Below are 57,671 nucleotides of genomic sequence, written 5' to 3'. Positions count from 1 at the left end.
CCTCTGATGCGCTGGCAATTTGTAAATTCATTTCGCGGATGGTGCTGATTGAGCCGCAAATTGCTTGTAACGTTGCGCCGGCGTGTTCGGTTTGCTCCGCGGAGTTCTCCGCATGGTCAACATTGCGCTGCATATGCTCTACTGAACGTTTTGCCTCGTTTTGTAAGCGCGAGATCATCGCCTGGATCTCTTCGGTACTTTGCTGCGTACGGCTGGCCAGACTGCGCACTTCATCGGCCACCACGGCAAAGCCCCGGCCTTGCTCGCCAGCCCGCGCGGCTTCGATTGCCGCATTGAGTGCCAGCAGGTTGGTTTGGTCTGCAATACTGCGGATCACATCCAAAATGGAGCCGACCGACTCCGTCTCGTTTTCTAACTGGGTAATGGCCTCGCTGACTTGTTGAATACTGCCCACCAGTTCACTCATGGCTTCACGGGACGTTTGTACCACCTGGATCCCGCTCTGGGATTGCTGATCAGCTTCTGTGGCTGCGTCGGCAGCCAGTTGCGCGCTCTGCGTGATCTCCTGTACGGTCGCACTCATTTGTTGCATCGCTGTGGCACTTTGGGTCAGTTGATCTTGCTGTTGATCGGTCTCACTTTTGGTTTTCTCAGTGATTGAAATCATTGCACCGGTCGTATCATTTAATGTGATGGTAGCAGATTTGATTTTACTCACTATGTCCCGCAATGTGGTTGTCATTTCGGACATCGCCCGATATATGCCTGTGGTATTCGAGGTCGCAAATTGGTAACTGAGATCGCCTTTAGCGATGGCTTTGGCCAGAGCCTCTATTTCTCTTGGCTCGCCGCCTATGGGCTCGCGTAGTAAGTTGCTGACATACCAGCTCAGGAACGCGCCTGCGAACACCACCAAAACCGACACTGTAGTAACCAGCATGACCGCCTGCTCACTGGTGCTTTGCGCTTGAGGGCCGAGCTCGTCCTGACGGGCTTTAACATCCAGTTTAATCTCTTCCAGTGTATTAGCTACCTGGGGGCCAATGACATTGAGTTTTTGTGAGATTAATTGGTTACGCTGCAATATGGTCTGGTTCACGGCTTTGACGGCAGTAATGTAATCGAGTTTGTGCTGTAAGAACTCAACAAGCATGCCCTGCACCGGTTGCCAAGCAAATGCTCCGGCCTGTTCGTCCAGCAGAGCTGCCAGTTGGCTAAATTCCTCAATGGCGCGTTGGTAATCCTTGTCTGTGTTTGTCACTAGAAATTTGACCACGTATAAACGGCCGAGCAACAGCGTTTCTTGCAACCGGGCCGCTGCGAACAAGGCTTCATTATTGTTTTGTTGATGTGCATTGTTGATCACGTCGCTGAGTATGGTGCGCATTTGTACGCCTTTGACATCTAGCTGGTTGGTTACTATGTCATTGCGTTTAGCGTATAATTGGACAATTTGCTCGAATGCTCGCCGATATTCTTCAATGTCGCTCGCACTGCTATTGAGTTGGCTTTGGTAACTGGTATCCGAGATACTTGCCTGGGCCTGATCCATGAGTTCCTTGAGCAAATCAAAACGCTCATTAAATTCATTAATGTTGGTTGTGCTCTGCTCTTTCAGGTATTTGAGTGCATTGAGGCGCACCATCAGTAAATTCGCCTGCAGACGGCCGCTTAAATTGGCATTGCGTGCCAATGTACGATATTCGACGAAGTTGTTATAACCGGTATTAAGCCCAAGGTAGGCAGAGATAGAAATCACCGTCATCAGAGCGATGAGGGCGCCAAATGAGTACGCAAGCATCTGCGCCAGTTTGAGGTTTTTAAACATAATTAAGCACGATATTGCAAAGAGTCACCCTATAAGTGATCGTCTGCAACAGTGCATTAGTCAAGTTTTGGCAATGGGTGAGTCGTGATAGAAGCGGGCAAAAAGGTGCTAGCCCGGCATTCGGGCTAGCGACGTATTACTACAGTTTGAACTGATTTACGGTATTGTTCAGGGCTTTAGCCAGACTGTTCAAATCTCGGGCCTCATCTGCCAGTAAATGGGCATGGTTGGCAGTACTGTTCACCAGATCGTTAATGGCATTAAGGCTGTTATTAATGTCTTCGGCCACGACGGTTTGTTCTTCCGTTGAGGTCGCAATCTGATGACTTTGATCTTGTACCGTACTAACCGACTCCGTGATATTACGCAGTGCGTCCAGCACTTCCTGAGTTTGTCCAACGGAGCCTTCGGCTCGCTCCTGACCTTGTTGCATCATGACCGAAGCCTGCTGAGCAATCTGTTGCAGGCGTGAGATCATATTGCGGATATCGTCGGTCGACTCTTGTGTACGACTTGCCAGACTGCGAACTTCGTCAGCAACCACCGCGAAACCACGGCCCTGTTCACCAGCACGAGCAGCCTCAATGGCGGCGTTTAAGGCAAGCAGGTTGGTCTGCTCTGCAATGCCATTGATAACATCAATCACGGCGCCAATGTTACTGGTTTCCTGCTCCAGGCCGGCCACAACTTTGGCTGCTTCTCCGATGTGGCTGGCAAGCTCGGTCATCACTTCCTGTGCCTGGCCAGAACGGGAAGCACCATCATTGGTCATGCTCTGTACCAGATCCGCTGCACGATTGGTTTCATGGGCATTGCGGGAAATCTCCGTCACCGTGGCAGCCATTTCTGTCACTGCGGCGCTGACACTGTCAACTTGCTCTTTCTCTTGCTGGATCTCGTTGTTGGTGTTGGTAGAGACGTCTTGCAATTGCGCAGCGGCACCGCTGAGTTGTTGTGCCTGTGCAGCCGTGTCCAGCATCATGCTGCGCAGCTTGTCGATAAAGGTGTTCATATGATGCGCCAGCTGGCCGACTTCATCCTGGCTGTTGATGTCGATACGACGGGTCAGGTCACCTTCACCAGAGGCGATATCACGCATGGTATTGGTCAGCGTTGTGATCGGCGCTGCAATCATTTGCGTTGCCCATAATATCATCGCAACAATAATGGCGAGAATGATGATCACGGCTGTGACGGTACTCATTACTGCATCGTTAACTGGCTCTTCAATCAGACTAACAGGAATAAGAATGCCCAAATGCCAGTCGAGGATAGGTTTATCCAGCTTCACATTGTTGAAGACCACATAGTAGTCAACACCTTTTAAGGTGACCTTAGCTGCTCCGGCGCCTTCTGAACGCATCGCGCGATTAAGCTCTGCAAAACCTTGCGTATCGGCAAACTGTCTCTCCAGTGCTTCCAGACCTTCTTTGCCATTTGGGCCCTCATCGGTGATAGACAGCTGATGACCTGTCCGTTTGGACAGGTGGACGACTTTATAGTTGTGGTCTAGTAAGAAGCCGTAGCCCTGACCATCGAACTGGATCTGCTCGACCAGCTCACTGATTTTATTAATTTGCAGATCTACGCCACCCACGGCAACGAGTTCGCGTTGTGCATTATAGACCGGCTGCTGCACCACCGCTGAGACTGCACCGGTATTAATATCAACTGATACCGCACCAACATATAACCCGCCGTGGCTTAACGCGTCCTGCCACCACGGACGTTTATATGAGTAATAAGGACGGCCGTCAGCATAATTTGACGTACGTTCGTTTTCTTTGAAATATTCGCCTGTTTTTGCTGATGCCATAAAGGCCGAGAGGATATTCTCATCACTGGCCGAGATACGAATAAAATCCTGATTTACTTCCTGATATCCCAGATCTGCGCTGAGTGGTTTTTCGCGCTCGGTATATTCATTGAACCAGTTCACATTATGCGGATTGGTCACGAAAGTTTCTACAATTGCACCATATCGGGTAAAGAAAGACTCCATTGACAGTTTTTCAGCATACAAATGGCTTTGGGCTTCACGCTCAATGCCTTCTCTGGAGAGGTGTGCAATGTGGTTAACAAAATACCCAGACGCAACAACCAGCAAAATGGAGATGGTACCACCAATTAACAGGAGGATTTTTTTTCGAAGAGATAAATTTACTAACATGCGTTTTTCTTTTTCTTGGGATCAGGCAAGCTTTAATCAAACCATATCTCACCCCAGAAGGCTACAATTTACGGCGATTGATTGATAACACTTGGCGAAAAATCTTTACATCAATAATCGGCAATGGGGACAGATACTTTAACTTTTAGCAATAAATCAGCCGTTTTTCTTACTTACTGTGTTGAGCCATGGTATTGCCACTGTGGTGTTGGCTGGTGCATCATGCAGGCAACGCTCAAAATCACAGGAAAAAGACATGTTCAATAGACTCGTTGTAGCTGGCGCTGGCTGGCTGGGTATGCCGACGGCACAGGCTGCTGCTCGCGCTGGCTGGCAAGTGCAGGCAACCCGCCGACAGCCACATGATGATGCGTTATCGAGACAGCTGGTACATAATGGTGACGCCCTGATCCATGATGTGTCATTGCAACAGGCGTTCTGGCTGTGCGCCATGCCGCCGGGGGCACGTCGCGAGGACAGTAATTATTTGCTTACACTCGAAGCGACACTGGCTTTGGCGAGTGAACTCGACATGCAGGGGTTCTTGCTGTGCTCCAGTACCGGCGTTTATGCTGAGGCAGATGGTGTGTATACCGAGCGTGGTGCACTGGCAGCGATGGACTCTCAGCGCCAGCGTATTTTACAACAGGCTGAACAGCTGGTGTTAGAGCGTGGCGGAAAAGTTCTGAGATTAGCGGGGTTAGTCGGGCCTGGGCGAGAGCCCGGACAGTTTATTGCCGGGAAAGCGCTGCGCAGTGCCAGTCAGGAGCGTGTCAATATGGTCCACCGGGATGATGTGGTTTCAGCCATCATGACGGTACTCACAAACTGGCCCAAGGCTCAGTCAGTGTACAATGTGTGCGCGCCCGAGCACCCTGTCAAGCAAACCTACTATCAGGCGCACTGCGAGCGCTCAGGCACAACCCCACCGAGTTTTGCCAGTGATGGCAGTAAAGAGCGGATCATTGACGGCGCCATGATTGGCGAACTGGGGTTCACCTATCAGCATACCATCTGACCCTGTTTACTTTTTAAATGTCAGATGACCACCCAGACGGTACTTACTGCCCGGTGAGATGAGTCGGGCAAAGCTGACAATACCTCCTTGCGACCAGGTTCTGCGGATCAGTTGCAGGCAGGGCTCTTCATGAAACATATTTAACCACTGACAAATGTCGGGCCCGGGCATGATCGCCTCAACGGTGTGGCGAGCCTCCGTAAGCGGTGCAATCTGTATCAGATATTCGTGTGGCGTGATCTGAGTGAAATCTTGTTGCAGATAGTCCGGCGCCAGCTGAGGGTTGACGAAGCGCTCCTCAACCTGCAAAGGCTGTTCATTATCATGGTGTACCAGCACGCTACGGTAGACCTGACTGTCCATGTCGACACCCAGTGCAATGGCGATGGGGGCAATGGCTGCGATGGACTCCAATGACAGCACAACACAGGTGTAATTGCCTCCACGCTCTTTTACCTCATCGGCGATGTTACGGATCTCCAGTAGGGAAGATTGTGACTTAAACTTAGCAACAAAGGTGCCCAAACCCTGGCTGCGGGTGAGTATGCCTGCATCGGTCAGTTCACTGAGCGCGCGCCTGGCGGTCATACGGCTGACTCTGAATTGTGCCGACAGCGCATTTTCTGAGGGAACCTGCTGATCCTCTTGCCAGGTACCACTGCGGATCTGGGCAATAATATGTTGTTTTATCTGAGCGAATTTAGGTTGCGTTGTCACAGTCTCGTGCCATGGTTAGTAAAGGAAAGTCTACTCTGCGTTAGAGAGAGTAAACATAGTCAGCTAATAAACATGGCACACCTCTATTGTATATACAAGTATTCTTGCTACACTCAAATCAGCAATTTAGTGATGAGGATTTGAGTGGTGATGGAAGTAGATTTAGTGGTTCTGGATGTCAATCTGGCAACGATGGACCCGGATATTGAGCGCCCTTATGGGGCGATTGAAAATGGCGCCATCATGGTCAAAGATGGTGTGATCTGCTGGCTTGGCGAGCAGGCTCAGTTACCAGAATTTGATGCGGTATCAACACCCACCATTTCAGCAAAGGGCGCCTGGATGACACCAGGCCTGATAGACTGCCACACCCATATTTTATTTGCCGGCTCACGGGCTCAAGAATTTGAACAACGCCTCAATGGTGTGTCATATCAAGAAATCGCGCAGCAGGGGGGCGGCATTGCGACCACCATGAAAGCCACCCGTGCGGCGGATCATGAACAGTTGTTTGTGGTTGGTAAAGAGCGACTTAATGCACTGCTCAGAGAAGGGGTGACCACAGTTGAGAGTAAATCCGGGTATGGCCTGGATTGCGAAAGCGAAATCAAGCTGCTTGAAGTCAACCGCATGCTTGATGAACACCACCCTGTCAGTGTACAAAGCACTTTTCTGGGGGCGCATGCATTACCACCGGAATATCGGGATGACGCCGATGGCTACATTGAACTGGTTTGCGAGCAAATGCTGCCGCAGGTCGCTGAGCGTTCGCTGGCTGATGCGGTCGACGCATTTTGTGAAAATGTTGGTTTCAGTAATGAACAAACACGTCGCGTGTTTGCCAAAGCCACTGAGCTGGGCATCAAAGTGAAATGTCATGCCGAGCAGCTGTCCAATCAGCATGGCACTGAGCTGGTAGCGGAATTTAACGGCCTGTCTGCGGATCATATTGAGTACCTTGATGAAGCGGGCGTTAAAGCGATGGCCAAAGCGGGGACTGTGGGCGTGGTATTACCGGGGGCTTTTTATTTCCTGCGTGAAACACAGTTACCACCGATTGATCTGATGCGTCAGCATAATGTCCCGATTGCGCTTGCCAGTGATTTCAACCCGGGCACTGCGCCATTATGTTCTTTACGTCTTATGTTGAACATGGCATGTACCTTGTTCCGTATGACGCCTGAAGAAGCTCTGCTCGGTGTCACTCGCCATGGAGCGAAGGCATTGGGGCTGTCAGATCGTGGGAGTCTGAAAGTGGGTATGCGCGCTGATATGGTGCTGTGGCAGGTCGGCCACCCGGCTGAACTGAGCTATCAGTTTGGCGTAAATGATCTGTTAAATACCTGGATTTCGGGTAAACTTGTGCAATAGTATGAATTTCGCAATGGTCTGTCGATGACAAAAAGTGCGCTGCTAAAACATGGTAATATAAGTATGACCTTGCTTCTGGTCCTGTTCGCTCCGGTGGTGTCGGCAGCTACCTTCTGGCAAGTCTCAGGCCCACAGTCACCTTTGCTGGTGGCGTTTGTAGCCGGGACCTTACTCAGTGCCAGTGTTGCAGCCATTATCGTCAGTCAGCAGCCATTGCACCGGTTATTGTATGCCACTACAACCGCAGTGGTGTTGGCATACCTCGCCAATACGACACACTATTTTTCTTACCTGCTGGCACCGCTGCTGGTGTTACATGTCTGGCTGGCGCTGCGATCAGAACAGCTGAGATTTCAGGTGGTCACCTGTCTCAGTGCCTGTGGCGCCGCATTGGCATTGGCTGGCGTACTTTATTGGCAGCTAACACCGGGTTTACTGGTCGCCGCTTTATTACCGATGTTTCTGGCCGAACTGATGTTAGCAAGAATGCCTCAGGTGCAGGTGCAACAGGCTGGTACCGAGGAGGGTAAAACGGCTGACATTCTGGAGCTGCCCGACAGGGCTGGCTTTCGCAGTGCGTTTTATGACTTCCGGCAGCGAGACCCCAGTGCGGCTATGTTAGTCATGATCCGCCTTGAAGGATTTCAACAGGTGAATTTTCACCTTGGCCGGGAGTTTGGCGATCTGTTACTGGCTCAGTCGGCCAACCGTATAAAGCAACATTTACAGCATCCTGATGTGATGCCAGTGCCGTTGGGTAATGATGTATCCCGGCTGGCACATTTAGGCGGCCTGCACTTTGTATTTGTCTGTAGTCTGGTTAATCAGCACCACCTGCATGAGCAGATGATCAACGAAATCATTGAAAGCACGCTGAAGCCGTTCAATGTGGGTAACTGCACGATAGAGGTTAAGGCACGTGCCAGCTATGTGAATTGTGACGAAGAACAGGGACAATTCGAAAACCTGTTAACCTGCGCATTTTTAGCACTGGATAGTCAGCCTGACAGCGCCATCGCACCTTATCAGCAACAAATGCAAATCAATCGACTGGAGCAGCAGGCTCGTCTGGCCGAGCTGGCTCATATTGACTTCAGAAAAGAACTGGAGCTGTATTTTCAACCTGTTGTGCGCAATGAAGACGGTGATATTGAATTTCTTGAGTTGCTGTTGCGTTGGCAACATCCCAAACAGGGAATTCTGGCAGCGGGCAAGTTCATTGAGGACATTCGCATCGCTGGGCTGGCATTACCCGTTGCACAGTATGTGATTGAGCGCGCAGCTGAGATTGCGTTAGCGCTGCGTGTGGAAGGTATTTCAATGCCACTGAGTTTGAATCTGTTTGGTCCGGAAATGTTGCATGAAGAATTCATAGAGTTTATTGATCACGTTCTGCTGGAGCATCAGTTAAAGCCAGGGGATCTCATTATTGAATGTCCTTCCAGTTTATTTACCAGCCTTGACCCTCAGGGTATCGCGATGGTGTCTCGGTTACGTTCAATAGGAATACGCCTGTGTATTGACAGTTTTGGTGAAACGCCGGTTACTTTGTCGAAGCTACCTCAGCTGACAGTTGATTATGTCAAACTGGGCCGCTCACTCACTCTTGACCATGGCAATCAGGGGTCGTTTAAAAGTGTCGTGCGTGGCATTGTTGAAATGCAACAGATCCAGGCATGTAAAGTGATCTGTGAAGGCGTTGAGTCACCAGAGCAACTCCAGTTTGTGAAAAGTCTGAATACCTTTGCTGCGCAGGGCTATTATTTTGCCAGACCTTTGAGTAGTGTTGGGATGATCAGCTGGCTGAAGCAATGGCGCTGGGAGCATCCGGAAGATGCATCTGTTTCGCCTCAGCCAGATTCACATTAAACGTCTGACTTGCGTGCCTGTAAGTAGCTACAAACCAGAGAGGCCAAAACCTGACCTGCATCACTGATCCCTTGCTGTAGTCCTTGAGGGTGGTGTTCAGGTGCAGCTTCGCATAAGTGCAGATAACGGACATTATCCTGACTGGCGGCCAGATGGACAAAATGCTCGGCGTCATTGACCGTAAACCCACAGTTTGTGTAGGCGCTAACTGGCATGCCAGAGATGGCATCGACATCGACCTCGACGCCCAGTGGTGCACGTTCGGCAAAGCGACGCAGTCCGGTATTACAGGCTTCAGTCAGGGATAGTTTTCGGCGCACCAGGATATCCTGGTAACTGCTGTAACTGAATCCGGCCTTATCTAATGCACTGATAATGGTATGGTTGTTTTTCTGTTCATGCATTCCGACAACATGATAATCCGCCAGATAACCTTGTTTATAAGCATAGCTAAAGCCGTTACCTGAGTGGCGTCCCTCAAGCGCACGAAAGTCAGCATGCGGGTCAAAGTTAATGGCATGACACGCTTGCTGTGTACTTTGCGCCAGTGCCTGCAATATACCAAAACAGTTGTTGTGGCCACCACCAATCACTATGGGCGTGAGTCCGGCATCAAAGATGGCTTTCATCACAACGCTGACACGCTCATCTAGCTCAGCATTTAAGGTACGTAATTGCGCGAGTTGCTGCGCATCTCGGTTGTCCAGATCAGCGCCTTGCTGTTGCAAGTCGTCACATCTGACTTCCCCTAGCAGTAAGACATCATCCGGAGCCAGAAAACGGTTGCAGGGTAAGTTCAGAAAACGCTGTAAAAATGCCTGCCACCCCAGGTGCGCACCACCCCGGCCACAGTTTGCCCGGGGACCTAAATCTTCGTTGATGGCAATCAACACATACTTAATGCCGAATTGCGCCGCATCGCGCAGAGCCTGAGTTAGGTCCTCTTTGGGTTGCAGGAATGACAGGGTTTGCCAAAAGCGTTGCTCATTTTCTCGGGTGTGACTAAACGCGGTGATGTCCGCTTCGCTGTAGATATGAAGCCAGTGGTTACTCATAATATTGGTCGATCAATGGGGTTAAACAGGGCAAAGGCAGGCTTTGCCCGAATGAATTAATAAAAGGCTATGCTATTCGCTCTGCTCGTCGTCGACTTCCAGCAGTAGCTCTTCCGCAGAAATAATAATGCCCGTTGCATCGGCATACAGGAAATCATCGTCGTAAAAAGATACGCCAGCGAAGTTCACGGGGATGCCTTGTTCACCACTGCCATGGCTGTCGGCTGCGACAGGGATGGATGCAATGGCCTGAATTCCGATGTCGCACTCTTCCAGTTCTTCAACGTGCCGAACTGCGCCATAGACGATAATACCCTGCCAGTTATTCTCGATTGCCAGCTCAGCAAGCTCGATATCAATGAGTGCGCGACGCGTGGAGCCCCCGCCATCAATTAAAAGTATCTGGCCAGTGCCATCTTGCTGTAGTGTCTGGTTAATCAGCTCATTATTCTCAAAGCACTTAAGCGTTTTAATACGACCACTAAAGGCGCTTTGACCCCCAAAATTGATAAACATTGGCTCCAATACATCAACGGCATCGGCAAAATGGTCACATAAGTCGGAAGTGCTGTAATCCATACGGGCGTCCTCGAAAATAACTGAATTCAGAGCCCAGTATACTCCCATTACGTAGGTGCGCAATGCTTTGAATCAACATACATAATTGTGTCACAAAAATGTCGTGGCAGTGTTATTTAGCTCTTCTATGCTGAAATTGTGAACAAATGTAAGCATGAACTATGAAAACACAGATCATTAAACTCGATACGGCGCTGTATTTCGCCCTTTATAAACCCGAGTGTAAGCCCTGGTTCAAAATGGTGATGTTGGCACTGTCAAAAAGCGGAAACGGTGGACTATATGTGATCCTTGGCATCCTGAGTGCGCTGTTTATGGGGGAGGTGGGCCAGCAGTTTGCACTCTGTGCTGTGGTCGCATTTGCCATTGAGCGGCCACTTTACCTTTACCTGAAAAACCGTATCGCACGGATCCGGCCCTGTGATTGCCTTGCTGTTAAGGCCATGCTTACACCAAGTGATAAATTTAGCATGCCCTCCGGACATAGTGCCGGTGCCTGGTTATACGCCACGTGTCTGATGGAGCCTTTTCCTGCACTGGCTTTGCCATTGATGATTTGGGCGTCCGGAGTGTCTTTGTCGAGAATTGTGGTTGGTGTGCACTATCCAATTGATGTCATTCTGGGCGCGATTATAGGTAGCGGTTGTGCTTTGCTGGCAATAGGAGTTGTAGGGGAATTATGAAGATTTTATATGGCGTACAAGGGACTGGCAACGGCCATATCACTCGTGCACGGGTGATGGCAGAATGTTTTACCCGATTGGGGATCGACGTTGACTATGTATTCTCTGGTCGACCAGACGAGCGCTATTTTGATATGTCGGTGTTCGGTGAATATCAAACCCGGCGCGGGATCAGCTTTGCGACTAAGCATGGTCGATTAAATTATCAGGGCACGCTCCAGCAGTTGCGACTCGGTCGCTTCGTCAAAGATGTTCGGGCGTTTGATATGCGCGGCTACGATATGGTCTTTAACGACTTTGAGCCGGTGACCGCCTGGGCGGCACGAAGGGCAAAAGTCCCTGTGGTTGCAATGAGTCATCAAAGTGCCTTTTTATCACCCAATGTGCCTTTATTCGGTGGTAATTTTTTACTGCGCTCACTCATTCGCTGGTTTGCGCCGGCTGATATTCATCTTGGTGTGCACTGGCAACCCTTTGCAGAAAACATAGTACCCCCCTTTATTCCGTATCAGCCTGGTGACTTTGGTAATCAGTCGGTTGCCAATAAAGTGCTGGTCTATCTGCCATTTGAAGACTTGTCTCACATTGTTGAGCTGCTAAAAGACTTTCCGGACAAGGAATTTTATTGCTACCACCCGGATGCACACAACACCTCTATTAACCATATCCATCTGCGCTCGCCCTCGCGCGACGGCTTTATCTGTGATCTGGCCAATGCGTCCGGCGTTGTGGCAAATGCCGGGTTTGAGCTGTCCAGTGAAGCACTGAAGTTTGGTAAAAAATTGCTGTTAAAGCCTTTACAGGGACAATTTGAGCAGCAAAGCAATGCGATGACATTACAATCACTGGGGCTGGCCCAGGTAATGAATTATCTTAATTCCGAAGCCCTCGATGAGTGGCTCGAATCTCCTGCGGGGCAACAGATCAATTTCCCAAGTGATGCAACACCGTTGGCGTTGTGGCTAACCAAGGGACAATGGGGCAATGTCAGTGAGCTACATGACACGCTCTGGCAAACTGTGCTCAATAAAGCATCAAGGGCTGCTTAATTAATGCGCAAATAGTAATAAAGTCGTGCAAAATTGATAAATAGTGCGCGGCGATGCTGACGGAATAATCTATACTTATTGCAGGTCTTGTAATAATTGGGTAACCGTATGGCATTTCTGGAAAATCTAACCATTAAGCGGCGCTTGCAATTGAATGCGCTGGTTGTGGGTGTGGCTTTAGTCGTTATGCTGGCAGTGATCATGATCGAAGCCAGTACCATGCGTAAGCTGAATGAAACCATTCAGTATGCAGAAGAGCTCGATATTCATGAGCTCTCTATGCGCAAACACGAGAAGAACTTTTTGTTCTATAAAGATACTGAGGCACTGGATTTATATGCCAAGGATTACAGCGAGCTGCAGCGTAAGGCTGCTCTACTGGACGAGATTTTTGCTGAATTCGGTATAGACGATAGCAATTTACGTGAGTTCGAGCGCCTGGCACAAACTTATGTGGACGACTTTAACAACGTTGTTAACTTGCAAAAAACCATCGGCCTGCATCCTAAAGACGGGCTGTATGGCGCGCTGCGTAGTGCCGTTCATGAAGTTGAGACTATGCTAAAGCAGCAAGAACGCGACGATCTGCTGGTAAGCATGTTGATGCTCCGCCGGGCTGAAAAAGACTTTATGCTGCGACTGGATTTAAAATACCTCAAGAAGTTTGACGATCAAATCAGCAAATTTGAGGGGCAGGTTAAGTCGGCGGGTTTTGACGCCCAATATGAGCGTCAGATCCAGACCCTGATCAAGCAATATCAGACTCGCTTCAGAAATTTAGTGGATGCACAGACCAAGTTGGGTCTGGACCTTAACAGTGGCGCTCTCGGCAGCATGAAGCAAAGCGTGGAGCAAAGTGATGCGGTGGTGAGCCAGATTGTCAATCAGGCCAAACAAGAGGTTGCCGATAATGCCCGAACAGCGCAAATGGCCGCACTGGTCATTTTTGTGGTGGCATCCGTGTTGGTGATGATTTTGGTTTTATCGACTAGTCGGTCGATTATTGGTCCGGTTGAACGGGTTTATCAGACCATAGAGCGGATCCGCCGCGAAAACAATTTGCGTATTCCAATTGAACAGACGGGTAATGACGAAATCACTCTGATGACCAAAGACTTCAATAGTCTGATTGGCGACTTTAAAGAGCTGATTGGTGATGTGAACAGTGCGCTGGCGATCATTAATGATGCAACCCATCACTTGTCGGATACCACGGCACAGACCAGTGCCGGCATGACTGAGCAGCTTCATGAAGCCGATATGGTCGCAACGGCAGCAACCGAAATGCAGGCGACTATCCAGGATATCTCACACAATACCGAAGCGGCTGCGGAAAAAGCCGAGTCTACTAATAAGAATGCCCAGCTGGGTCGCACTGAGGTGACCTCAACTATAGAGCATATCATGCAGCTGTCTGAGTCTTTGGGTGGGGCATCGGATGTTGTGGGCCAGTTAGAGCGGGATGGTGAAACTATTGGCTCTGTCCTTGATGTGATCCGGGGTATTGCCGAGCAAACCAACCTGCTGGCGCTGAATGCGGCCATTGAAGCCGCCCGTGCCGGTGAGCAGGGTCGGGGCTTTGCGGTGGTGGCAGACGAAGTCCGCTCACTGGCTCAGCGTACTCAGGATTCGACTCAGGAAATTGAAAGCATCATTTCTACCTTACAACAGCGTACCCGCGAAGTGGTGAATATCATGGAGCAGTGCCGCGAGCAGGGTAATGAGAGCGTGGCTCAGGCAGAGCGTGCGGGTGATTTACTGGGCATGATCACCGAAGATGTACAAACCATTATGGAAATGAGCACCCATATTGCCACCGCCATTGATGAGCAAAAACAGGTGGCATCTGAAGTGAATAAGAATGTGGTTAAGATCCGTGACATTGCGCAGGTGGCCTCTGAGCATGCCAGCAGCAATGCACAGAGCAGTGAAGAGCTCTCAGAGCAAGCTCGTAACTTGTATGAATCGGTAGAAAAATACCAGGTATAACCCACCAGGGTTTGATAAAAGAAAAGGCGACCATACAGGTCGCCTTTTTTGTCTAACACAAGTTGTCAGGGCATAAACTTGATCGGCACATCGTGCCGTGCCGACACACGCTGCTGATAGTCTTGCCACAGTGTCTCGTGTTGCTCGCACAGCTTTCTCAGGTATTGCCAGCTGAACAACCCGGAGTTGTGTCCGTCATCAAACACCAGCCTGACCGCATAGTGGCCGACCGGCTCGATTTGACCAATGGACACATTCTGTTTGTTGAGCACCAGTTGTTGCTGACCGGGGCCATGCCCCTGCACCTCGGCTGAAGGCGAATGGACACGTAAAAATTCAGCGCTGAGCGAGTGAGTCAGGCCATCATCAAAGTACACATCGAGCAGGTTTTGCTGGGTGTGGTAATGTAGTTTGGTCACTTGATACATAGGCATAAAAAAGCCCGATCATTGATCGGGCTGGTATCCGTTAAAGAATAAAGCGGCTCAGGTCTTCGTCCTGGACCAGCATATCTAAATGTTTGTCGACATACGCGGCATCTATCGTCAGTGACTCGCCGGCTTTGTCGGAAGCGTCGAATGAAATTTCTTCCATCAGCTTTTCCATCACAGTATGCAGACGACGGGCACCAATGTTTTCTGTCTTTTCATTAACTTGCCAGGCTGCCTGAGCAATGCGTTCAATCGCATCATCATTGAATTCGATACTGACACTTTCTGTGTTCATCAGGGCCTGTTGCTGCTCTGTGAGCGATGCATGTGGTTCTGTCAGAATACGTTTAAAGTCTTTTGCAGTGAGCGCTTCCAATTCAACACGGATCGGCAAACGGCCTTGCAGCTCAGGAATGAGATCAGAAGGTTTGGCCATCTGGAATGCACCTGAGGCAATAAATAAAATATGATCCGTTTTAACCATGCCATGTTTCGTGCTGACTGTTGAGCCTTCGATAAGCGGAAGCAGGTCGCGCTGCACGCCTTCGCGGCTGACATCCGGACCTGAAGCTTCGCCACGCTTACAGATCTTATCAATCTCATCGATGAATACGATACCATTTTGCTCAACGGCAAAAATCGCCTGCTCTTTGAGCTCTTCCGGGTTGACCAGCTTGGCGGCTTCTTCTTCAATCAACAGCTTGAAGGCTTCTTTGATCTTCAGTTTACGGCTTTTCTTTTTGTCGCCCGACAGATTCTGGAACATGCCCTGCAACTGATTGGTCATCTCTTCCATGCCCGGCGGCGCCATGATTTCGACCTGAGGCGCCGTTTCAGCGATGTCGATGTCTATCTCTTTGTCATCCAGCTGGCCTTCACGTAGCTTTTTACGGAACACCTGACGCGTAGAGCTGTTATCGCTTTGCTGAGTTTCCCCCCAGGCGTCTTTCGCTGGTGGTAGCAGAGCATCCAAAATGCGCTCTTCCGCAGCTTCTTCAGCGCGATGTTTGTGCTTTTTGGTTTGCTGCTCGCGCGTCATTTTGAAAGAGACTTCCACCAAATCACGGATAATGGTTTCGACCTCTTTACCGACATAGCCTACCTCGGTGAACTTGGTGGCTTCAACTTTGATAAATGGCGCGTTCGCCAGTTTAGCCAGACGACGGGCGATCTCGGTTTTACCTACGCCAGTTGGACCAATCATCAGGATGTTTTTTGGTGTAACTTCGCTGCGCAGCTCTTCAGGGAGCTGCATACGACGCCAGCGGTTTCTCAGTGCGATGGCGACGGCTTTTTTAGCTTTGTCCTGACCTATAATATGTTGGTCAAGCTCATGGACGATTTCTCTGGGGGTCATTGCTGTCATGGCAATTCCTATTACAATTCTTCGATGGTTTGGAAATTGTTGGTAAAGACGCAGATGTCGCCTGCGATCTTAAGGCTCTTTTCCACAATTTCACGGGCACTCAGGTCGGTGTTTTCAATCAGCGCAGTGGCTGCGGCCTGGGCAAAGTTACCGCCACTGCCTATGGCTATCAGGTCGTGCTCAGGTTGTACTACGTCGCCATTGCCTGTGATGATCAATGACGCAGTTTCATCGGCAACAGCCAGCAGTGCCTCTAATTTGCGTAGCGCTCTGTCGGTACGCCAGTCTTTTGCCATTTCAACGGCCGCGCGGGTCAGGTGACCCTGGTGCATTTCCAGTTTGGTTTCAAAGCGTTCAAACAGGGTGAACGCGTCGGCAGTGCCACCGGCAAAGCCTGCTAGTACTTTACCGTTGTACAGGCGACGCACTTTTTTAGCATTGCCTTTCATTACCGTATTGCCAAGAGAGACCTGGCCATCTCCGCCAATTACGACTTTGTCGCCTCGGCGAACACTCACGATAGTTGTCATAGTATTCCTTAATCAGGAGGCTTAAGCCTCACCTGTAAATTCAATTAGGGTAGAGATAGGGACGATTTTGTGAAGATCAAGTCCACTTCCAAATCCCACAGCTGACGATGTTAATCCGTTCCAGCTTATTTTTGTCGCTCTCAGCGCCTCGCTTGGTTTCATAGGGACCCAGACGCACTCGATACCAGACCCCATTTGATCCTTCGGTGCGGCGGATCTCGGCTATCAGGCCAGCAAACGCCATTTTGGCCTTCATTTGTTCAGCCTGTTTATAGGTTCTGAAAGAGCCGCATTGCATCTGGTATGGGCCTTTGCTCTCCAGCTTTTTCACCTTGACGATCACTTCATGATCTTTGATGTCCTTTATAAAGTCAGGTGGGCGAGGGAGATCTTTTTCAACTTTGGGTTGCTCAGCTTGTTTTGCAGGCTTAGGGCTGCTTGGCTGTACCTGAGGCTCGCCGTGGTGCTTGATGTACCACAGGCCATAACCAAAGGCACCGACCAGCAACAGTGTCAGGGCCGCAAAAACCTTTGGAAAGGGTTTGCTGGCCTTTCCTTTGGCGGCTTTTTTACCGCCAGGCTTCTTATTTATATAGTCGTGTTGTGCCATAACGTTTTTTTAATAGGTATCCATAGGGTCAACGTCAATACTCCAGCGCACCCGGTTGGCAAGTTTATGCTGACCAATATAATCAGCCAGTTGCGCCAGGTATTGATGCAGTACTTTGCGCTGCGCTGCCTGAATATGCAATTGATATCGGTATTTTCCGGCCAGGCGTTCCATCGGCGCGGGGATCGGTCCGAGTAATTGTATACCAGGGTAGGGGGTGGCTGGAACCAGATCCGATAAAAACGCCATGACCAGTTGTGCATTGGTGGCTTCTGCACGGATCAGAGCCATGTGACTATACGGTGGCATTTGGGTTTCTTCGCGTTCACGTAAAGCATAGCGGGCAAAGTCCTGATACCCGTTGTTGACCAAATCTTGTAATAAAGGGTGTTCGGGGAAGTGAGTTTGCAGCAGCACAGTGCCCGCTTCGCCGCTACGTCCGGCCCGCCCGGCCACCTGTGTTATCAGCTGAGCCATGTGTTCCGTGGCACGGAAGTCGCAAGAATACAGCCCGCTGTCTACGTCGAGGATCACCACCAGATTGACGTCGGCGAAGTGATGACCTTTGGCGAGCATTTGAGTGCCGATCAGCAGTCGTGCTCCTCCCTGGTTAATTTCATCCAGTGCACTTTCGAGACTGCCCTTGCGACGGGTAGAATCGCGGTCAATGCGGTGCACAGGAAAGTCGGCAAACTGCTCGGATAAGAACTCTTCCAGCTGCTCTGTGCCATACCCTGTTGGCATGATCTGGGTGCTGCCGCAGTCGGGACATTGCACTGGCACAAAGGCTTGCTCGGAGCAGTGGTGACAAATGAGCCTGCGCAACGATTTGTGATAAGTGGCGCTGGTGCTGCAGCGGTCGCAGTTGCTGAGCCAGCCACATTCATGGCAGATCAGGGTGGGGGCAAAGCCTCGCCTGTTGAGAAACACCATGACCTGCTGCCCTCGAGCCAGGGTGGCGGAAATGGCATCCAGACTGGCTTTGGCAAATCCGGCCTGGTCAGCTTGTCCTTTCATATCGACCAGCACAAACCGGTTATCTTGTTGGGTTTGTGCCCGCTTAGTCAGTGGCAGCAATTGATAACGGTTCTGCAAGGCTTTGTGTAAGGTCTCCAGCGCTGGTGTTGCGGTACCTAAAACCAAAGAAAACTGACCCTGAGCGGCGCGGTACGCGGCCAGATCACGCGCATGGTAACGTAGTCCATCCTGCTGTTTGAAGGAGCCATCATGTTCTTCATCAACCACTATCATACCCAGAGCCTGAAAAGGCAGAAAGATGGCTGAGCGGGTGCCTATCACCAGTGCCGATTCACCCTGTTCAGCGCGACGCCAGGTATGCAAGCGCTCATTGTCGGTCAGATTGGAGTGCCACAGATCAATGGGCAGCCCCTCAAAGCGGCGCTTAAAGCGATTCACGGTTTGTGGTGTCAGGCCTATTTCTGGTACCAGCACCAATGCTTGTTTGCCGCTGGCTAAAATGGCCTCCAGACTTTGTAAATACACTTCTGTTTTACCACTGCCCGTGACACCTTCAAGTAAAAATGTACGAAATCCGGTTTGACTGTTGATGGCACTGCAAGCCGTGGCCTGTTCAGGGTTTAGCCTGGGTTTAGTGCCCAGTTGCAATGGGGTCGATTGCCAGTCGGTGTCGGTGCGCAGTTCTTCCCGGATCAGATTTTTTTCGAGCAGTGCCTTGATCTGTGCCTGCGAGAAGCCGAGTGTTTTCAGTTCACTGGCGGTCGCATCACCGGCACTGCGCAGTTGCTCAAGCAAGGCAAGTTGCTTTTTGGCCCTGAGTTGTGTGGTTTCACGTCCTGTCTCAGTGAGGGTCAATACAGGGACTTGCGTTTTATCAACCTGCTCTCCCTCGCGCAATGCGCCAGGCAGGGCGGTGAACAGGGTTTCGCCTAACGGGTGGCAGTAATATTGTGCACTGAAGCGCAAAAAACCAAGGTGCTCTGGCGACAAGATAGGCGTGGTATCGAGTACCGACTCAATGGCTTTTATTTTGTCTTGTGGTACATCACTGTGATTTTTCAGTGCGACAACGACGGCAATGCAGGCTCTGTTGGCGAATTTGATCCGCACCCGGCCTCCGACGCAAGGCTGCTGCTGCGGATCAAGGCGGTAATCAAAGGTTCTATGTAAAGGCACTTTTAAAGCGACTTCGGCGAAGCGCATGGAGACTCCGGCATCTGAGTATCAAAGTTAAGGATAGCTGTCTGATTGTGATTAAACATGCAATCAGAACCGGCGGTCAGTATACCGTAACAGCGTAAAATTGCATGTGTATGCTGACACAGCGTGCTTTTCGCTTGGTGATTCACGGCCTCATGATGAGATTGCACAAAAAATAACTGCTAAATTGCATTTATTGCTTGTGGATCATCCTAATTGACCCTAAAATACGCGTCCACAATTTTTGTATAACTACGTATGGTGCCAGACTTCGGGTTTGGAGAGCGATACGGCCTTAACTAGAGGTGCCCTATGAAAGAAGGTATTCATCCTAAGTACGAAACAATCTCAGCAACTTGTTCGTGCGGTAACAAATTCGAGACTCGTTCAACACTGTGTAAAGACATTCACCTGGACGTATGTTCTGCTTGTCACCCGTTCTACACTGGTAAGCAGAAGATCCTAGATACAGGTGGTCGTGTTGATCGCTTCAACAAGCGCTTCGGTGCGCTTAGCAGCAAGAAGTAAGCACTACTTTTGCTGTAGAAAAAGCACCTTCGGGTGCTTTTTTCGTTTCTGCACTCCCTGTTTTTCAATCTGGTATTTGCCTTCTCCCTTCAGAGCCAAGTGGACGGATCAGTTCGGTTTGGTTAGTAAAGTTTCCAGTATAAAGGTGTCTATTGTCAGAAAACGGGTGTACTCGCTAATACCTTCAAAGGCTGGCTTTATGATAATCCTGTCATGACCTGTTTCAGCGTGAATGACCATATTCAGCTGATTAATATGCATAGCTATCCGTTATCAATTCAGGTTTATAATTCTATAAAATCTTCGATTTGTGTGTAAATTCAAGCTAAAAATCATTAAATGCTGCGAACTTGTTTTGCCAGTTTGCTTTATTTATTTCGTTTATATTCTGCATAAAAATGACGCTATTTTGAACTGAAAGTGACACTTATCAGATCATTTATTGTGAGTTAACTTTGCCGAAAAGTAGCAAAAAAGTCGCTAAATATTGCTAACTGCCAACTATTTTTGCTTTAACAGGATAGACCTGATATCGCTTGAATTAATTTTTAAAAAAGGTATGGTTTAAAGCAGTTAGCGAATTTTTTATCTCACTCTCACTTTCAACTTCTTCGTTAGGAAAAAATCGCGTCATGTCAGACTTTCGTGAACAAGCGTTACATTATCATGCCCACCCCGTTCCAGGAAAAATCAGCGTTGAGTTGACTAAGCCTGCGGAAACCGTCAAGGATCTGGCCCTGGCATACAGTCCAGGTGTTGCTGAACCCGTCCGTGAAATTGCTGCCGATCCGAGCAATGCTTATCGTTACACAGGTAAAGGTAACATGGTTGCCGTTATCAGTAATGGTACTGCGATCCTGGGGTTGGGTAATCTTGGCCCTCTGGCGTCTAAGCCTGTGATGGAAGGTAAAGCGCTACTGTTTAAACGCTTTGCAGGCCTGGATTCGATAGACATCGAAGTTAAGCATCGTACCACAGAAGACTTTATCAACACGGTTGCCAATATTGCCGATACCTTCGGTGGCATCAATCTGGAAGATATTAAAGCACCTGAGTGTTTTGAGATTGAGCGTGCGCTGATTGAGCGTTGTGATGTACCGGTATTCCATGATGACCAGCATGGCACTGCAATTGTTACTGCTGCGGGTATGTTGAACGCACTGGAGATACAGGGCAAGAACATTCATGACGCTATTATCGTTTGCCTGGGTGCTGGTGCTGCTGCCATCGCCTGTATGGAGTTGTTAATCAAGTGCGGCGCGCAGCGTGAACACATTTATATGCTTGACCGTAAAGGCGTCATCCATACGCGTCGCGATGATCTGAATGAGTACAAAAAGCTGTTTGCCAACAACACCGACAAGCGCACCTTACAGGATGTGATTGAAGATGCGGACGTGTTTGTGGGCGTGTCTGGTCCGGACCTACTGTCTCCGGAAGACCTGAAACTGATGGCTGACAAGCCAGTGGTTTTTGCATGCTCTAACCCGGATCCTGAGATCAGCCCGGAAGTGGCGCATGGTGCTCGCGACGATCTGATCATGGCAACAGGTCGTTCTGACTATCCAAATCAGGTTAATAATGTACTGTGCTTCCCGTTTATCTTCCGTGGTGCACTGGATGTGCGTGCAACGGCCATTAACGATGAAATGAAGATTGCGGCGGTTGAAGCGATCCGCAGCATTGCCAAAGAGCCGGTTCCTGCTGAAGTACTCAAAGCGGCGGATGTCGACAGTCTGGAATTCGGTGAACATTACATCATTCCTAAGCCTATGGACCCGCGTTTGTTGCCACGTATAGCCAGAGCGGTGGCTGAGGCGGCGGTTGAGTCCGGTGTGGCGCAAATAGAGATGCCAGAAAATTATATGGCATAAGCCGGTCTGAGCAAAAAAAAGCCTCACATTGTGAGGCTTTTTTGTTGTTGTTCACTGGTGCCGACGAGATTATTCTTCGTTAATCTCTGGGATCTCCAGCCCCATTTCTGTCATGATCTGACGCACTTCTGCCGGGATCTTCTCCGGGTTATCTTTGCGCAGGTCCTCATCACCAGGTAGCGGCTGGCCGGTAAAGGCATGCAGAAATGCCTCACACAGTAACTCACTGTTAGTTGCGTGGCGCAGGTTGTTAACCTGGCGACGGGTGCGCTCATCGGTCAGCACTTTAAGCACGTTGAGCGGGATAGAAACGGTAATCTTTTTTACCTGTTCTGATTTCTTACCGTGTTCTGCATAAGGGTGAATATATTCACCGTTCCATTTAGCCATAGTGGTGTACTTGCCTCAGTGTTGTAGATGCAATGCGAATAAGACTGCGTACTGTGTATGGATCCAACCGTGACACGTAGGCTCTCTGTTGGCAATGTTGCACGTCATTTGCCATATTTAAGCTCAAATACTCAGTCTTATTAGCATAGAGTTCGCGTTGAGTGGCGAAATTTTATCGGTTTAAAAAAGATAGTCAAATACTAGTTATTTAGCCATTTAGCAGTATAAATGTTTTGACTTCTAACTTTTGTTCATCTAACCTTTTAGACGTCTAAACATCCAACTTAGCCAGGTGACCTATGAGCCAAAGCAACAAGTCAACCATAGCGGTACGTACAGGCATTGATGCTGACAAGCATCATGGTGCAGTGGTGCCCCCGCTTTATTTGTCGACCACCTATTCATTTGCGGACTTCGATAAGAAGCGTGACTATGATTATGGCCGCAGCGGCAACCCGAATCGCGACATTCTCGCGCAAACGCTGGCAGAGCTTGAAGGTGGTGCAAAGGGCATTATTACGGCTACCGGCATGGCTGCGGTACATTTGGTGACTCAGCTGCTCAATGCCGATGACACCTTAGTGATCCCACACGACTGTTATGGTGGCAGCTATCGCTTGTTTACTTCTTTGGAAAAGCGCGGCTTATTGAAGGTGAAAGTCTTGGACCTGACGCGCAGCGAGAGTCTGCAAGAGATACTGGTCATTAAACCAAAACTGGTCTGGGTTGAAACACCAAGCAACCCGATTTTGCGATTAACTGATATTAAAGCGGTCACGGACGTTGCAGCACAGTGCGGTGCATTGGTTGCAGCTGATAACACCTTTCTTTCACCAGCGTTACAAAACCCCATCGCATTTGGTGTGGATATTGTTGTACACTCTACGACCAAATATATTAATGGTCACTCCGATGTAGTCGGTGGTGCTGTGATTGCCAAAACCGAGGAACTCGGTGATGAACTGGCTTGGTGGGCGAACAATATTGGCATCACGGGGGCGCCATTTGACAGCTACCTGACGTTGCGTGGTTTGCGTACGCTCAATGTTCGCCTGAAACAGCATCAGGAAAACGCCCTGGCGATTGCACGTTATCTTGAGCAATCTGAATTTGTCAGTCAGGTATATTACCCAGGGCTGGAAAGCCATCCGCAGCATGCGCTGGCTAAGCAACAGCAACAAGGCTTCGGTGGTATGGTGAGCTTTGACATTAAAGGGGAATTGGCGGATGCCGCTAAGTTTCTGACGAGTGTGAAGCAATTCTCGCTGGCTGAGTCTCTGGGTGGAGTTGAGAGCCTGATCTGTCACCCCGCGACTATGACGCATGCGGGCATGGATCCTGAGGCACGTCTTGAAGCGGGTGTCGGGGATACACTGATACGTATTTCGGTGGGCATTGAGGAAATCGACGATTTATTAGCAGACCTAGAGCAGGCTTTTGCTGCGGTGAAAACCACGCAAGGCGGTTCCAGTGATAATGCGAAAGCATTCAAGCTCTCGCCAGCACATACGGCATTGTGGTAGAAGAAATGACAAAAGCAGTACATAAATTCGGTGGTTCAAGTCTGAGCTCAGCGGCACGCTATCAGGCAGTTGCCAATATCATCATTGGCCACTGCCAAACTGGCGACTGTATCGTGGTATCGGCGGCTGGCAAAACGACCAATACTCTGGTTGCCTTGTGGCAAAGCTATCAGCAGCAGGATGAGCGTGCTTTCAGCGATATATTGCTGCAGGTTGAAAATCATCAGGTGCAGCTGATCAGTGAGTTGTTTTCTGCTGTCCAGCAGGATCAGCTGGCATCTGAGTTACGAGATGAGCTAAGCAGCATTGGCCGCCAAGCACAGTCCCGCCAGTTGCAGGAGGCGCCACTACTGGCATTCGGCGAGGTTTGGTCGGCACGTTTACTCGCAGCCCTGTTGAACTCGCTGAATATTGCTGCACAAGATGTAGATGCGCGGTCGCTGTTTACTCAGCACCAGGGGCAGCTGATGCATGGCCAGAATCGTCTGGCCTGCCATCAGGCACTCAACCAGGACAAAATTTATATTGTCACCGGATTTATTGCTGCCGACAGTGCGGGCAATACGGTTACGCTAGGGCGCAATGGCAGCGATTACAGTGCGACATTGTTAGCCAGCTATCTGGATGCGGCGTCTGTGTCTATCTGGACAGACACTCCTGGTGTGTTCAGTACCGATCCACGTAAAGTGGGTAATGCCATAAAATACAGCAAGGTATGTCGTGCACAGGCGAATTTGCTGGCACGTCTGGGCAACCCGGTTTTGCATGCAAAAACCCTGTCACCACTGAAAGAGACCGCGATTAAGCTGCAGGTACGCAGCAGCTTTGACCCTGATGTGCAAGGTACCGAGGTCGTCAAGCAAGGGTATAGTAAAGAAAAGCGCTTTGTGACCACCTTTGGCGACCTGGATTTATTACGCGTTGATACGCTTGTTTCAGGTGAAGTCGGGGCGCTTAGCCAACTTATTCAGCATGGCATTCATCACTTCAATCAAAACGGAGAAGATTACCTGCTGGTGCCCAGCGAGTTCACGCATCAGGTGGTATTGCGTCTGAGCGGTCGGGTCACCATCGTTGAATCTCACTTACGCGGATTTGCCATTGTGGCGCCGTGTCCTGATATTGCGCCATTAGTGCGTCAGGCACAGGCTGTGCTGGATGAGCAGGCCGTCGTAGTGCGCTTTACTCATAGCGCCACAGACTATGCTTTGTTCCTTACGGATCAGGCCATTGACAGCGATGTTTTAGCTATCTTGCACGATAAACTGGTAAACAAAGGCCGTGAACTGGCGGTGATCATCGCCGGGTTGGGTAATGTGGGTGAAGTATTCCTCAATCAGTGCCAGCAGCAAATTGCACGTTTGCAGAGCCAGTTTGATCTCAAAGTGGTCGCACTACTGCGTTCACAAAAAATGGTGTTCTGCCCCAGCGGTTTGACCTTGTCTCAATGGCAACAGCAGTGGCAAAGTGAAGCGCAGGATTACTCGCATGAAGAGTTGCTGGATCGTATCAGTGAGCTTGATTATGAGCACAAAGTGGTGATTGATATCACTGCCAGCGAGGCATTTAGCCAGCTTTATCCCGATTTTGCGGCACACGACTGTCATTTGATCAGCGCTAACAAATATGCTGGTACAGCCTCGCATGACTGGTATCAGGCATTACGCACTCAACTCCAGGAGCGCAATTTACTGTGGCGTTATAACACCAGTGTCGGAGCCGGATTGCCGGTGAATTTTGCACTGGCCGATTTGCAGAATAGCGGCGACAAAGTGGTCCGAATTGAAGGGGTTTTTTCGGGTACCTTATCCTGGCTGTGCAGCAGCTTCGACGGTTCGCGCCCTTTCTCTGAGCTGGTACTGGCCGCACAAGAAATGGGTTACACCGAACCCGATCCCAGAGAAGACTTATCTGGCCGGGATATGCAGCGCAAACTGCTGATCCTGGCGCGTGAACTGGGTCTGCAACTGGAGCTGGATGATATTGAATTAGAGGCCCTGATGCCTGATGCGTTGGCACAAGGTAGCTGGGAAGCCTTTTTAGCACGCAAAGCGGAGTTAGATGCATTTTACCAGCAGCGCAATGATGCGGCACAGGCCAGTGACAAGGTGCTGCGCTATACAGGGGCATTAGAAATCGATGCATCGGGGGCAGTTCACGCTAAAGTGGGCATTGCTGAGGTTGCTCAGGGCAGCGCGATTGCGAACCTGACTCCGGGAGATAATATTTTCGTTATCACGACTCAGTGGTACGAACAAAACCCGTTGGTGATCCAAGGTCCTGGTGCAGGTAAAGAAGTCACCGCGGCAGGGATCCACTCAGACTTGTACTGGTTAACGCAGCAGCTGAGGTAATCAGTACCGTTCATGACTAAAAAGGCCGGTCAGTGACCGGCCTTTTTAGTCATGGCTATCAGAACAACTCTTCGGTATCCGGGAGTTGCTCTTCAAATGGTGTACTTGACCCGGTATCCAGCACGTATTTACTCGGTGCTGTGCCCCGTTCAAAATATTCAAAGCGGCTGGTGTGATCGTTACGCTCACTCAGTAATCCGGTTTTCAGATCGATACGCACAGACACCAGACCCGGAGGTGGGTCGATTGGTGCCAGGGGTTCGTTTTCTAACGCTGCGCGCATAAATTGCACCCAGCCTGGTAGCGCAGAGGTAGCCCCGGCTTCGGCACCAACCACTTGTTGCTTACCCAGGTTGGCATTGTACGCAGCACGGCCCAGTGATTTACCCGGGTCATCGAATCCAACCCATACGGTGGTCAATACGTTGCGGTTAAAGCCCGTAAACCAGGTATCGACAGAATTGTTCGTGGTTCCTGTTTTCCCTGCCAGATCCTTACGTTTAAGTGCCTGGGCACGCCAGCCGGTGCCACTCCAGCCGGTTTTGTGTTTCCAGCTGCCGCCTCCCCAGACTACGCTTTTCATTGCATCTGCGATTAAAAAGGCATTTTGCTCCGAGATGATCCGCGGTGCACAAGTGTATTGATCCACTTCCCACTCATCCTCAGTACACACTTTCAGTGGCTGTGCCGCGCCCAACACATTGCCGTAACTGTCGGTGAGCTTTTCGATAAAGTAGGTTTCGACCAGGTGGCCCCCATTGGCAAAGGCACTCATGCCTCGTGCCATTTCAAGCGGCGTCAGTGAAGCACTCCCCAGAGCTAATGACTCACTGCGTACGATGTCTTCATTATCAAAGCCAAACTTAAGAATATGGTCGGCCGCTTCGTTGAGCCCCATGCCTCTCAATAGCCGCACCGACACCACGTTTTTTGACTGAGCGAGTGCGCGGCGGATACGGATTGGGCCGCTGTAAACGTCGGGACTGTTCTTGGGACGCCAGGCCACGCCCATACTTTTATCCCAGTGATTAATGGGAGCATCATTGATGATGGTCGATAGGGTATAACCGGCTTCCAGTGCGCCTGAATAAATGAAAGGCTTGATGTTAGAGCCAACCTGGCGCTTGGCCTGAACGGCACGGTTATATTGACTTTGCTGGAAGCTGTAGCCACCCACTAAGGCTTTGATACGACCACTTTGTGGGTCGAGAGAAACCAGTGCACTAGCCGGTTGTGGCAGCTGGCTTAGCAGCCAGTCCTGAGTTGTTTCACGTACCCAGATTTGCATGCCAGGCGCCAGAATGTCGCTTGCGAGTTTGGGTGGCAATCCCTGACGGCGTTCTGTGATATACGCGCGTGCCCATTTTAATCCAGACCAGGGCACAGTGATCTCAGCGCCATTCTTTAACATGACGGTTGCGCTTTGCTCGTCAACTGCGGTTACAACTCCGGCACGCAAAGGGTCTATTTCTTTGACCGTCTGGAGCTTTTCCAGGATCTGAGGGGGTGACCAGGGTAATTCTTCTGCCTGCCAGTATTGTGCCTCAGGTCCGCGGAAGCCGTGTCGCATATCATAGGCGTGCAGGTTGTCGATTAGTGCTTGTTGTGCCGCTGCCTGAATATCTGATTCGACCGTGGTGTAGACCTTAAAGCCTGAGTTATAGGCCTGATCTTCACCATAGGTCTTCACCATGTACGCGCGCACCATTTCTGATATGTAAGGCGCATAGAGCTCTATTTCTGCACCATGGCGTTTGGCGGTGATGGGCGCCTGAGTGGCTTCGTTGTATTGAACCTGAGAGATATAACCCTCGGTAAGCATTCTGCCCAGTACCACATTACGGCGTAATTTTGCCCGTTGCGGATTGCGGATAGGGTTAAGTGCTGAAGGGGCTTTGGGTAAACCAGCCAGCATCGCCATTTGTGGCAATGTGAGTTCATGAAGTTCTTTACCATAGTAAACCTGCGCCGCGGCGCCAATGCCAAAAGCACGGTGGCCGAGTTCTATTTTATTCAGGTAAAGCTCCAGAATTTCATCTTTATTCAGTAGCCGCTCGATATGCAGGGCGATGAAGATTTCTTTCACTTTGCGAATATAGGCTTTTTCCCGGGTCAGGAAGAAATTTCGTGCCAACTGCATGGTGATGGTACTGGCACCTTGTTTTTTCTCACCTGTGCTGACCAGTACGATAAAGGAACGGACTATGCCTATCGGGTCGATGCCGAAATGATCATAAAAGCGGTTATCTTCTGTTGCCAAAAAGGCTTTGAGCAAAGGTTCGGGAATATCGTCGATTTTAACCGGAATACGGCGCTTCTCGCCAAACTGATTGATCAGCTTGCCGTCGCGGGTAAAGACCTGCATTGGGGTTTGCAGCTGTACATCTTTTAAAACCTTAACACTGGGAATGTCGGATTTAACATAGTAATAAAGGCCGAACAGGGTAAGCAGGCCCAGTGTCGTGCAAAGCAGTATAAGTTGTAGTAATCTTTTTAATAAATTCACGAATTTATCCCTAGCGAGACTCCCAATTACAATCGGACGCTGTTAGTATATCCTGATTAAAAAACGATTAATAATTTTTGCGTAAATTACTTTGTGCCTGATTAAGGCGCATGGGAGTGTGGCCGAAAGTTGGCAGGTAGTATAACGCTTTTCGCCAAACCGTACCTAAATGACTAAACTCTTAATTAAGACAGTACTGTATTCTGGATACTTGGGCTAATCGCATGCTGCGTCAATTCTTAAAAAAACAAGCACCCATGATGGTCGGGGTAGACATAGGGTCACACTGTGTAAAAGCCGTTTTGCTGGCTGAATCGAGTGCCGGATATCGGGTAGAAGCTGTGGCCATTGAACCTTTACCTAAAGGCGCGATGAAAGAGCGAGCGATTCAGGACATTGAAGCGGTCGGTAAAGTCATCAGTAAAATTCGCAAGCGTCTGCCTAAAACCACGCATTTCGCTGCCGTTGCCGTATCAGGACAAACGGTCATCACCAAAATGATCTTCATGGATGTATCCTTAAGCGATGCTGAACTAGAATCGCAAATTGCCATTGAGGCTGACAGTCTGATCCCCTATCCACTTGATGAAGTGAGTCTGGACTTTGAAAAGTTAACGGTGAATGAAGCGGATCCGTCTAAAGTCAATGTGCTGCTGTCTGCGGCAAGAACTGAAAGTGTTCAGGCGCGGGTCAGCGCGTTAGAAGAAGCGGGTTTAAAAGCCAAAGTGGTGGATGTTGAAAGCTATGCACTGGCGCGTTCTGTGGACGTTTTATATGGCCAGTTACCTTCGGATGCCTATGATAAAGTCGTGGGTATCATAGATATAGGGGCAGTGGTGACTTTGGTCAGCGTTGTGCAGTCAGGCAAAACTTTGTACACCCGAGATCAGGTATTTGGGGGCGAGCAGTATACGAATAGCATTGTAGCCTATTATAACAAGAGTTTTGATCAGGCTGAGCTGGCAAAAACCACCGGAGATCTGCCGCCAAATTACACCTTTGAGGTATTGGCACCGTTTCAAACTTCGTTGCTTCAGCAAGTGCGTCGTGCATTGCAAATGTTTATGACGACCAGCGGTCAGGAGCAGGTTGACTATATTGTTCTGACAGGCGGCACTGCTCAGGTTGAAGGGCTTGATCGTCTGCTGGTGGATGAGCTTGGTGTTCATGCGATTGTGGCGGATCCGTTTGCAAATATGGAAATTGCACCGAAAGTAGACAGAGGTGTACTGAGCAACCACAGAGCACAGTTTGCCATTGCTACCGGTCTGGCATTGAGGAGCTTTTCATCATGCCACATATAAATTTACTGCCCTGGCGGGAACAACAGCGGCAAGCTTCTCAACAAAAATTCCTGACCATTCTGGGAGTGATTGTTGCCGCTAGCCTGGCGCTGATGTACGGGATCGGGGCGTTTTACGATACGCTTAGAGAAGGGCAGGAAATAAAGAATCGCTACCTCTCAAGTGAAATAAGAAAATTGGATAAGCGGATTGGCGAGATACAGGGACTCAATCAGCAAAAAGAAAACCTGCAACGTCGTATCCGCTTGATTGAAGAGCTGCAAAGTAATCGTAACTTGGGCACTCAGCTGATTGACGAAGTCGCGCGCGTGGTCCCTGCGGGTGTTTATCTGACCAGCCTGGAGCGTCAGCAAAACATGATAAAAGTGATTGGACGCAGTGAATCGAATAACCGTTTATCGCAAATGCTGCGGGCGGTTGAGTCATCCTATTTGCTACGAGATCCGGTGTTACAGGGCATTGTTGCCGGGGAGCGTGAAGAACGCTTGCTGAGTAACTTTACGATGAACTTTTACGTTAAAACGTTCGCACAAATGGAAAAAGAGCGCGCAGAATTAGCGCAGACCAAGCAGGCGGGGAACTAGGCCATGAAATTTGACCTGAAGTCGCTGCAGGAGATCGACTGGAACGAGATTGAACTGGACAATATTGGCGAATGGCCAATGCCAGTCAAAGCCATTTGTTGTGTACTGGTTGTGGTTGTGATGCTGGTGATCGGCTACAGCATGTTAGTGTCTGCGTCCGTGGCAAATTTTGAGCATGCAGTGAAAGAAGAAGAAGACTTGCGCACCAGTTATCGGATCAAATATGGTCGCGCGAATAACCTGGAGCTGTATCGTCAGCAAATGAAGGATATGGAAGCGCAGTTTTCTCAGCTGTTAAGAAAGTTGCCGACTTCAAACGAAACGCCGGGACTGCTTGACGATTTGACCTATGTGGGGACATCGAGCGGACTGACCTTTTTAAAAATTGGCTGGCTGCCCGAAGTGAAAAAAGAGTTTTACACTGAGCTACCTATCAATCTTGAGGTGGTCGGGACATACCATGAGTTTGGCGAGTTTGTCAGCAAAGTGGCGCAACTGCCAAGGATCGTGAGTTTGCACGATTTTCGAATTGAAGGGGCTGGTAATAATCAGTTGGTATTCAGTGTGGTGGCAAAAACCTATCGCTATGAGCAGGAGGCTGATTAATGAGGCATCTGTTCATCGTGCTGCCGCTGGCATTGCTCGCAGCGTGTAATGATAATACCGCAGAACAAAAAGAATTTATCGATCGGGTGCAGGCCAACGCAACACCGAGCATAGATCCTATGCCCGAAATGGCACAGTTTGAGCACTTTCCCTACAGTGCGGGTAAATTACGCAGTCCTTTTGTGGCACCGCAACCGGAAGTCATTGAAAGTCGACTGGTACAAGTAAAAAACTGTCTGCATCCAGACCCGAATCGACCACGAGATCCCTTAGAAAAATACGCTTTAGATAACCTGATTATGAAAGGAACCATTACTCGGGGAGAGACAATTTGGGCGTTGATCCGTGCTGGCGAGCAGGGCTTGTTCAGAATAAAGAAAAACGAATATATGGGCTTGTACCACGGTAAAGTTGTCAGTGTACAGGCCGACCATCTCGAACTGATGGAGCTGATCCCGGATGGGACAGGGTGTTGGAAAGAGCGCTTGAGCAAAGTCGAAATGGTGGAAGCCGAGGACGTCGGTGCCGGTGAATAATAAAAAGGTGAAAATATGATTGCGCGCGACGGGATCAAATACGTTGTGAAAACGCTGATGGGCGGCATTTTAATGGGTACTGCGCTGTTCTCTCATGCGATGCCAATGCTGTACGATGTTCGTTACAACCCGGTGCCAACCGGCGAAACAGAGTTGCAGCTTGTTTTTGATGAAAAACTGACCATTGAACCAAAAGTGCAGGTAATGAACGAGCCCGCACGTATTGAGCTGTTTTTTCCTGATGCTGAGTTCGAGGAAAGCCTGGAATTACTTAAAGTAAACAAGGCTGGCATTGAACAGATCCAGAGCAGAATGGAAAATGGCGGCTTTGTGCTCAGTGTGCAAATGAAAACCCTCAAACTGTATCGTACCGAGGTAAAGAACAACCTGGTTTACGTTAAGGTTTCTGATCAGCCTATTCCGGTTGCCAGCGATGATGCACAGGCAGATACACTGCACAGTGCGATGAATCGGATCCAGAATATTGACTTCAGGCGCACAGAAAAAGGCGCGGCGCAGATCCTGGCATTTCTGGACTCCAGCCAGGCAGCAATAGATGTACAGGAACGGGGCGGGCAGATCTTTGCTGACTTTCATCACATCGATATCCCTGATGAGTTACTGTATGAACTTGACGTGGTGGATTTTGGCACTGTTGTAAGCACGGTAGAAACGTTCCGGGAAGAAGGCAAGAGCCGGCTGGTGATAATGCCCAATGGGGCATTTAAATTCAATTATCAGCAACTGGATAACATTTTTACGCTGACAGTCGAAAAAGACGACCAGGAATTCTCTTACACAGACAAGAAAAACTATCAGGGCCAGCCGATCACGCTGAACTTTCAGGACATTCCTATTCGCTCAGTGCTACAGATCATTGCCGATACCAATAACTTTAACCTGGTCACGAGTGACTCAGTAACCGGGAATATTACGCTACGTCTGGACGGCGTTCCCTGGGATCAGGCATTAGATGTGGTGTTACGGGTTAAAGGGCTGGACAAGCGGATGGAAGGCGCCATCTTAATGGTGGCACCGTCTGAGGAGTTGGCAGCCAGAGAAGCGAAAGAATTGCAGGCGAAACGGCAGGTCGAGGAACTTGAACCTTTATATAGCGAGTATATTCAACTCAATTATGCCAAAGCTGAGGAGTTTGCTGATCTGCTAAAAACAGATGAAAACTCGATCATCAGCTTGCGCGGCAGTGTATCGGTTGATAAGCGGACCAATACCTTATTGATCAAGGATACATCACGCAGCATTGAGAATGTCAGACGCATGGTTGAGACGCTGGATGTGCCAGTTAAGCAGGTACGTATCGAGTCTCGTATGGTGACGGTATCTGATAATGTTCAGGAAGATTTAGGGATCCGCTGGGGGTTTAGTGACCAACAAGGCACCGATGCGATTTCGGGCACTCTGGAAGCCACCAATAAGCTCTCCGGTGGCACTATCCCTGACTTGACCGAGCGTTTGAACGTGAATCTGCCGGTGCAAAACCCTGCAGGCAGCTTAGGCATGCACATTGCCAAATTGTCAGATGGGACTTTAATAGACTTGGAACTGTCAGCGCTGGAGCAGGAAAATAAGGGTGAAATCATCGCAACACCGAGTATCACGACTGCAAACCAGAAAACGGCACGCATTGAGCAAGGTACCGAAATCCCGTATGTGGAATCAGCCTCAAGTGGTGCGTCAACTGTGCAGTTTAAAAAAGCGGTGTTGAGTTTAGAGGTGACACCACAAATTACACCAGATAATAAAATTATTTTGGATCTTGTCATAACGCAGGATACGCGAGGTGATACAGTGCAAACAGCCAATGGCCCGGCGGTAGCAATCAACACGCAACGGATCCAAACACAGGTATTGGTAGAAAACGGTCAGACAGTCGTGTTGGGTGGTATTTACCAGCAGGAAATGACCAATGCGGTGAGCAAGGTGCCTGTACTAGGTGATGTGCCTTATTTAGGTGTCTTATTTAGGAACACTCGAGAAATCAACGAAAAGAGAGAGTTACTGATTTTTGTGACGCCTAAGATCATGCATGACTCGCTCTAGTCTGACTAAAATAATAATAATGGGCGTGAAAGTTGCCTTTTGACTTGAAATCACGCATTGAATGCTGAGATAATCCCCTCCTTAATTTTGGGGCCAGGTCGTTAGGCGGGGTTTTATTTCAAATTTTAGAGTTCGTTTGTACTAAAAAGATATGGCTGAGAAACGTAATATATTTCTGGTAGGCCCAATGGGGGCTGGTAAGAGCACGATTGGTCGTCACATTGCGGACCAATTACATCTGGAGTTCTTCGATTCAGATCAAGAAATCGAGCGCCGTACAGGGGCCGATATCTCCTGGGTGTTCGATATTGAAGGGGAAGAAGGGTTTCGTCGTCGCGAAGAGACCGTGATTTCTGATCTTACCGAAAAGCAAGGCATCGTATTGGCTACTGGCGGCGGCTCAGTCATCAGTAAAGAGGTACGTAACAAGCTATCTGCGCGTGGTATTGTGGTCTATCTTGAGACTCCAATTGAAAAGCAAGTAGCACGTACACAGCGCGATAAGCGTCGTCCTTTGCTACAAACAGAAGAAGATTCACGCGACGTATTAGTGCGTCTGGCAAACGAACGTGAACCGCTTTATAAAGAAGTAGCGGATCACGTTGTACGCACAGATGAGCAAAGCGCCAAAGTGGTGGCGAATCAAATTATTGAGAAGTTAGATTTCTAAACATGTAGGCTAGATAGGAGGTGACAGCACATGCTTGAATTAAAAGTCGATTTAAACGAGCGTAGCTATCCTATCTATATTGGCCAAGATCTTCTCTCCGATAAGGGGCGGTTATTGCAGCATATTGGCAATGCGCGCCCCGTCATCATTAGCAACGAGACGGTTGCACCTCTGTATCTCGACAGTTTACTAATGCAGTTGGATGGCACAAACCCACTTCATTTCTGTATTCCTGATGGTGAGCAGTACAAAACACTTGAGTGGTTTGAGCGCGTTAATGCATTCTTACTTGAGCATAATTGTGGCCGGGATACTTGCCTGATCGCCTTAGGTGGTGGTGTCGTGGGTGATTTGACCGGATTTGTTGCGGCGTGTTATCAACGCGGTGTGCCATTTATTCAGATCCCCACAACCTTGCTATCTCAGGTCGATTCATCGGTTGGTGGCAAAACGGCTGTCAATCACCCGCTAGGCAAAAACATGATAGGCGCTTTCTATCAGCCTAAAGCGGTGTTTATTGATACCAACACGCTACAAAGCCTGCCACCTAGAGAGTTTGCCGCTGGTATGGCTGAAGTGATCAAATATGGTCTGATCTACGACAAAGCCTTCCTGACTGTGCTTGAGCACAATAGCAGGGCATTACAAAGCCTGGACACCGAGTTGCTGATGCAAGTGATCCACCGCTGTTGTGCTATTAAGGCCGAGATTGTGGCGCAAGACGAGAAGGAAGCAGGCCTGCGTGCGCTGCTTAATTTGGGGCATACGTTTGGTCATGCCATTGAAGCGCAGATGGGCTATGGTGTTTGGTTACATGGTGAGGCAGTCGCTGCGGGCATGATGCTTGCTGCCCGATTGGCGCAGTCAAGAGGTGCGTTGACAGACATTGAAGTGGCGCGAATTGCTGCGTTGCTGGAAATGTATCAACTGCCGATTGCAGCGCCAGAGTCTATGACAACGGCACAGTTTATTTCCCACATGCGTAAAGATAAGAAAAACAAGCAAGGTAAGATCCGCTTTATCATACCAACTTCGCTTGGCGAATGTCAGTTGGTGGACGACGTATCTGATGACACCTTAGGCCAGCTAATAGGGCACTGATGCAGTCGCAAATTTTACCGAGTCGGGCTGCCCTGGTCGACCGGATTGCAATGCAGTTTGAGTATGGGCAGAATCTTATATGCCTGGTTGGCAATTCCGGATTAGGTAAAAGCTATCTGGCTGAGTCTTTCATCACAGATAAATACCCTGAATTTAATAAAGCCTTTGTAAAGCTCAGCGCGCATACCAAAGACACCGAACTGGTTCAGCAATTACTAGAGAACAGTTTTCGCGCTCCTCTGGTTGATCATAAGTTGTCATTGAGTGAGAATTTTTTTGTTCTGTACAATGAACAACCCTGTGGCCCGTCTCTGTGGGTGATTGATGGTGCACGTCACCTCAGTGATGAACTTATCCAGGAACTTCAGTTGCTGGCGAAAAAAGCACCTGATACCTTATATATTTTGACTACAGGACAAGCGCCAAAGATATTACCCGAGGCGCTGGATATTCACCTGGAACCCTTATCATTAATGGAAAGTCGTCGTCTGATGGCAATGTTCTTTCAAGAGCTTCCGCCGCAAGAAGATCCGATTTTCTCCACTTTTTTAAATGAGTCAGGTGGCAACCCCAGTATTTTGCTGGAATGGCAGCAAAATCAGCATCAACTGACGCTCAAGTCTGAACGAACAATAAGCCGTCGACAACTACGTGGATTTTTGGGGGCATTTATTGCGATTGGTATATTATCGCTGGTAGCGGTAGTGTATCAAAAAGACTGGGCGGACCTATTGCGCATGCAACAGGATGTTGAAAAAGCAGCTGTTACCGAACTACCGCAGCCGACGGTGCTGACAACTCAAGAGGTGTTGTCCGAGGCTGAGCAGCCTGAACCTCAAACACCAGCCGAAGAAAGAGAGCATACTCAGAGCATGAGTCAGCATGATGTGAAGTCCATACTGAATGCTTTAACTCTGAGTGATACGGATCAGGGTACAGGTCAGAGTGTGGTCCCTGCACAACAAAAGGAAGGTGATATAACACCCGTACCAGACTTGCAAAGTACCGCTGATGTGCCAGCTGTTGCGCAGGCGCTTTCAGAGCAGGGAGCTCCCAATGACACCGCACAGCCAGTTATAGAAAACCAGGCACAGAAGCCAGACCCCACAGTTAAACCAGTACAGGTTGCAAATGATGCGCAACCACAGACTAAATCTGACAATGACTGGTTTATGACTCAGGACAGCAACGCATGGACAATTCAGTTACTTGCTGTCACAGATCATACTGTAGCACGCCGGTATATCGAACAGCATAATTTGTCACAGATCCGAACTGCACAGGTGGTGCGTGCCGGGAAAGACTGGTGGTTTGTGACGGTAGCACCCTTTGCGACCTTAGATGAGGCGAAACAGGCACGGGCTAATTTACCGGAAGCGGTATTAGCAGGGCAGCCGTTTTTTAAACGTATCGTGCAAATTAAGCAACAAATCCAACAGTCACAAACACAAAAATAGTGTAGAATCGCGCTACTTTGGGGTAACTAGTCAGATCATGCAAAAAAAAACCAGAGCTTTTCTAAAATGGGCAGGTGGAAAATACGCCTTGGTGGAAGATATTACCAAGCGCTTGCAAGCCGCAAATGAAGAGGCCGAAACTCTGGTGGAGCCCTTTGTTGGGGCCGGTTCTGTCTTTCTCAACAGCCACTTTAAGCACTATATACTCAATGACATCAATGCGGATCTGATTAACCTGTACAAAGAGCTGCAACGCACACCGGATGAGTTCATCAGTGATGCCAAAAAGCTGTTTGTGGATCTGAATAACCATTCCGATGCGTATTATGCGTATCGTCAGCAATTTAATGAAAGTGTCGACGTATATGAACGAGCTATTCTGTTTTTATATATGAATCGCCATGGATACAATGGTTTATGCCGCTACAATCTGAAGGGCATTTTCAATGTGCCGTTCGGTAAATACAAACGTCCCTATTTCCCGGAAAACGAACTGTACTTTTTTTCAGAAAAAGCACAGCAGGCCACATTTACCTGCCTGAGTTATGAGCAGGTTTTTAAACGTATCCCAGACAAAGCTGTGGTGTACTGTGATCCACCCTATGTGCCATTAAGCAAAACCGCTTCATTTACTGCTTATGCTAAAGGCGGGTTCAACCTGGATGATCAGGCGCAACTTGCAAACCTGGCGGAGACTGCCGCATTTGAGCAGCATACTCCTGTGCTTATTTCCAACCACGACACTGTGCTGACACGCAAAATATATAGCCAAGCTAAACTGGATGTGATCCAGGTAAAGCGGACCATTAGCCCGAAAGGCACAGGCCGGAACCGGGTTGATGAGCTAATGGCTTTGTATCACGACTAATACCAATTTCACTTAATACCTGCTCTATTTGAAGGAGCAAATATGACGCTAACGGCGTTAAAAATTTCTCATTTAGAACAACTAAATAGCAAAATTTTTGCCTCGCCTATATGGACATAGGTGCCTCAGCGATAGCAGGACACGGGAGCGGTGTTATCGACCCTATTTTATTGCCTCAAAATAGAACACTAATTAAGCAAATTGGTATAACCCTTCAGCATTTACAGGTTTATGGCTGCGACAGCACCACTGAATTGACAAACCAAGCTAACACCAGCACCAGTAAAATAACAAAGCACACGGCGAGAAAGGCAAAGGGCCAAAAGTGTTTCTGGTTGAAGTCGATGCGATATTTGGCCTGACTCTGCACTCCAAACATCGCAGCAAGTACACTCTGAATGAGTATAAAGAATCGTTCTGTCACGGCGTCCCGGCTCCTGTCTGAACTAAGATACCGATCAGTATAGTGTACAAATACAAACTCGCCTTAGCTAAGTGTACTTGTACTGAATTAAAATTGTGAAAACTGACTTGAAGTCTGCTCGTCATCTGAACCAAGTAACAGTTCAAGCAGATCCAGGTAATGGAATTGCCCGTTACTACTGCCGCCAGTAAGCCAGGCGTACCAGCTGGTGTGTGATTCCAGCTTGCATGCATTGGCTTGCGCATGCTGACTCACTTGAGTTGTAGAACATTGACACGAGTGGTGTTTTGCGATTAAGGCATCATCGCCGCTGAACGAAAACACGCCAGCAGACAAGACTACAGCAGCCGTAAGCAAAAGCGTCCGTGTTTTTAGCTGACCTAACATAACCATATCCCCAGTGAATAGTTATCTATAAATAGTACACTATGAGTGATTATTAAACAATCGCTTTGTCTTGCAAAAGTTGCAATTGCTCGCAAATGAGATTACTACGAGCGCCCAACAATCAGGTGTTTTTAACGCTAAGATAGGTTACAGTAGCCGCTGACATTTTGTTTCAGGGGGTAGTATGTCGCAGAACAATAATAAATCCGAGTTCTTAATTGCACCGTCCATTTTGTCTGCCGATTTTGCAAAGTTGGGTGAAGACGTCGCCAAGGTATTGGCTGCCGGTGCAGATGTTGTGCATTTCGACGTCATGGATAACCATTATGTCCCCAACCTGACTTTTGGCCCAATGATCTGTGAAGCCTTGCGCAACTACGGTATCACCGCCCCAATCGATGTACACCTTATGATTAAACCCGTAGATAGCCTCATCCCCGAATTCGCGAAAGCGGGGGCTGACATTATCACTTTTCACCCGGAAGCCAGTGAACACATTGACCGCAGTCTGGGTTTGATCAAAGAGCAGGGCTGTGAAGCGGGTTTGGTGCTTAACCCTGCAACACCATTGCATTATCTGGATTATGTGATGGATAAAGTGGATCAGATCCTGCTGATGTCTGTGAATCCGGGTTTTGGTGGCCAGAGTTTTATCCCTCAGACACTCGATAAACTGCGTCAGGTCCGTGAGCGTATTGATGCCAGCGGTCGAAAAATTCGTCTTGAAGTCGACGGCGGTATTAAAGTCGATAACATCGCTGAGGTTGCTGCGGCAGGCGCGGATATGTTTGTTGCTGGATCGGCTATTTTTAATCAACCAGACTATCGGACGGTCATTGATGCGATGCGTACAGAGCTCGCTAAGGTGGGCTAATGCGGTATCAGGGTATTTTATTTGATCTTGACGGGACGCTGGTCGACAGTGCGCACGATTTGTATATGGCACTGAATCTGACTTTAACAGAAGTGGCATTTCCTGTGGTCAGTCGCACTCAGGTGCTTGAGTGGGTCGGCAATGGGATTGACGTGCTGGTACAGCGTGGTCTCAGTGGTAGCAATGAGATCAACGCAGAATTGCCCCCGCGTTTGGTGACAGAAGCACAGGAACGATTTGCAGGCCATTATCGGGCGCTTGTTGGGCAATATTCACTGCTTTATGCCAATGTCGAAACGGTATTGGCAGCATTCAATCATGTCCCCAAAGCTGTCGTAACCAATAAAAGCCGGGAATTTACACTACAGCTACTCGATAGCCTCAACCTGAGCCAACATTTTGAGGTGGTTGTGTGTGGTGATGACGGTCAGAAAAAGCCTGCGGCAGAACCGCTCCTGTCGGCCTGTCTGCAGCTGAACATCGAGCCACAAGATGCCATTATGGTGGGTGATTCGAAAAGTGATATTTTGGCAGCCCAGGCCGCTGAAATGCCTGTGATTGCACTCAAAAATGGGTACAATCAAGGACTGGACCTGGCGACATTTAATCCACAGTACCTCTGTGAGGGCTTCTTGGATATAATCCCCATTTTAAATCAACCTTTAACTAAGATAGGACTAAAGGAACACAATGACTAAACCAGTAGTATTAAGTGGCATTCAGCCAACCGGTGGTATGACAATAGGCAATTATGTGGGTGCCATTAACCAGTGGCTTAAGCTACAGGAAGATCATGATTGTTTCTTTATGCTGGTTGATTTGCATGCCATCACTGTGCGTCAGGAACCAAGTGCCCTGCGTGAGCGAGTTTTAGATGGTATTGCGCTGTATGCGGCCTGCGGTATCGACCCTGAAAAGTCGGCGTTGTTTGTGCAGTCGCAGGTGCCAGAGCATGCCCAGTTAAGCTGGGTGCTGAACTGTTATGCGCAAATGGGTGAGCTGAATCGTATGACTCAGTTCAAGGACAAGTCAGCCAAGAACACCAATAATGTCAACGTTGGCTTGTTTTCTTATCCGGTACTTCAGGCTGCAGACATTCTGCTTTATCAGGCCGATCAGGTCCCTGTGGGAGAAGACCAGAAACAGCACCTTGAACTCACCCGTGATATCGCAACGCGCTTTAACAACTTATATGGTGATGTATTTAAAGTCCCGGAGCCGTACATTCCTGAGCTGGGCGCACGGGTAATGAGCTTGCAGGATCCGTTAAAGAAAATGTCTAAATCGGACGACAACCCCAATGCATACATTATGCTTCTGGATGAACCGAAAAAGATTGAGAAAAAGCTTAAAAAGGCAGTGACGGATTCAGATGAGCAGGCGCGCATTTACTTTGACCGTGAAGAAAAGCCCGGTGTTTCTAACCTGCTGACTCTGTTGTCAGTGGCAACCAAACGCGATGTGGCTGATCTGGTGCCTGAGTACGAAGACAAAATGTATGGTCATCTGAAAAAAGACACCGCTGATGCGGTTGTGGCCATGCTGGAGCCGATGCAGGCACGCTTCAGAGAGATCCGTGAAGATCAGGCGCTGCTAGATCAGATCATGCGCAACGGTGCAGAAAAGGCCGGAGCCCGTGCTGAGAAAACGCTGAAAGCGGCATACGACGCCGTTGGATTTATTCCGCGCCCGTAGCCGTCAGGCTATAAAAACAAAAAGCCAGCTTATGCTGGCTTTTTGCTGTCTTAGGGGTTACATACTGCGACCACACCAGACGATTCTGCCTGCGATACCATGTTGCTGAGCATTGTCGGCCTGGATCTGCCAGGCCGGGTACTCAGGGTTATCACTCACAACGCTAATATGATCCCGGTGCTGTTGTAAGCGTTTGGCCATCAGACCATCTTCGGTTTGCAGCACAAATACACCACGTTTGTTCGCGTCACGCTGGCTTAAATCAACCAGTACCATGTCGCCGTGTTGCAGCGTCGGTAGCATACTGTCACCGCGAATAGTAACAAACGCCAGCTGTTCACTGTACACGCCCAGCTGAGTGCTCAACCAGCGTTTATTCAGGGCGAACTGTTCTGTGATATCTTCACTGCCATTGATGCTACCAAAACCGGCACTGGCTTCCACATCCAGCTTAGGTACCATCAGCATGTCCTCGCCACCAGATCGCGTGGCATGTTCAACGGGTTGTTCACCTGTAAGCAACCAGTTCAGATCCAGGCCAAATAGACTGTACAAATGCTCCAGATAAGCAACGGATGGTCTGCTCAGACCACGACAAATACGATAAATATGCGACGGTGATTTGCCGGTAAGTAGCGCAAACTGACGCTTATTTCCGGCACTAAACTGGTCGATTAAGGTAACAAATCGACGCGAAAATGCTGTGCTCATGACACCCCATGCAGGTTACAACGAAGAAAGGCGCTCAGAGTACTTGTCTCTTGAGTTACTGTACAGTATTACGATGTTAATTGGCTGAAAAATATCCAAATTATATCTCTAAGCTTGAATTTGCAATGCGTGTTGATTTTTGGTGTTTTTTTTGTTAATTTTTGTTTCCGTTTATGGAAACATAGATGAAAAGTTGAGTCTAGTATTTAAGGATTAAAAAATGCAAAAAATGATTTTTGCCTTGCTGGGTCTGTTTATCAGCATGAATACATTTGCCACCCCTCATAAAGAAATATACTTCAAAACCCGGGAAGGGGAAGAGATCCAAGTATTTCTGACCGTGGCCAACGGCAAGATGCAGAATATTACTTTTTCTTCATTGTGTACGATCAACAACGGCTATTGTATGACGCAGGCGCATACCCGAACCATACTTGAGGACTTTATCCGTGCAGGGATAAATCGTGGTCTCTATTCTTACCGCTATGTACCATATGACCCCTGCATGGATCCGAGGAATAACTGTACGCCACATGGTAATGTGCCAGAAGAGCAGCAAAGCTATGAAATGTACGGGTTTGAAATGCAGCAGTTCCAGCATGTGCAACGAACAAGCCGACGTCCGGTTCCTTCTGCGCCACCGGCACAGGAACAGGGGCTGGTTCAGGCCTTCCTGAATAGTGCTGCGGTCCGAGCAGGTGTCCAGGCGGTAGATGAGTCGATCAAACAGATTGCAAACTTAGTGTCTGGCGAAAGTGGTCAATTGAATAAAACTGGTATTACCATGCACTTCAGTGTACGCAAAGACGGCAAGAAAGTGCCTACTAACATTTGTATCATGACGAAAGATGGATGCCAGGGCACTGATGAAGTTAAGTTTAAACAGGATAATAATAAGACAACTGCAACTTATCCGGCTCCCGGAAGTACGTCTCAATCTTTTAAGCGTTACACTGACATTGAATTTGCTTTAAGAAACTGGTTTCAAGGTGCGGAATATGAGTGTAAATTTGGCTTTACTGGCGTGCCGGGTGAGCTGAGCCGCCAAGCCGTTTGTTACTACAAGCCGTGATGGACTTTGCCACACAAATCTAGAATCGTAGGGGCTTGTGGCCCCTTTTTCTTTTAAACTGCCTTGAGTTATTTGCTCCAGTTCAGGTAACGTCTGATCATCAGCCTATGATGAGCTGACTATCTTCTCTCTGCAGGGGGATATTAGCGTTTTATGTATTGCCGGGGGGTTGTACCAAAGTACTTCTTAAACGCGCTATTAAACGCCGAACTGGATTCGAAACCCAGCTGCTGGGCAATGGCCTGTTGGGTTTCTCCGGCGGTGAGCATTTCCACCGCACGCAGCGCTCTGAGTTTTTGCTTCCACTGACTAAAGCTCATGGCAAAGCTTTTATGAAACAGCCGGTTCAGTGTTCTGGCCGATGCGCCGACCTGTTCACCCCACTGCTCTAAAGTCCGTGTACAGCCCGGGTTAGAATACAGTTCACTGACAATCGGCAGCAGTCGCTGGTCATCTGCCTTGGGAATAAAAAACGCGCTGGTGGGCGCCAGCTCCAGTCGATCGATAAACACCTGGATAAAGCGCTCGGTTTTATCATCGAGCAGATAGTCTTCGGGCCAGGTGCAGATGGTCAGGATCATCTCTTTTAGCAGCGTATCAACTACCAGAGTTTTTGCCTGATCGCCTAATATCGCGGCATACTTTTCATCAATATAAACGCTGCGAAAATGCCCGCCATAGCGGCAGAATGTTTCATGCTCCACATTGGGTGGGATCCACAATGCCTGTTGCGGTGGAATGACGAAAGTGCCCTGCGGCGTAAAAATGGTCATGACCGAATCACTAATATAAGTGATCTGCCCCCAGTGATGGCTGTGTGAGCGCACATGCTCATTGGCGGGCATAGTGGTAGGGCGTGGGAAGATCGGCCTGCCCAGTGTCTTTCTTTTAAAGCGACTGGACACACTGCGCCAGGAAGCATCTGTCCGATTTGATAAACTTTGTGTCATGATTTTCCATATTAGCCAGCGGGCTCAGCTCATATACTAACCGGGCCACTAACGGCGATCAATGTGCTTAAGGACTGTGAATGAAAAACCCAACCCGACTCTTTGTGCCGTCCCCAATGAGCTTTATGGTGCTGGCGACCATTGTAATGGCAATGACCTTTTCGGCCTGGAATGCCTTACTTAATAATTTTGCCATTGAACAGGCTGCGTTTACTGGCGCGCATATTGGCATGTTGCAGTCATTGCGCGAGGTGCCTGGCTTTTTGGCTTTTACGGCAGTATTTGTGTTGCTGGTGCTGAAGGAGCAAACCTTTGCGCTGGTAAGTTTATGTTTATTATCAACCGGGGTCGCCCTGACGGGCTTTTTCCCCAGCGTGTATGGCCTGTATGCCACAACAGTGCTTATGTCTATTGGCTTTCACTATTTTGAAACGCTTAATCAGTCGCTGAGTTTACAATGGTTTAGCAAAGAGGAGGCGCCAGAGCAATTAGGGCGTTTACTCTCTATTAAATCGATGGCTTCGCTGGTGACTTTTGGCTTAATCTGGGTGGCGTTTACCTGGCTGGCCACAGATTATGTCTGGGTGTACTTACTATTTGGCGGGGCTGGACTGGCATTAACATTATTTATGGCGGCAACGCACCCGCAATTTGTGCAGCAAGCAACGCAGCACAAGAAATTAATTCTGCGTAAGCAATATTCCCTGTATTACATTCTGACTTTTTTCTCCGGTGCTCGTCGTCAAATCTTTATGGTGTTTGCCGGCTTTTTAATGGTTGAAAAGTTTGGCTTTGATGTGGCCGAGATCACTGCGTTGTACATGCTCAACCATGTTGTGAACATTTTTGTTGCCCCGAAGATAGGCCAGATGATTAATCGTATTGGTGAGCAAAAGGCGCTGACAGTGGAATATTCCGGGTTAGTACTGGTGTTTGTGGGATATGCACTGGTGGAGTCGGCCCAGCTGGCGGCAGTGCTGTATGTGGTAGATCACATCTTCTTTGCCATGGCCATTGCACTGAAAACCTACTTCCAGAAAATAGCCCGGCCCGAGGACATTGCGGCCACTGCGGGTGTCAGTTTTACCATCAACCATATTGCCGCTGTGGTGATCCCGGCCAGTTTTGGTGTGGTGTGGTTGTATGATCAGTCCCTGGTGTTTTACTTTGGCGCGGCATTGGCGGGGTGCTCTTTGATACTCAGTCAGTTTATTACACCGCACTTGAAGCGTGTGGCTGCCTGATAAAAAGCCGCCCATTGCGGGCGGCTGTATCGATAAGAATCTCGTGTTAAAGGGCTTTAAAGCGGATCGCGGTACCGCCACTGGTGGCGAGCTTCAGCGTTAAAGTATCCTGTGCTGTGACAATCTGTTTTTGAATGCTCAAATCATAGGGGTTGTGTTTCCACTCAGCCTCAGGGCCATCCTGATAGATCTGGGCTTCGAAGCGCTGGCCCGGCTCAAGGAAGTCGAGCTTGACGTCAATGCTTCTGGCGTGCTCGTCGGTGATGGCCCCTAAATACCAATCTTTACCCGAGTACTTGCCGCGTTTGCGCGCTTTACGGGCAAACACCACATAGTCACCAACCTCACCTGCCAGCGCAACACTCTGCTCCCAATCTGCTGGCACATCCTTGATGAACTGGAAGGCATCCGGTCTGGCAAGGTAGTTTTCTGGCAGATCGGCGGCCATCTGTACCGGACTGTACAGCACTACATACAGTGCCAGTTGCTTCGCCAGGGTGGTTTGTGGCCGGTTGGTTTTGTCACCCAGGCCGTTAAAGCTCATATCAAAAATGCCGGGTGTAAAGTCCATCGGACCAGACAACATGCGCGTATAGGCCAGCATAGTGGTATGCTCCGGCGGGTTAGGCGGGGTACCCCAGGCGTTAAACTCCTGGCCACGTGCACCCTCACGGGTCAGCCAGTTTGGATAGGTGCGACGCAACCCGGTGTCCTTAATTGGCTCATGGGTATTGATGCTGATCTTATGTTTGGCTGCTAGTTTCACATTGTCCAGATACTCATTAACCATAAACTGACCGTCATGCCATTCAAAACGGGCATGGCCACGTTCATCAATACGTTTGATGTTGCCACCATCAGCCACGTAGCCGGTTTTTACCTGGCGGACACCCGCTTTTTCGTACAGCGCAAAAGCATCTGCCATTTGGTCACGATAGTTACTGACGTTACCTGACGTTTCATGGTGGCCGATCAGTCGGGCACCCACCTTTTTACCATGGGTGGCAATGGCATCCAGGTCGAAATCGGGGTAAGCCTCGGTAAAGCTGAAGACATCACCATTGAAAAACCAATCGCCGTCCCAGCCGGTATTCCAGCCTTCTACCAGTACGCCATCAAAGCCATGCTCGGCAGCAAAGCTCAGATACTCTTTGGTACGTTCTGTGGTCGCGCCATGCTTCTCACCACTGCCCCAGGTGTTTTTACCGATGTGCATGCCCCACCAAATGCCGAGATATTTACCCGGTTCCACCCAGGATACATCGCCTAACTTATTTGGCTCATTCAGGTTCAGGATCAGGCGGGAGTTGAGTAAGTCGGTGGCTTGCGCACCGACCTGAATGGTGCGCCAGGGGGTTGTGAAGTGGCCATTGGTTTTTACCGCGATACCATCAGACCAGGGCGTCAGATCGCTGATAAAGGTACCAGGGCGACGCTGATTCAGCGTCATAGCGGCATAATCAACCAAGGCGGCTTCATGAATGCTCACGTGAACGCCGTTTTTGTTCTTTAAGGTGAAAGGGGTGTGAACATGAGCCGCATCGTGTAGCGCTGTGGTTTTGTAAGTATACTCATAGCGATTCCAGCCGCGTGCCGGGATCCACCAGGCATTGGCCTGATCACTGTCTGCAACAGCAAACTCAGTCAGTTCGCGGGTTATATAGCGGGCAGAATCCGCTGCGACTTCATATCGAAAGCCCACACCGTCATCAAATACTCTTACTCTGAGCGTATACTGTGCTTGCTTTGACTGCTCGTCTGCCAAAGTCACAACCAGTTCGTTGTGATGGTCACGGACCTCTCGAGCCTCGCCCCAGGGTTGTTGCCAGCGCTCATCTGCACTGTTACGCAGAGTCTTGCTGATGATCAGGCCATCTCGCAGTGATGGCGCCCGGGCAAAATCAAACCCCAGCTTTGAAGGGGCGATCACCGCCTTGTTGTTGAACGTGATTTGGTAGCTGGGCTGGGTGTTATCATCGCTGACCTGAAATGTCAGCTTACCGTTGGGCGAGCTGACTTTGTGTGTTGCAGCCTCAGTAGCGCCGGTAAATAAACCGGCGACCAACGTAGCGGCAATGCCTGTTGCTGAGAAGACTAATCGCATAAACTATCTCGGTTGCAAATGTGAGTGAGCGTTTAGCATACTGTTATCTTCCATGGGCAATGAACTTTCTGCATACGTATTCAGTTTGAAAATGCGATGAATGGAAACTAACAGTCGTCCGGTCTACATCTGTGGCCTATACTAAATTCATGCTGCAAGGAACTTTCAGGCAATGATTCAATTAAAACATATTCTTAGTACTGCTTTGGCTGCCCTAGCTCTGGTCTCAACCAGTGTGTTTGCTGCAGGTGGGCAAGTCTCAGTGCACTTGGTCGATAAGCAGGGAAAGGCACTGCCCGGTGCGGCGGTGTGGTTAACAGGCCAGGGGCTGACCGCTGACCAGGCGGTCTTAAAGCAAAGTTATAAAATGGGTCAGAAAGATCGCGCGTTTACACCGCACCTGCTGATTGTGCCTCGGCAAGCCGAAGTGTCTTTCCCTAATTATGACTCTATATTGCATCATGTTTACTCATTTTCTCCCGCTAAATCCTTTGAATTCAAACTGTATCGTGACCAGCCACAGGCCCTGACATTTTCAGCGACCGGTGCCGTGGAACTGGGCTGCAATATTCACGACTGGATGCTGGGTTATATCCTGGTGGTTGACTCTACACACTTTGCTGTGACTGACGAGCAGGGGATCGCACGTATCTCGCTTCCCAAAACGCAACTTACTGACGTGGTCTTGAAAGTCTGGCATGAGGGGTTTATGGATCTGGATAGGCCGGAAAGCAACTCGTTATCAAGAGTAAAATCCGGTGATAAGCTTAACATTCAATTGAATCAGGCACTTGGTATGTTCCAGGACGATTTCAGTGATGAGTTTGATGACTATGAATAAATCACTTCAATGGCTGTTACTGGCCGGGCTCAATGCGGTGGCCATCAATGCTGCACAGGCGCAAGGCTTTCAGTACAAAGGGGCGATTCAGGCAAGCTGGCAAAGTAGCAGTGAGCATGCATCCTGGTATAACCGAGGCGTGGCAGTGAATCGTTTTGGCACTGAATCAGAGCGATTGAGTCTGAGCCGTGGGGTACTCGACCTGCGTACAGAATTAGGGAGCAAATGGTCACTGTTAGCCAGTGCGCAATATGTACCCGACCCTGATAGCAAACTGGGTTTTACCGAGCTGTTTGCTCAGTACCACACCCTGAATAAAGGGCCCAAGCAGTGGCAGGCACGCTTTGGTGGTTTTTATCCGCGAATGTCGCTGGAAAACCCGGATATCGGCTGGTCGTCTCCCTACAATTACAGTTACAGCGCCATTAATGCCTGGCTTGGTGAGGAGATCCGCACCTTTGGTACGGAAGTGAGCTTTAAGCACAGCGACAATCGATTGTCGCGACGTCAGCGTACAGGCCACAACTGGGAGCTGGTTGGCGCCTTGTATAAGGGCAATGATCCGGCCGGGACTTTGCTGGCTTGGCGTGGCTGGGCTGTGCACGATCGGCAAAGCGTGTTCAACGAAGCCATTGCGTTTGCGCCCATTAATGCCCTAAACGCGCCGCCGTTGGCGAAACAGGCGTGGCGTACGGAGCCCTTTACTGAGGTGGATGGCCGGTTTGGCTATTACCTTGGTGTGCACTGGGATTATCAGAAGCGTCATACGGTACGCATGTACTGGTACGACAATAACGGCGACCCGAGTGTATTAAACTATCACACCGGACAATATGCCTGGGATACCAAATTTTACAGTGCAGCTTACCGCTTCAAGATCACCCGGGCTACGCATCTTGTGATGCAGGCTATGGCCGGTAATACCGCGATGGGCAAGCGCCGTGGGGTGAATAACGACTTTAGCAGCCAGTTTATTCTGCTGACCCATAAATGGCAGGATTACCGTGTCAGTGGGCGGGTAGAGCAGTTCGATGTCAGAGACAGAGACTTCTGGGCGTTTGATCCGAATACCAGCGAGGGAGGTGCGGTGACGCTGACTGGTCGCTGGCAGCTCAGTGAGCACTGGCATGTCGGAATGGAATTTCAGTATCTGGAGTCTAAAGTGGCAAATCGCGCTGACTTTAATTGGCCGACGCGACAAATTGAACAATTGTGGCGCGTCAGTGGTGAGCTGCGCTTTTAACAGCGCAGCCAGAAATTATCCTCGCGTCAGTCACACAGGCGGTTTAAGCCATTGAGAGCAGCGACTCGGTAGGCTTCGGCCATGGTCGGATAGTTAAAGGTGGTGTTGACGAAATATTCGACGTTATTGCCTTTGCCTTTTTGCTCCATAATGGCCTGACCAATGTGGACAATCTCTGAGGCACGTTCGCCAAAACAGTGGATCCCAAGTATTTCTTTGCTTTCAGCATGAAACAACAGTTTCAGAGAGCCGACTTCGGTGCCGGTGATCTGTGAACGTGCCAGATGTTTGAACTGGGCACGGCCGACTTCATAAGGGATCTTGGCAGCAGTGAGTTGTTGCTCGGTTTTGCCCACTGAACTCATTTCCGGAATAGTGTAAATACCGGTTGGAATATCAGTGATCAGGCGGTCATCGCACTTGCCATGCACTATGGCATGGGCAGCAATTCTGCCCTGATCAAAAGCGGCACTGGCAAGGCTTGGGTAGCCAATCACATCCCCCACGGCGTAGACATTGTCTATTTCAGTCTGGTAATGCTCATTGACTTTGAGCTGGCCACGGCCGTCCGCTTTGAGACCAATAGCATCCAGGTTCAGAGAGTCGGTATTACCTGTTCGACCATTGGCCCACAAAATACAATCTGCCTTAACCTTTTTACCGGATTGAAGGTGCAGTATTACGCCTTTATCCTGAGTCTCAACCTTGGCAAACTCTTCATTATGACGGATCACGATACCACTGTTCCAAAAGTGATAGCTCAGTGCATCAGATATTTCATCATCCATAAATGACAGCAACCGGTCGCGGGTATTGATGAGATCCACTTTGGCTCCTAAGCCCTTAAAAATCGACGCATACTCACAGCCAATCACGCCGGCACCGTAAACCAGCACGCGCTGCGGGTTGTGGGTTAAGTCCAAAATGGTATCACTGTCATAGACACGCGGGTGATCGAAGTCGACACCGGGTGGACGGTAAGGCCTGGAGCCTGTGGCAATGACGATGGTTTGCGCAGTCAGTAACTCCTTGGAGCCATCCAGATGCTGCACCTGGATCGTATGGGCGTCAACAAAGGTGGCATCCCCCTGATAGAGGTGGATCCGGTTACGGTCGTAAAAGCTGGAACGCAGGCTGGATTGTTTGCTGATCACATCACTGGCGTGATGCAAAATATCCTGGAAAGTCAGCCTTTGCGGACGTTCGCTAAAGCGAAACAGAGGGTTGGCTTTGTATTCGATTAACCGGCTGACGGAGTGGCGCAGCGCTTTGGATGGGATTGTGCCCCAGTGTACACAGCCACCCCCGACGTCTTTTTGTCGCTCTATCACAGCCACTTTGCGGTTGCTTTTTGACAGGTTCATGGCTGCACCTTCACCGCCGGGACCCGTACCAATGATGATAGCATCATACTGATAGGATACGTCCTGACGGGGTGCTTTTGTGGAGGTTTTCTTAGTCACGGCCTCACCTTAAATAATGACTTGTGAGGCCGCTTCGGGGTTAGCTGGTGGCGCCCTTTAACAACCTCGAGTTTAATGCCAGCCATGCTTGCTTTTGTGTCTGCCAGGCCTGTTCCAGTTCCTGATACTGTTTTAACAGGGCTGATTGCTCGCATTGTTCACGCATGGCATGCTTTTTCGTTTCCAGTACCTGTTTTTGTACGGCACAGAAGTGCTGAAGCTTTTTCAGCAGTAAATCATACTCTTGTTGTAACAATGTAAGCTTATCCTGCGCCAAAGGCAATTTCGCCAGGGTAACTTTAGTCTTATTCAGCAAGGTTTCTGCCTTGGCTTTTTCGATCCGCTCAATCGGTGTGCGCTTGAGCTTACTGGCCAGACCCAGATAAGACAGAGCACGGATCATCCACTTCGTTGGATCATAGTGATACCAGCGAATACCATTGCGATAGTCGCTGGCAAAGATATGGTGGAAGTTATGGTAACCCTCACCATAAGTAAGCAGCGCCAGAAAGCCGTTGTCCCGGGCTGTGTTTTTCTCAGTATAAGGGCGCTTGCCCCAGATGTGGGCCAGTGAGTTGATGAAAAAAGTAAAGTGCTGGCTAAGCACCAGACGTAATACGCCGGCCAACAGCAGCATGCCAAATACGTCTCCCAATGCCAGGCCCAGCATCAAAGGGATACCAATATTCGTTAACAGGACCAGCTTCAGGTAGTGCTTGTGTTGCCACATCACAATTTTATTGCGTTGTAAGTCTCGGGCGTTACTGTAATCGCCGTAGCTATCGCCCTGATAATCTCTGAGCATCCAGCCAATATGGCTATACCAGAATCCACGTGTCGCGGCATAGGGGTCTTTCACCGGGTCATCTACCTGGCCATGGTGAACCCTGTGATCACTGCTCCAGTGTAGCGCACTGTTTTGCAATGCAAAGGCTCCGCCAAGTGCAAAGAAGACCTGGATAGCAGGGTGCGCATCGTAGGCTTTGTGGGCCCAAAGACGGTGGTAGCCGGCGGTAATAGACATCCCGGCGTAAAACATACAGCCCACAAACGCAATCCAGTGGGTGGTCGTATAACCATACTCAAAGCCATACCAAGGCACTAAAGTAATCGCAGCAAGAAAGGACAGACTAAAAAATAAGACATTAGTCCACAATAAAGGGGGTTTTTTCATTTTTAAAAATCTCAGCGTACACTTGTACGCTAAAATAGTATTTCAAAGTTGCGCCGTCAAGTATTAGACTGCCCCTATTGTTGATCTGAGCTAATAAATTATAGGAACTGCGACCATGTCAGGTGTTCGTGCCCAGCAAAAACAAAAAACGCGCCAGGCGCTGATTGAGGCGGCGTTTAATCAGCTCAGTGCAGAGCACAGCTTTACCAACCTCAGTTTGCGGGAAGTCGCCCGGGAAGCCGGTATTGCACCTACCTCCTTCTATCGTCACTTCAAAGATATGAATGAGTTGGGATTGACCATGGTCGATGAGGCTGGCCTGACTTTGCGTCAGCTAATGCGCCAGGCACGGCGCAGAATTGCCAAAGGAGGGGGAAGCGTGATCCACACGTCTGTCCTGACCTTTATGGAGTTCATCGAGACATCCAGTAACCAGTTTCGCTTGCTGCTGCGCGAACGTTCAGGCACCTCGCCCGCATTTCGCGCTGCTGTCGCAAGAGAGATCAAACATTTTATTATGGAGTTGTCTCATTATCTGGAAACCGAAACCCCCTGTGATGCCAATCATGCTTATATGCAGGCAGAAGCCATGGTGACATTGGTATTCAGTTCTGGGGCAGAAGCTTTGGATCAGGATGCTCAGCAGCGCGCAGAATTGACTGAGCGATTGATCTGGCAGCTCAGATATATCGTTAAAGGGGCGTCGGGTTACCAAAAAGAGAGTCAGTCTCAGACTGCGCCAAAGGTGGCTGGTTAGTAGCTGCCCCTCCGCTTTTTGACATGATAAAAGGCAGCCAACCAAGTTTGACTATGAAATCACAAGGATAGCGCAGTATGCTACTTATGATAGACAATTATGATTCATTTACGTTCAATTTAGTGCAATATTTTCAACGCCTTGACCAGGAAGTTGTCGTGCATCGTAACGATGCTCTGTCGGTGGCAGAGATTCGCGCACTTAATCCGGAGCACATTGTGATTTCACCAGGCCCCTGCTCACCGAATGAAGCGGGTATTTCCCTCTCCGTGGTTGACGCGTTTCAGGGTCAAATCCCTATCCTGGGAATTTGTCTGGGCCATCAAACCATTGCGCAGGCATTGGGCGCGAAAGTCGTTCGGGCAAAGCAAGTGATGCATGGCAAAACCTCAACTCTGATGCATAACGACGGGGGATCCTTTAATGGGTTACCTGAGCGATTTGAGGTATGCCGATATCATTCACTGGTGGTGCAGCAAAGTGGTTTGCCTGACTCGCTCGAAGTGACTGCCTGGACGCAAAATACCGCGGGTGAACTAGATGAAATCATGGGCTTATGCCATACTGAGCGAGCGTTGGAAGGTGTTCAGTTTCACCCGGAAGCCATTCTTACCGAGCATGGTCTGCAGCTACTTGATAACTTTATAAGTCGCTTCTAACCTTAAAAAAGTAATCCAGACAATACCAAAAAAGAACATAATTGATGACTGAAGACATTAGGCAATCTCGGATCGCGCAAGCTCTGGCAGAGCGTGCCCATGATGTACTAATTAGCCATAACTTTGCGCAGCAGCAGATAGGCTACATTCATACTTTTGATATGAATTTCGGTGAGCGTATACCTCAACGCACTATGCTGGAGGTAGAACTTGCTGCGGCCACAAAGCGTCAGGAGCGTAGCACCAGTCATCACAAGTATATTGCTAAGGCCAGCACACACTTGCACCAGGTTATCGAGTCGGCTATCAACACCCAGCTGGAAGATTTAGACACGATTTACCACGAAGTAGTGGGGATCCAGGAAGCCGTGCCAACAGTGTTGGACATTCTGGCTGTGAAGTCGGCGTCAGTAGGTCGATTGGAGCCACTAGTCAACGACTTGTCATGGATGGGGCGAGATTTGGTCTCTTTGGTGAATTTGCCCCAATACCGCAAAGTCAATGCCAAAGGGACGGCGGTCAAAGTAGACACTCCGGCGCTGGCATTACGTTATCTGGGCCTGGAAAATTTGCAGATGGTGATCCCGACTTTTGCCGTGCGTCACTGGATGCCCCATTCCACTGAGCCATTTCCGCTGTTAAAACGCAAATTACGCGATATGAGTATGGCCACAGCTATTGCAGCTAAGACATTGGCGCCTTTGTATGGTGTGAAAGAGCAGCATGCTTTTACATTAGGGATGCTACTGGATGTCGGGAAAATTGCCCTGACACGCCTGTATTTGCGCACCTTTGAACGGGTCTGGCAGGGTAAAGTTAAAATTGCCCGGGATAAAAAGCAAAAAGATCTGCACACTGCCTTAGTTGGTCTGGAACCCGACCCTTTATTTTTGCGTAATTTGTTACTGGAGCACTCTGCAACGGTGTCACAGTATTTGATTGAGCGCATGGAGTTTCGTTACTTGCCGTTTAATGCGGCGATGGAGGAGTTTGCGCAAAGCTATCTGCCAAAGTCGCATAATCATGCTGCTGAGCAATTACCACTGACCCAAGTGGTGCGCAAGGCCTATTGCTATGCCCAATATCAGGTACTGAAGGATACTCATTTACTCGAGCCTGATGAAGCAAAAGACTGGCTCGCTTTTAATCAGCTCAATACTGAAGAGCAGGAACTGCTGTCAAAAACTGCACTACAAAGCCTGCAATTGACAATTCTTTAAAAAAAACCACACTTTTTTCCCGCTTATTCATTCATTCCGGGCAAGCAAGGGATCTCAGTAAACACCTTGAAGTTATAGGGGCGTTAATTATGGGCGCCTTAATAGTTATTCACTGAGACTGCAATTATATACTAATCCCTTGAATATCAAGGGCTAGAGCGGTGTTTAATATGAGACAAATGCGCTTTTTTTTGAAATAATGAGCGTATGAATTTTGCACCAATTGGGAAAAATTCAGGTCTTTTACATCGCTGTCGCTGAGATTTCATGTATCACTGCCTGCCCCGGTTGAGTGCTGTACTCACCAAAATGAGGAAACAAAATGACTATCAATCGTGAACTTTTCGATCAGGTAATGGTGCCTAACTATTCACCTTCTGCAGTAATCCCGGTCAAGGGTGAAGGTGCGCGCGTATGGGATCAAAATGACAAAGAATACATCGATTTCGCGGGCGGTATCGCGGTAAATTGTCTGGGTCACTGCCACCCTGCATTGGTTGCAGCGCTGAAGGAGCAAGGTGAGAAAATCTGGCACTTGTCGAATGTAATGACCAATGAGCCGGCACTGCGTCTGGCGAAAAAGTTGACTGATGCGACCTTCGCAGACAAAGTCTATTTTGCTAACTCAGGTGCAGAAGCTAATGAAGCCGCGTTAAAGCTGGCGCGTCGTTGGGCGCTGGACAAGTTTGGTGAGCAAAAATCACAAATTATCGCGTTTAACAAAGGTTTCCATGGCCGTACTTTCTTCACTGTGACTGTGGGTGGCCAGGCTGCATACTCAGATGGCTTTGGTCCTAAGCCGGGCGATGTTGTACACAGCGACTACAATGATCTGGCGGCACTGGAAGCGCTGATTTCAGACAACACTTGTGCGGTAATGATGGAACCACTACAAGGTGAAGGCGGTATCATTTCACCTGAAGCAGATTTCGTGAAAGGTGTACGTGCTCTGTGTGACAAGCACAATGCGCTGTTGATCTTTGATGAAGTGCAAACAGGTGTTGGCCGTACTGGTGATCTATATGCTTATCAGGGACTGGGTGTGACACCTGATATCCTGACTACAGCTAAAGCGCTGGGTGGTGGTTTCCCGATTGGTGCGATGATCACAACCGCTGAGATTGCAGAGCATCTTAAAATTGGTACTCATGGTTCAACTTATGGTGGTAACCCGCTGGCATGTGCGGTTGCAGAAGCGGCGCTGGATACAGTGAATACCCCTGAAGTACTCAATGGCGTTAAACAAAAAGAAGCGCTGTTCCGTGAATTGTTGAACGAGATAAACGAGAAGCACCAGGTATTCAGTGAGATCCGTGGTAAAGGTTTGCTACTGGGTGGTGTATTGAACGACAAGTACCAGGGCAAAGCAAAAGAATTTCTGGTAGAAGGCATTAACCAGGGCGTGATGTCCTTGGTTGCGGGTGCCAACGTTGTGCGCTTTACGCCTTCTTTGGTGATCCCTGATGCGGATATCCGCGAAGGGATGGCGCGCTTCGAAGCGGCTGTAGCCAAAGTGGTTGCGAATAACGCTTAATACCAGTCGGTGACATGTGGGTCGCACCTGTGTGCGACTCATCTATCTACATTTTTTGAGGAGTAAGCGGGCTCATGATGATCCTTCGCCCAATCCAGAAAAGCGATTATTCAGCGCTTTTAAACATTGCCCAGGAGTCGGGGCATGGCTTTACTTCGTTGCCGGTCAATGAAGAATTGCTGCAAAACAAGATCGAACGTTCAGTTGCTTCATTTGGCAAAGAAACAGATGTTCCTTTTGATGAAGGTTACCTGTTTGTGCTTGAAGACAGCGAAACCGGTGAAGTGGTTGGCACCAGCGCCATCGAAGCCGCAGTGGGTCTTGATGATGCCTTTTATCACTATCATCTGAGTAAAGTGATACACTCATCGCGGACTTTGAATGTTTACAAAGCAGTGGATATTCTTACCCTGTGTAATGACTACACCGGTGCCACTGAGTTGTGCACATTATTCTTGCGTGATAAATACCGTCGTGGACTGAATGGCAAATTATTGTCTAAGTCACGCTTTATGTTTATCAACCAGCACCGTGACCGCTTTGCGGATACCGTGATTGCCGAGATGCGCGGTGTATCAGATGAGAATGGCGACAGCCCATTCTGGCAGTGGCTGGAAGAGCACTTCTTCTCGATGGACTTTCCAACGGCGGACTACCTGACGGGCATTGGTCAAAAGGTGTTTATTGCCGAGCTGATGCCTAAATACCCTATCTACGTTAATTTGCTGAGCAAAGAAGCGCAGTCAGTGGTAGGTGAAGTCCATGACAACACGCGCCCGGCAATTGAACTGCTCAAGAGCGAAGGTTTTACGTTTAATGGTTATGTCGATATTTTCGATGCCGGCCCGACGGTAGAAGCCAAAGTTGACAACATTCGTACTGTGCGCGAAGTCCGTAAGTACACAGTGCGCATTGACGATGCGATACAGATCGACGCAGAAGGTTCCCCCGTGATGATAGCTAATGATAAACTAGCGGGATATCGTGCGACGGCACTGACGTTAACGCTGCCAGAAAAAGCAACAGAAGTTGCCATCCCTGGTGCGGTGGCGAAGGCCCTGCAGATCGCTGACGGTGACACCGTTAGTATTGCAACTCTTTAATTGGGAAAGAATTATGACAACACACGCAGCACAATTTATCAATGGTGAGTGGCGCTTAGGTGAAGGCGCAGCATTTGCGTCGGTAAACCCGGCCAATAACGAAGAGATCTGGCGTGCCAACGCGGCAACGGCAGAGCAAGTTGACAGTGCCGTCAAAGCGGCCCGCGAAGCCTTCTACAGCTGGGGTGAGCTGGCGTTTGAAGAGCGCCTGACTGTGGTTAAGCGCTTTGCTGAGCTACTAAAAGAGAACAGTGAAGCACTGGCTGTGGCCATTGCACAGGAAACCGGTAAGCCACTGTGGGAAACGCGCACTGAAGCGGGCGCTATGGTTGGTAAAATCGCTATTTCTGAAAAAGCCTATCACGAGCGCACCGGCGTGGTTGAAAACCCAATGCCAGTGGGTCGTGCGGTAATTCGTCACAAAGCGCACGGCGTAGTTGCGGTATTTGG

51 protein-coding genes (2 of these 51 cut by a window edge) are annotated in these 57,671 nt (G+C 49.2%); 32 read left to right on the top strand and 19 right to left on the bottom strand.

Annotated features, from left to right (window positions below; all coding sequences use genetic code 11):
* Nucleotides 1-1,789: the 5' portion of a methyl-accepting chemotaxis protein gene (locus tag NH568_RS15965; protein ID WP_253048724.1), read on the bottom strand. The gene continues 161 nt to the left of window position 1, outside the view; the window shows 1,789 of its 1,950 coding nt (coding positions 1-1,789); its start codon is at nucleotides 1,787-1,789; its stop codon lies off the left edge, out of view.
* A 139-nt stretch (nucleotides 1,790-1,928) separates the two neighbouring features.
* Nucleotides 1,929-3,959 carry a methyl-accepting chemotaxis protein gene (locus NH568_RS15960; protein WP_253048723.1) on the bottom strand — a complete coding sequence of 677 codons (2,031 nt, stop codon included), beginning with the start codon at nucleotides 3,957-3,959 and terminating at the stop codon, nucleotides 1,929-1,931.
* A 256-nt stretch (nucleotides 3,960-4,215) separates the two neighbouring features.
* Here NH568_RS15960 and NH568_RS15955 point away from each other — a divergent pair, with 256 nt between their 5' ends.
* Nucleotides 4,216-4,977 carry an NADP-binding protein gene (locus tag NH568_RS15955; protein ID WP_253048722.1) on the top strand — a complete coding sequence of 254 codons (762 nt, stop codon included), beginning with the start codon at nucleotides 4,216-4,218 and terminating at the stop codon, nucleotides 4,975-4,977.
* A 6-nt stretch (nucleotides 4,978-4,983) separates the two neighbouring features.
* Here NH568_RS15955 and hutC read toward each other — a convergent pair whose 3' ends face one another.
* The gene (hutC, locus tag NH568_RS15950; RefSeq protein ID WP_138551796.1) at nucleotides 4,984-5,694 is read right to left on the bottom strand and encodes a histidine utilization repressor; all 711 of its coding nucleotides are present in this window, start codon (nucleotides 5,692-5,694) and stop codon (nucleotides 4,984-4,986) included.
* A gap of 150 nt (nucleotides 5,695-5,844) precedes the next feature.
* Between hutC and hutI the strand changes: the two genes are divergently transcribed.
* Nucleotides 5,845-7,065, top strand: coding sequence for an imidazolonepropionase (gene hutI, locus NH568_RS15945; protein WP_253048720.1), 1,221 nt, complete (start codon nucleotides 5,845-5,847; stop codon nucleotides 7,063-7,065).
* Nucleotides 7,066-7,089: 24 nt separating this feature from the next.
* A complete protein-coding gene (locus tag NH568_RS15940) occupies nucleotides 7,090-8,934 on the top strand; it encodes a GGDEF domain-containing phosphodiesterase (RefSeq protein ID WP_253048718.1) in 1,845 nt (614 codons plus the stop codon).
* Here NH568_RS15940 and NH568_RS15935 read toward each other — a convergent pair.
* On the bottom strand, nucleotides 8,931-9,989 hold the full coding sequence (locus tag NH568_RS15935) for a formimidoylglutamase (RefSeq protein ID WP_253048716.1): 1,059 nt from the start codon (nucleotides 9,987-9,989) through the stop codon (nucleotides 8,931-8,933). The two genes, NH568_RS15940 and NH568_RS15935, sit on opposite strands and share 4 nt — an antisense overlap.
* A 72-nt stretch (nucleotides 9,990-10,061) precedes the next feature.
* Complete coding sequence (rraA, locus tag NH568_RS15930) at nucleotides 10,062-10,568, bottom strand: ribonuclease E activity regulator RraA (RefSeq protein ID WP_253048714.1); 507 nt, start codon at nucleotides 10,566-10,568, stop codon at nucleotides 10,062-10,064.
* 161 nt (nucleotides 10,569-10,729) lie between these two features.
* Between rraA and NH568_RS15925 the strand changes: the two genes are divergently transcribed.
* The 3 genes from NH568_RS15925 to NH568_RS15915 all read left to right on the top strand — a co-directional run bounded on the left by NH568_RS15925 (nucleotide 10,730) and on the right by NH568_RS15915 (nucleotide 14,289).
* Entirely contained in the window at nucleotides 10,730-11,251 is a 522-nt protein-coding gene (locus tag NH568_RS15925; RefSeq protein ID WP_138545863.1) for a phosphatase PAP2 family protein, read from the top strand.
* Nucleotides 11,248-12,300: an MJ1255/VC2487 family glycosyltransferase gene (locus NH568_RS15920; protein ID WP_253048712.1), complete on the top strand. Its 1,053-nt coding sequence runs from the start codon at nucleotides 11,248-11,250 to the stop codon at nucleotides 12,298-12,300. The genes NH568_RS15925 and NH568_RS15920 overlap by 4 nt, the downstream gene beginning before the upstream one ends.
* A 108-nt stretch (nucleotides 12,301-12,408) precedes the next feature.
* Entirely contained in the window at nucleotides 12,409-14,289 is a 1,881-nt protein-coding gene (locus tag NH568_RS15915) for a HAMP domain-containing methyl-accepting chemotaxis protein (protein ID WP_253048710.1), read from the top strand.
* Nucleotides 14,290-14,354: 65 nt separating this feature from the next.
* Here the strand turns inward: NH568_RS15915 and NH568_RS15910 are convergent, their stop codons facing one another.
* From NH568_RS15910 to priA, 5 genes are all read right to left on the bottom strand, one after another.
* On the bottom strand, nucleotides 14,355-14,717 hold the full coding sequence (locus NH568_RS15910; RefSeq protein ID WP_253048788.1) for a DUF971 domain-containing protein: 363 nt from the start codon (nucleotides 14,715-14,717) through the stop codon (nucleotides 14,355-14,357).
* A gap of 40 nt (nucleotides 14,718-14,757) precedes the next feature.
* The gene (hslU, locus tag NH568_RS15905; RefSeq protein WP_138545866.1) at nucleotides 14,758-16,086 is read right to left on the bottom strand and encodes an HslU--HslV peptidase ATPase subunit; all 1,329 of its coding nucleotides are present in this window, start codon (nucleotides 16,084-16,086) and stop codon (nucleotides 14,758-14,760) included.
* An 11-nt stretch (nucleotides 16,087-16,097) separates the two neighbouring features.
* Entirely contained in the window at nucleotides 16,098-16,616 is a 519-nt protein-coding gene (gene hslV, locus NH568_RS15900) for an ATP-dependent protease subunit HslV (RefSeq protein ID WP_010386191.1), read from the bottom strand.
* Nucleotides 16,617-16,692: 76 nt separating this feature from the next.
* On the bottom strand, nucleotides 16,693-17,226 hold the full coding sequence (locus NH568_RS15895; RefSeq protein WP_253048708.1) for an SPOR domain-containing protein: 534 nt from the start codon (nucleotides 17,224-17,226) through the stop codon (nucleotides 16,693-16,695).
* Between the two features lie 9 nt (nucleotides 17,227-17,235).
* Nucleotides 17,236-19,407 (bottom strand): primosomal protein N', encoded by a 2,172-nt coding sequence (priA, locus tag NH568_RS15890; RefSeq protein ID WP_253048706.1) that lies wholly within the window; start codon nucleotides 19,405-19,407, stop codon nucleotides 17,236-17,238.
* Between the two features lie 309 nt (nucleotides 19,408-19,716).
* Here priA and rpmE point away from each other — a divergent pair, with 309 nt between their 5' ends.
* Together rpmE and NH568_RS15880 are read left to right on the top strand one after the other, a co-directional pair.
* Nucleotides 19,717-19,932: a 50S ribosomal protein L31 gene (rpmE, locus tag NH568_RS15885; protein ID WP_082078901.1), complete on the top strand. Its 216-nt coding sequence runs from the start codon at nucleotides 19,717-19,719 to the stop codon at nucleotides 19,930-19,932.
* A gap of 632 nt (nucleotides 19,933-20,564) precedes the next feature.
* Nucleotides 20,565-21,806, top strand: a complete 1,242-nt coding sequence (locus NH568_RS15880) for a malic enzyme-like NAD(P)-binding protein (RefSeq protein ID WP_010386198.1) — start codon at nucleotides 20,565-20,567, stop codon at nucleotides 21,804-21,806.
* A 69-nt stretch (nucleotides 21,807-21,875) separates the two neighbouring features.
* On the opposite strand, the gene metJ is transcribed toward NH568_RS15880, so the two are convergent.
* A complete protein-coding gene (metJ, locus tag NH568_RS15875) occupies nucleotides 21,876-22,196 on the bottom strand; it encodes a met regulon transcriptional regulator MetJ (protein WP_010386199.1) in 321 nt (106 codons plus the stop codon).
* A gap of 299 nt (nucleotides 22,197-22,495) precedes the next feature.
* Between metJ and metB the strand changes: the two genes are divergently transcribed.
* Nucleotides 22,496-23,719 carry a cystathionine gamma-synthase gene (gene metB / locus NH568_RS15870; RefSeq protein ID WP_253048704.1) on the top strand — a complete coding sequence of 408 codons (1,224 nt, stop codon included), beginning with the start codon at nucleotides 22,496-22,498 and terminating at the stop codon, nucleotides 23,717-23,719.
* Between the two features lie 5 nt (nucleotides 23,720-23,724).
* Nucleotides 23,725-26,073, top strand: a complete 2,349-nt coding sequence (metL, locus tag NH568_RS15865; RefSeq protein WP_253048702.1) for a bifunctional aspartate kinase/homoserine dehydrogenase II — start codon at nucleotides 23,725-23,727, stop codon at nucleotides 26,071-26,073.
* Nucleotides 26,074-26,131: 58 nt separating this feature from the next.
* Here metL and NH568_RS15860 read toward each other — a convergent pair whose 3' ends face one another.
* Complete coding sequence (locus tag NH568_RS15860; protein WP_253048698.1) at nucleotides 26,132-28,579, bottom strand: penicillin-binding protein 1A; 2,448 nt, start codon at nucleotides 28,577-28,579, stop codon at nucleotides 26,132-26,134.
* A 224-nt stretch (nucleotides 28,580-28,803) separates the two neighbouring features.
* Here NH568_RS15860 and NH568_RS15855 point away from each other — a divergent pair, with 224 nt between their 5' ends.
* The 9 genes from NH568_RS15855 (at nucleotide 28,804) to NH568_RS15815 (ending at nucleotide 37,766) form a co-directional block, all read left to right on the top strand.
* A complete protein-coding gene (locus NH568_RS15855) occupies nucleotides 28,804-29,883 on the top strand; it encodes a pilus assembly protein PilM (protein ID WP_138545873.1) in 1,080 nt (359 codons plus the stop codon).
* Nucleotides 29,871-30,467, top strand: coding sequence for a PilN domain-containing protein (locus NH568_RS15850; protein WP_253048696.1), 597 nt, complete (start codon nucleotides 29,871-29,873; stop codon nucleotides 30,465-30,467). Before NH568_RS15855 ends, NH568_RS15850 begins: the two co-directional genes overlap by 13 nt.
* 3 nt (nucleotides 30,468-30,470) lie before the next feature.
* Nucleotides 30,471-31,073, top strand: a complete 603-nt coding sequence (locus NH568_RS15845; protein WP_253048694.1) for a type 4a pilus biogenesis protein PilO — start codon at nucleotides 30,471-30,473, stop codon at nucleotides 31,071-31,073.
* Nucleotides 31,073-31,609, top strand: a complete 537-nt coding sequence (locus NH568_RS15840; RefSeq protein ID WP_253048692.1) for a pilus assembly protein PilP — start codon at nucleotides 31,073-31,075, stop codon at nucleotides 31,607-31,609. Before NH568_RS15845 ends, NH568_RS15840 begins: the two co-directional genes overlap by 1 nt.
* Nucleotides 31,610-31,666: 57 nt before the next feature.
* The gene (locus NH568_RS15835; RefSeq protein WP_253048784.1) at nucleotides 31,667-33,670 is read left to right on the top strand and encodes a type IV pilus secretin PilQ family protein; all 2,004 of its coding nucleotides are present in this window, start codon (nucleotides 31,667-31,669) and stop codon (nucleotides 33,668-33,670) included.
* A 151-nt stretch (nucleotides 33,671-33,821) separates the two neighbouring features.
* Nucleotides 33,822-34,340: a shikimate kinase AroK gene (gene aroK, locus NH568_RS15830; protein WP_046004932.1), complete on the top strand. Its 519-nt coding sequence runs from the start codon at nucleotides 33,822-33,824 to the stop codon at nucleotides 34,338-34,340.
* Between the two features lie 30 nt (nucleotides 34,341-34,370).
* Entirely contained in the window at nucleotides 34,371-35,441 is a 1,071-nt protein-coding gene (gene aroB, locus NH568_RS15825; RefSeq protein WP_253048690.1) for a 3-dehydroquinate synthase, read from the top strand.
* Nucleotides 35,441-36,898 (top strand): AAA family ATPase, encoded by a 1,458-nt coding sequence (locus tag NH568_RS15820; RefSeq protein ID WP_253048688.1) that lies wholly within the window; start codon nucleotides 35,441-35,443, stop codon nucleotides 36,896-36,898. Before aroB ends, NH568_RS15820 begins: the two co-directional genes overlap by 1 nt.
* Nucleotides 36,899-36,935: 37 nt before the next feature.
* On the top strand, nucleotides 36,936-37,766 hold the full coding sequence (locus tag NH568_RS15815) for a Dam family site-specific DNA-(adenine-N6)-methyltransferase (protein WP_054016962.1): 831 nt from the start codon (nucleotides 36,936-36,938) through the stop codon (nucleotides 37,764-37,766).
* A gap of 229 nt (nucleotides 37,767-37,995) precedes the next feature.
* On the opposite strand, the gene NH568_RS15810 is transcribed toward NH568_RS15815, so the two are convergent.
* Together NH568_RS15810 and NH568_RS15805 are read right to left on the bottom strand one after the other, a co-directional pair.
* A complete protein-coding gene (locus NH568_RS15810) occupies nucleotides 37,996-38,190 on the bottom strand; it encodes a DUF2970 domain-containing protein (protein ID WP_253048686.1) in 195 nt (64 codons plus the stop codon).
* Between the two features lie 87 nt (nucleotides 38,191-38,277).
* Nucleotides 38,278-38,577, bottom strand: coding sequence for a hypothetical protein (locus NH568_RS15805; RefSeq protein WP_253048684.1), 300 nt, complete (start codon nucleotides 38,575-38,577; stop codon nucleotides 38,278-38,280).
* 184 nt (nucleotides 38,578-38,761) lie between these two features.
* On the opposite strand from NH568_RS15805, the gene rpe reads away from it, so the two are divergent.
* The 3 genes from rpe to trpS are packed head-to-tail and all read left to right on the top strand — an operon-like array spanning nucleotide 38,762 to nucleotide 41,146.
* Nucleotides 38,762-39,451: a ribulose-phosphate 3-epimerase gene (rpe, locus tag NH568_RS15800; RefSeq protein WP_138551774.1), complete on the top strand. Its 690-nt coding sequence runs from the start codon at nucleotides 38,762-38,764 to the stop codon at nucleotides 39,449-39,451.
* Nucleotides 39,451-40,149, top strand: coding sequence for an HAD-IA family hydrolase (locus tag NH568_RS15795; RefSeq protein WP_253048683.1), 699 nt, complete (start codon nucleotides 39,451-39,453; stop codon nucleotides 40,147-40,149). The genes rpe and NH568_RS15795 overlap by 1 nt, the downstream gene beginning before the upstream one ends.
* Entirely contained in the window at nucleotides 40,142-41,146 is a 1,005-nt protein-coding gene (gene trpS, locus NH568_RS15790; RefSeq protein ID WP_253048682.1) for a tryptophan--tRNA ligase, read from the top strand. Before NH568_RS15795 ends, trpS begins: the two co-directional genes overlap by 8 nt.
* Before the next feature lie 57 nt (nucleotides 41,147-41,203).
* Here the strand turns inward: trpS and NH568_RS15785 are convergent, their stop codons facing one another.
* Nucleotides 41,204-41,857, bottom strand: a complete 654-nt coding sequence (locus NH568_RS15785) for an XRE family transcriptional regulator (RefSeq protein ID WP_253048681.1) — start codon at nucleotides 41,855-41,857, stop codon at nucleotides 41,204-41,206.
* Between the two features lie 220 nt (nucleotides 41,858-42,077).
* Between NH568_RS15785 and NH568_RS15780 the strand changes: the two genes are divergently transcribed.
* Nucleotides 42,078-42,929 carry a hypothetical protein gene (locus NH568_RS15780; RefSeq protein ID WP_253048680.1) on the top strand — a complete coding sequence of 284 codons (852 nt, stop codon included), beginning with the start codon at nucleotides 42,078-42,080 and terminating at the stop codon, nucleotides 42,927-42,929.
* Between the two features lie 143 nt (nucleotides 42,930-43,072).
* Here the strand turns inward: NH568_RS15780 and NH568_RS15775 are convergent, their stop codons facing one another.
* Nucleotides 43,073-43,879 carry a helix-turn-helix transcriptional regulator gene (locus NH568_RS15775; RefSeq protein WP_253048679.1) on the bottom strand — a complete coding sequence of 269 codons (807 nt, stop codon included), beginning with the start codon at nucleotides 43,877-43,879 and terminating at the stop codon, nucleotides 43,073-43,075.
* An 80-nt stretch (nucleotides 43,880-43,959) separates the two neighbouring features.
* Between NH568_RS15775 and NH568_RS15770 the strand changes: the two genes are divergently transcribed.
* Nucleotides 43,960-45,123, top strand: coding sequence for an MFS transporter (locus tag NH568_RS15770; protein ID WP_253048678.1), 1,164 nt, complete (start codon nucleotides 43,960-43,962; stop codon nucleotides 45,121-45,123).
* 46 nt (nucleotides 45,124-45,169) lie between these two features.
* Here the strand turns inward: NH568_RS15770 and NH568_RS15765 are convergent, their stop codons facing one another.
* Nucleotides 45,170-47,227, bottom strand: coding sequence for a glycoside hydrolase family 97 protein (locus NH568_RS15765; protein WP_253048677.1), 2,058 nt, complete (start codon nucleotides 47,225-47,227; stop codon nucleotides 45,170-45,172).
* Nucleotides 47,228-47,399: 172 nt separating this feature from the next.
* Here NH568_RS15765 and NH568_RS15760 point away from each other — a divergent pair, with 172 nt between their 5' ends.
* Together NH568_RS15760 and NH568_RS15755 are read left to right on the top strand one after the other, a co-directional pair.
* The gene (locus tag NH568_RS15760) at nucleotides 47,400-48,068 is read left to right on the top strand and encodes a methylamine utilization protein (RefSeq protein WP_253048676.1); all 669 of its coding nucleotides are present in this window, start codon (nucleotides 47,400-47,402) and stop codon (nucleotides 48,066-48,068) included.
* Nucleotides 48,061-49,311: a hypothetical protein gene (locus NH568_RS15755; RefSeq protein ID WP_253048675.1), complete on the top strand. Its 1,251-nt coding sequence runs from the start codon at nucleotides 48,061-48,063 to the stop codon at nucleotides 49,309-49,311. The genes NH568_RS15760 and NH568_RS15755 overlap by 8 nt, the downstream gene beginning before the upstream one ends.
* A gap of 26 nt (nucleotides 49,312-49,337) precedes the next feature.
* Here NH568_RS15755 and sthA read toward each other — a convergent pair whose 3' ends face one another.
* Nucleotides 49,338-50,774, bottom strand: a complete 1,437-nt coding sequence (gene sthA, locus NH568_RS15750) for a Si-specific NAD(P)(+) transhydrogenase (RefSeq protein ID WP_349288014.1) — start codon at nucleotides 50,772-50,774, stop codon at nucleotides 49,338-49,340.
* 40 nt (nucleotides 50,775-50,814) lie between these two features.
* Complete coding sequence (locus tag NH568_RS15745; protein ID WP_253048674.1) at nucleotides 50,815-51,948, bottom strand: fatty acid desaturase; 1,134 nt, start codon at nucleotides 51,946-51,948, stop codon at nucleotides 50,815-50,817.
* Between the two features lie 115 nt (nucleotides 51,949-52,063).
* Here NH568_RS15745 and fabR point away from each other — a divergent pair, with 115 nt between their 5' ends.
* The 6 genes from fabR to astD form a co-directional block, all read left to right on the top strand.
* Nucleotides 52,064-52,705, top strand: coding sequence for an HTH-type transcriptional repressor FabR (fabR, locus tag NH568_RS15740; protein WP_138551762.1), 642 nt, complete (start codon nucleotides 52,064-52,066; stop codon nucleotides 52,703-52,705).
* A gap of 77 nt (nucleotides 52,706-52,782) precedes the next feature.
* Entirely contained in the window at nucleotides 52,783-53,364 is a 582-nt protein-coding gene (locus NH568_RS15735; RefSeq protein WP_253048673.1) for an aminodeoxychorismate/anthranilate synthase component II, read from the top strand.
* Between the two features lie 44 nt (nucleotides 53,365-53,408).
* Nucleotides 53,409-54,584, top strand: a complete 1,176-nt coding sequence (locus NH568_RS15730) for an HDOD domain-containing protein (protein WP_253048672.1) — start codon at nucleotides 53,409-53,411, stop codon at nucleotides 54,582-54,584.
* Nucleotides 54,585-54,906: 322 nt separating this feature from the next.
* Nucleotides 54,907-56,118: an aspartate aminotransferase family protein gene (locus NH568_RS15725; protein ID WP_253048671.1), complete on the top strand. Its 1,212-nt coding sequence runs from the start codon at nucleotides 54,907-54,909 to the stop codon at nucleotides 56,116-56,118.
* Nucleotides 56,119-56,192: 74 nt separating this feature from the next.
* Nucleotides 56,193-57,221: an arginine N-succinyltransferase gene (astA, locus tag NH568_RS15720; RefSeq protein ID WP_253048670.1), complete on the top strand. Its 1,029-nt coding sequence runs from the start codon at nucleotides 56,193-56,195 to the stop codon at nucleotides 57,219-57,221.
* A 13-nt stretch (nucleotides 57,222-57,234) separates the two neighbouring features.
* Nucleotides 57,235-57,671, top strand: the beginning of a protein-coding gene (gene astD / locus NH568_RS15715; RefSeq protein WP_253048669.1) for a succinylglutamate-semialdehyde dehydrogenase. Its footprint extends 1,036 nt past the window's final position; 437 of the gene's 1,473 nt are visible here — the first part of the coding sequence; the start codon lies at nucleotides 57,235-57,237; the stop codon falls past the right edge of the window.

It is taken from the genome of Pseudoalteromonas sp. XMcav2-N, from assembly GCF_024124545.1.
In the GTDB taxonomy this organism is placed as follows: Bacteria; Pseudomonadota; Gammaproteobacteria; order Enterobacterales; family Alteromonadaceae; genus Pseudoalteromonas.
Note: the sequence above shows the minus strand (reverse complement) of the source record. Positions and strands in the feature narration are given on the sequence as shown.

Bases quoted from the DNA above. Each gene is read 5' to 3' on its own strand.
- NH568_RS15960 (WP_253048723.1), bottom strand. From the start codon at position 3,959: ATGTTAGTAAATTTATCTCTTCGAAAAAAAATCCTCCTGTTAATTGGT.
- NH568_RS15955 (WP_253048722.1), top strand. From the start codon at position 4,216: ATGTTCAATAGACTCGTTGTAGCTGGCGCTGGCTGGCTGGGTATGCCG.
- hutI (WP_253048720.1), top strand. From the start codon at position 5,845: ATGGAAGTAGATTTAGTGGTTCTGGATGTCAATCTGGCAACGATGGAC.
- NH568_RS15940 (WP_253048718.1), top strand. From the start codon at position 7,090: ATGACAAAAAGTGCGCTGCTAAAACATGGTAATATAAGTATGACCTTG.
- NH568_RS15935 (WP_253048716.1), bottom strand. From the start codon at position 9,989: ATGAGTAACCACTGGCTTCATATCTACAGCGAAGCGGACATCACCGCG.
- rraA (WP_253048714.1), bottom strand. From the start codon at position 10,568: ATGGATTACAGCACTTCCGACTTATGTGACCATTTTGCCGATGCCGTT.
- NH568_RS15925 (WP_138545863.1), top strand. From the start codon at position 10,730: ATGAAAACACAGATCATTAAACTCGATACGGCGCTGTATTTCGCCCTT.
- NH568_RS15920 (WP_253048712.1), top strand. From the start codon at position 11,248: ATGAAGATTTTATATGGCGTACAAGGGACTGGCAACGGCCATATCACT.
- NH568_RS15915 (WP_253048710.1), top strand. From the start codon at position 12,409: ATGGCATTTCTGGAAAATCTAACCATTAAGCGGCGCTTGCAATTGAAT.
- NH568_RS15910 (WP_253048788.1), bottom strand. From the start codon at position 14,717: ATGTATCAAGTGACCAAACTACATTACCACACCCAGCAAAACCTGCTC.
- hslU (WP_138545866.1), bottom strand. From the start codon at position 16,086: ATGACAGCAATGACCCCCAGAGAAATCGTCCATGAGCTTGACCAACAT.
- hslV (WP_010386191.1), bottom strand. From the start codon at position 16,616: ATGACAACTATCGTGAGTGTTCGCCGAGGCGACAAAGTCGTAATTGGC.
- NH568_RS15895 (WP_253048708.1), bottom strand. From the start codon at position 17,226: ATGGCACAACACGACTATATAAATAAGAAGCCTGGCGGTAAAAAAGCC.
- priA (WP_253048706.1), bottom strand. From the start codon at position 19,407: ATGCGCTTCGCCGAAGTCGCTTTAAAAGTGCCTTTACATAGAACCTTT.
- rpmE (WP_082078901.1), top strand. From the start codon at position 19,717: ATGAAAGAAGGTATTCATCCTAAGTACGAAACAATCTCAGCAACTTGT.
- NH568_RS15880 (WP_010386198.1), top strand. From the start codon at position 20,565: ATGTCAGACTTTCGTGAACAAGCGTTACATTATCATGCCCACCCCGTT.
- metJ (WP_010386199.1), bottom strand. From the start codon at position 22,196: ATGGCTAAATGGAACGGTGAATATATTCACCCTTATGCAGAACACGGT.
- metB (WP_253048704.1), top strand. From the start codon at position 22,496: ATGAGCCAAAGCAACAAGTCAACCATAGCGGTACGTACAGGCATTGAT.
- metL (WP_253048702.1), top strand. From the start codon at position 23,725: ATGACAAAAGCAGTACATAAATTCGGTGGTTCAAGTCTGAGCTCAGCG.
- NH568_RS15855 (WP_138545873.1), top strand. From the start codon at position 28,804: ATGCTGCGTCAATTCTTAAAAAAACAAGCACCCATGATGGTCGGGGTA.
- NH568_RS15850 (WP_253048696.1), top strand. From the start codon at position 29,871: ATGCCACATATAAATTTACTGCCCTGGCGGGAACAACAGCGGCAAGCT.
- NH568_RS15845 (WP_253048694.1), top strand. From the start codon at position 30,471: ATGAAATTTGACCTGAAGTCGCTGCAGGAGATCGACTGGAACGAGATT.
- NH568_RS15840 (WP_253048692.1), top strand. From the start codon at position 31,073: ATGAGGCATCTGTTCATCGTGCTGCCGCTGGCATTGCTCGCAGCGTGT.
- NH568_RS15835 (WP_253048784.1), top strand. From the start codon at position 31,667: ATGGGCGGCATTTTAATGGGTACTGCGCTGTTCTCTCATGCGATGCCA.
- aroK (WP_046004932.1), top strand. From the start codon at position 33,822: ATGGCTGAGAAACGTAATATATTTCTGGTAGGCCCAATGGGGGCTGGT.
- aroB (WP_253048690.1), top strand. From the start codon at position 34,371: ATGCTTGAATTAAAAGTCGATTTAAACGAGCGTAGCTATCCTATCTAT.
- NH568_RS15820 (WP_253048688.1), top strand. From the start codon at position 35,441: ATGCAGTCGCAAATTTTACCGAGTCGGGCTGCCCTGGTCGACCGGATT.
- NH568_RS15815 (WP_054016962.1), top strand. From the start codon at position 36,936: ATGCAAAAAAAAACCAGAGCTTTTCTAAAATGGGCAGGTGGAAAATAC.
- NH568_RS15805 (WP_253048684.1), bottom strand. From the start codon at position 38,577: ATGTTAGGTCAGCTAAAAACACGGACGCTTTTGCTTACGGCTGCTGTA.
- rpe (WP_138551774.1), top strand. From the start codon at position 38,762: ATGTCGCAGAACAATAATAAATCCGAGTTCTTAATTGCACCGTCCATT.
- NH568_RS15795 (WP_253048683.1), top strand. From the start codon at position 39,451: ATGCGGTATCAGGGTATTTTATTTGATCTTGACGGGACGCTGGTCGAC.
- trpS (WP_253048682.1), top strand. From the start codon at position 40,142: ATGACTAAACCAGTAGTATTAAGTGGCATTCAGCCAACCGGTGGTATG.
- NH568_RS15785 (WP_253048681.1), bottom strand. From the start codon at position 41,857: ATGAGCACAGCATTTTCGCGTCGATTTGTTACCTTAATCGACCAGTTT.
- NH568_RS15780 (WP_253048680.1), top strand. From the start codon at position 42,078: ATGCAAAAAATGATTTTTGCCTTGCTGGGTCTGTTTATCAGCATGAAT.
- NH568_RS15775 (WP_253048679.1), bottom strand. From the start codon at position 43,879: ATGACACAAAGTTTATCAAATCGGACAGATGCTTCCTGGCGCAGTGTG.
- NH568_RS15770 (WP_253048678.1), top strand. From the start codon at position 43,960: ATGAAAAACCCAACCCGACTCTTTGTGCCGTCCCCAATGAGCTTTATG.
- NH568_RS15765 (WP_253048677.1), bottom strand. From the start codon at position 47,227: ATGCGATTAGTCTTCTCAGCAACAGGCATTGCCGCTACGTTGGTCGCC.
- NH568_RS15760 (WP_253048676.1), top strand. From the start codon at position 47,400: ATGATTCAATTAAAACATATTCTTAGTACTGCTTTGGCTGCCCTAGCT.
- NH568_RS15755 (WP_253048675.1), top strand. From the start codon at position 48,061: ATGAATAAATCACTTCAATGGCTGTTACTGGCCGGGCTCAATGCGGTG.
- NH568_RS15745 (WP_253048674.1), bottom strand. From the start codon at position 51,948: ATGAAAAAACCCCCTTTATTGTGGACTAATGTCTTATTTTTTAGTCTG.
- fabR (WP_138551762.1), top strand. From the start codon at position 52,064: ATGTCAGGTGTTCGTGCCCAGCAAAAACAAAAAACGCGCCAGGCGCTG.
- NH568_RS15735 (WP_253048673.1), top strand. From the start codon at position 52,783: ATGCTACTTATGATAGACAATTATGATTCATTTACGTTCAATTTAGTG.
- NH568_RS15730 (WP_253048672.1), top strand. From the start codon at position 53,409: ATGACTGAAGACATTAGGCAATCTCGGATCGCGCAAGCTCTGGCAGAG.
- NH568_RS15725 (WP_253048671.1), top strand. From the start codon at position 54,907: ATGACTATCAATCGTGAACTTTTCGATCAGGTAATGGTGCCTAACTAT.
- astA (WP_253048670.1), top strand. From the start codon at position 56,193: ATGATGATCCTTCGCCCAATCCAGAAAAGCGATTATTCAGCGCTTTTA.